Here is a 55,105-nt window from a genome sequence, read left to right as displayed (position 1 = left end):
CGCGGCCGAGGCCCGAGGCGAGGAGGAACTCACGGGTCGAGCCGTGCTGCCGCTCGACCTCGTCGAGCGCCGCCTCGAGCGCCTCCCGCGGGCTGCCGCCCATGAGCGTGCGCAGCTCCGGGGTATCGGGAACGCCGTAGCGGCCGATGAGCGCGACCATCTCCTCGAGCCACTCGCCCGCGAGGTGCGACTCGGTGAGCGCGTAGTCGGCGATCACGGCCTCGCGATCCACGCCGGCGGCCAGCAGCGCGAGCGCGATGACGATGCCGGTGCGATCCTTCCCGGCGGTGCAGTGCACGACGACGGCTCGGTCGCCCGCCGCGGAGAGCTCGCGCACCGCGTCGACCACGATCGGCGAGTGCCGCGTGACGATCCGCAGGTAGAGCGACTCGAGCGAGATGCCGCGCTCGCCCTGCGAGGCGCCCGAACCCTCGAACACGGGCAGGCGGCGGACCTCGACGTCGAGGCCCTCGAGGTCGTCGGGCATGAGCCGGGCCTCGTTGTCGTCGCGCAGGTCGATCACGATGCCGACGTCGAGCCGGCGGAGCGCGTCGCGCCCCTCGTCGCCGAGTCGGTGGAGTCCGTCGGAGCGGAACAGGACGCCGCGGCGCACGACGCCGCCGCGAGCCGGCAGCCCGCCGACGTCGCGGAAGTTGTACGTGCCCGGCACGGGGATGCGCGTCGAGATCTCCACGGCCGGAGCCTACCCCGCGAGCCTGTGACCACGGCAGTGAAACTACTTTCCATTCAGGCAAGTAGTTGCTACGCTCGCGGCATGGACGAGAACGCACGACCCGATGCCGCGACCGCCGCCGCCCGTCTCCGCGAGGCCGAGGCGGCCGGGAGAGCGGTCGCCGTTCAGGGCTCCGCCTCCGCATCGGCCTGGCTCACGGGCCTCGCCGCGGTCTCGGCGATGTACCTGTTCTCACTCGGCTGGCACGAGCGCAGCGAGGAGGCGGCGATCCTCGGGCTCTCGCTCGCGTTCGCCGCGATCCTCGGCGCGCTCTCGGTGGTGCACCTCCGGCGAATGCGCGCCGCGAGCCTCGGCTTCTCCCGCCGTTTCGGCCTTGCCGTGGGCGGGTGGGGCGCGGTCTTCGGCGTCTCGCTCACCATCGGCCTGCTGCTCTTCCCCGCCTCGCCGGTCTACTTCGCGATCGCGGGCGCCGCGACCGCCGTGCCGCCGCTGTGGGGGTCGCTGCGCGAACTGGTGGTCGTCCGTGGCTGAACCGGCCCCGGGGCCCGAGCCGGCGGACGGCGCGCATCCGCGTCACCGCCTCGACCCGCTCCTCCAGCGACCCGTCCCGTTTTCGATCGCGGCGCTGCTCGCCGCGGCCGACGAGGCCGAGTTCGCGTTCGTGCGCGACTCGGTCGAGCTGAGCGATTCCGCGCTCAGCAAGCAGGCGTCCGCTCTCGAGGCGGCCGGCTACGTGGCGATCCGCAAGGGGTTCGTCGGCAAGTTCCCGCGCACCTGGCTGTCGATGACCGCGCAGGGCCGAGCCGCGTTCGCGGCGCACCTCGCGGCGCTCCGCCAGATCGCGGGCTGAGCCGGGCGACCAGCGATCGGCGCCTACTCCCCCAGGTGGCGGCGGGAGGCGATCGCGCGGTCGGCCTCGCGCTTGTCCTGTCGCTCGCGCAATGCCTGGCGCTTGTCGTACTCGCGCTTGCCCTTCGCGATCGCCAGCTCGACCTTCGCCCGGCCGTCCTTGAAGTACAGCGACAGCGGGATGAGCGTGTAGCCGCCCTCCTTGGTCTTGTGGCTGATCTTCACGATCTCCTGCTTGTGCATGAGCAGCTTGCGCTTGCGCCGGGGCGAGTGGTTGTTCCACGTGCCCTCGGTGTACTCGGGGATGTGCACCGCATCGAGCCAGATCTCGCCGCCGTCGATGAACGCGTACCCGTCGACCAGCGAGGCCCGACCCTGGCGGAGCGACTTCACCTCGGTGCCCGAGAGCACGATCCCGGCCTCGTAGGTGTCCTCGATCAGGTAGTCGTGGCGCGCCTTGCGGTTGGTCGCCACGACCTTCTCACCGCGTTCCCTGGGCACGGTCCACTCCCTCGCTTCGAATGACGGATTCCGCCGGCGTCGCCGGCAAGCCCTCCAGTCTAGCGTCAGACCCGCAGGTACCGACGGATCGCGATCGCCGCCGACACCGCCGCGAGCAGCACGCCCACGCCGACGAGCAGCGGCACGACGAGCAGCGCGTCGCCGAGGTCGACGAACGTGAACGAGAGCGAGTCGGCGAGGTAGCCCTGCACGAAGAACTGCACGATCGCGACCACGGCAGCGCCGGCGAGGAGCGATCCGATGAGTCCCGCGAAGACACCCTCGAGCACGAACGGCGTCTGGATGAAGCGGTTCGACGCGCCGACGAGCCGCATGATGCCGAGCTCCTTGCTGCGCGAGAACGCCGACAGCCGGATGGTCGTGGCGATGAGCAGCGCGGCCGCGACGAGCATGATCGCGGCGATGGCGACGGCCGTATAGCTCGCGGCGTTCAGGACGTCGAAGATCTGGTCGAGGTAGCGACGCTGGTCCACGACCTGCTCGACGCCCGCGAGCCCGGCGAGGCTCTCGGCGATGACGTCGGACTGGCCCGGGTCGACGAGGTTGACCCAGAACGTCTCGTTGAGCACCTCGGGCGTGACGTAGTCGGCGGCGGGCGTGCCGGCGAACTGCTCCTGGAAGTTCGCGTAGGCCTGCTCGCGGTCCTCGAAATAGTACTCGTCGATGAACGGGGCGAGCGTGTCGCCGGTCAGCTGCGCCTCGACCGCCTCCATCTGCTCGGGCGTGGCCTCGCCGTCGGTGCAGCCCGCGGCGGTCGACACCGACGTGCAGAGGTACACGGCGACCTGGGCCCGGTCGTACCAGTAGCCGCGCATCTGCGCGATCTGCAGCTGCAGCAGCGCAGCCGTGCCCACGAAGGTGAGCGAGACGAACGTGACGAGCACCACGGAGATGACCATGGTGGCGTTGCGCCGCAGGCCGCTCGCCGCCTCGGCCAGCAGCAGACCGAACCTCACTTGACCGGCCCCACTTCCTGGTCGTCGTCGCCCGGGCGCGGGCCGGCGGGACTGCGCAGGCCGAGCCGCTCGGCGAGGGTGAGGTTGGCGGACTTCCTCGGGCTCGCCGGCGGAGCCGGGCGTCCGGGTGGCGCCTCGCCATCGGCATGGGCGTCGGCGTCGCCGTCGGACCCTGAGGCGGCCACCCGCTCGACCGGCGCCGTCGCGGCCGCGGTGATCGCGGCGGCCTCGTCGGTCACTTCGTCGGTCGCCTCTGGTTCGACGTACAGCGGAGGGGCGTCGCGCATCACCTCGGGCGTGACCTTCGGCGCGGCCGTGGCGATCGTGCCGGCGGGCGGCTCGCCCGCAGACGGCGCCCCGGTCGCGGCCGGGGTCTCCGCCGACTCCTCGGAGCGGAGCGCGTCGACTACCGCAGCAGCATCCTCACCCGACGCGGGGATCTCGCCCGCGGCCCGATCGAGGTCGGTCGTCGCATCGGCGGGTCGCGCGGGCGCGGCCTCCGTCGCGGCGGACGGGACCGCTGCGCGGCCGACCGTGGCGCTCGCGCCGGCGATCGCAGCCGCGGGAGCCGCGCCCTTCCGGGAAACGCCCTTGCTGGCCGTGCCCTTGCGCGCGGCGCCCTTGCGGGACGCCTTCGCCGCCGCGGACGCCGGGGGGACGACCGTGGCCGCGGCGGCCGCGGCATCCGTCGCCTGGACCTCGTCGGCGATCGCCTCGGCGCTGATCGCGTACCCGGCCGCACGCTCGTCGCGCACGACCTCACCCGCGGAGAGCTCGATGACGCGCCGCTGCATCTGGTTCACGATGCCGGCTTCGTGCGTGGCCATGACGACCGTCGTGCCGCCCGAGTTGATGCGCTCGAGCAGCGTCATGATGCCGGCGCTCGTCACCGGGTCGAGGTTGCCCGTGGGCTCGTCGGCCAGGAGGACCTGCGGCTTGTTGACGATCGCGCGCGCGATGGCCACGCGCTGCTGCTCGCCGCCCGAGAGCTCGTTCGGCATCCGCTTGCCCTTGCCGTCGAGGCCCACGAGCCGCAGGGTCTCGGGCACCGCCTGGTGGATGTAGCCGCGCGACTTGCCGATCACGCGGAGTGCGAAGGCGACGTTGTCGAACACGTTCTTGTTGGGCAGCAGCCGGAAGTCCTGGAACACCACGCCGAGGTTGCGCCGGAAGTACGGGACCTTGCGCGTCGAGATGCGGCGCAGGTCCTGGCCCAGCACGTGGATCTGGCCCGACGTCGGCTTCTCCTCCTTCAGGATCAGCCTGAGGAAGCTCGACTTGCCCGAGCCCGATGCGCCGACGAGGAACACGAACTCGCCGCGCGGGATCTCGACCGTGACGTCGTCGAGGGCAGGCCTGCTCTGCCCGTGATAGGTCATGGTGACGGAGTCGAAGCGGATCATCGCGTTCGAGCCTAGGCAGCATCGACCCGAAATGGGGCAGCGACACCGGAAAACGCGCTGCCGGCTCCGCGATCACCGCAGCGCGTCAGGCGTTCGACCTCGCCAGGTCGGACGCGACCGCATCCGCCCAGCCCTCGATGGCGTCCCAGTCGCGGAAGTCGCCCTCGGGAAGCGCGTCGTTCTCGGGCATCCAGCTCAGGATGCGATCGGGCCCGCGGAGCCGGTCGATCTCGAGCCGCCCGAAGAACACCATGGTGCCTCGCGGGTGCAGCTCCTCCTCGTACTCGGCGAACTGCTTCGGCTCGGCGCCGGCGAGCACGTCGTTGCCCTCCTTGTCGACGCGGGAGGTGCCGAGGGGACCGCTGCTGAAGAGCCAGGTCGGACGGCTCGCGAGCAGTTCGCGGTTGCGGCGCACGAAGCTCCGCGCCTCCTTGCGCCAGCTGCCCATGTAGGCGGCGCTGCCGATGACGAACGCATCGAATCCCTCGGGGTACTCGACGTCGTCGCACCGTTCCACGTCGACCTCGTGTCCGGCGACGCGCAGCCGCTCGCCGACGCGGTCGGCGATCTCCTTCGTGGCGCCGTACTTGCTCGAGTACGCGACCAAAACGCGCATCACACACCCCCGCTTCCACCGGATCCGCTGCCGGGTTCCGCGGGCGACGCTACGCGCGGGACGGAGGCGTGCCGAGTGCCGAAGGTCCCCCTGTCGCCGGGCGGCGGACGGGCGTAGGTTGGATGGCGAGACCGACCGGGATTGGGAGGCTCGATGACCGTTCCCCTCATCGGCGTCGTCGCCGATCGCAAGGCCGCGAGTTCAGGTGCGTGGGTCGACATCCCGACCGACGCGCTCGCGCACGCGTACATCTCGGCACTGCAGGAGGCCGGCGGTGCGCCGCTGCTGTTCCCGAGCATCGACGTGCACCTCGCCGACCCGGGGCGCCTGCTCGACCTCGTCGACGGGTTGTTCCTCCCCGGCGGCCGCGACATCGACGCCGAGTTGTACGCCAACGAGGCGCACCCCTCGAACGACCCCCCGCTGCGCGTGCGCGACGAGCTCGAGATCGCGCTGGTCAAGCTCGCCCGGGAACGCGGGATGCCCATCCTCGGCGCGTGCCGCGGCATGCAGGTGCTCAACGTGGCGCTCGGCGGCACGCTCGAGCAGCACCTCGGCGACCGGCTCGACCTCACGCCGCACCGCGCGACGGTCGGCGAGAAGACCGAGCATCCGGTCGCCATCCACCCCGGCACGCTGCTGCGCAGCATCACGCACGACGAGGAGTTCGACATCTCGTCGCACCACCACCAGGGCGTCGACCAGCTCGGCGAAGGGCTGCTCGTCTCCGCGAGCGCACCCGACGGGGTGATCGAGGCGATCGAGGCGAGCGACGGCTCGTTCTGCCTGGGCGTGCAGTGGCATCCCGAGGAGCGGCTCGACCCCGAGGGGATCACGCTGATCCGGGCGTTCATCGCGGCCGCCCGCGACCGGTCGCGGGCGAAGGTCGCCGTGGTCGCCTAGCTGTCTAGCCGTACTGGCCCGTGGCTAGTCGACCTGCTTCTGCTTGCGCCACTTGATGCCGGCGGCGATGAACCCGTCGAGCTCGCCGTCGAACACCTTCGACGGGTTGCCCTCCTCGTAGTCGTTCCGCAGGTCCTTCACCATCTGGTACGGCGCGAGCACGTACGAGCGCATCTGGTCGCCCCAGCTCGCGGTGATGTTGCCCGCGAGCTCCTTCTTCTGGGCGGCCTCCTGCTCCTTCTGCAGCAGGAGCAGGCGCGACTGCAGCACGCGCATGGCGGCGGCGCGGTTCTGGATCTGCGACTTCTCGTTCTGCATCGACACCACGATGCCGGTCGGAAGGTGCGTGATGCGCACGGCGGAGTCGGTGGTGTTGACCGACTGGCCGCCGGGGCCGCTCGAGCGGAAGACGTCGACGCGGATGTCGTTGTCGGGGATGTCGACCTCCTGCGCCTCCTCCATGAGCGGGATGACCTCGACCGCAGCGAAGCTGGTCTGCCGCTTGCCGGCGGCTCCGAACGGGCTCATGCGCACGAGGCGGTGTGTGCCGGCCTCGACCGAGAGCGTGCCGAACGCGTAGGGCGCGTCGATCTCGAAGGTGGCGGACTTGATGCCCGCCTCTTCGGCGTAGCTGGTGTCCATGACGGTCGCACCGTAGCCGTGCTTCTCGGCCCAGCGGAGGTACATGCGCATGAGCATCTCGGCGAAGTCGGCGGCGTCGACCCCACCCGCGCCGGCGCGGATGGTGATGACCGCGGGCCGCGCATCCCACTCGCCGTCGAGCAGGGTCTGCACCTCGAGGTCGCCGATGGTCTTCTCGAGCGAGGCGAGCTCGGCGCGTGCTTCGGCGGCCGACTCCTCGTCGTTCGCCTCGTGCGCGAGCTCGACGAGCACCTCGAGGTCGTCGAGCCGCTGCTCGATGCCGCTGATGCGCGTGAGCTCGGCCTGGCGGTGGCTGAGGGCGCTCGTGACCTTCTGCGCCTGCTCGGGGTCGTCCCACAGGTCGGGCGCCCCGGCCTGGTCGCTGAGCTTGGCGATGTCGGCCCGGAGGGCGTCGACGTCGACGACGGCGCTGATGTCGCGGAAGGTGGTGCGCAGGGAGGCGATCTCCTGCGAGAGGTCAAGATCCAACATGGCTCCCCAAGCCTAGTCGTGCGGGATGTGCGCGGGCTGCGCGCCCGAGCTGCCCTTCCCTCCTACGCGGTGCTGCGGCAGACTCGGTCCCGTCCGAAGGCAGGTGCGAATGGATGTCACGCAGTGGCTGCTCGACGCCGACCCGTCGATCCGCTGGCAGGTGATGCGCGATCTCACCGACGAGCCGGCCGGCCGCGTCGCGGCCGAGCGGGACCGGGTCGCGACCGACGGGTGGGGCGCCCGGCTGCTCGCACTGCAGGCCGCCGACGGCCAGTGGGGTGGCGGCGTGTACTCGCCCAAGTGGATCTCGACGACGTACACGATGCTGCTGCTGCGATTGCTCGGGCTCGATCCCTCGAGTCCCGAGGCGCGGGCGGCCGTCGATCGCGTCCAGGAGGGCGTGAACTGGGGCCGCACGAACGATCGGCCGTTCTTCGGCGGGGCCACGGAGACCTGCGTGAACAGCATGGTGCTCGTGCTCGCCGCCTACTTCGGCGTGCGCGGCGACCACGTCGACCGTCTGCTGGAGCGGCTGCTCGGCGAGCAGCTCGCCGACGGCGGATGGAACTGCGAGGCGCCGCGACGCTCGCACGTCGCGTCGTTCCACACGACGATCCTGGCGCTCGAGGCGCTGCTCGAGTTCGAGCGCTCGGTCGCGCCCGACTCCGTCATCGCGGAGGCGCGCGCCCGCGGCGAGGAGTACCTGCTCGAGCGCCGCCTGTTCCACTCGCGTTCGACGGGTGAGGTCGTCAACCCGACCTGGACGCGGTTCTCGTTCCCTCCCCAGTGGCACTACGACGTCCTGCGCGCGCTGGAGTACTTCCGCGCAGTCGGCGCGCCTCCCGACCAACGGTGCGCCGACGCGATCGACCTCGTGCACCGGCGCCGCCGCGCCGACGGGCGCTGGCCGCTCCAGCACACGCACCGCGCTCGGACGCACTTCGAGATGGAGGACGGCGACGGCGAGCCGAGCCGGTGGAACACGCTCCGCGCGTTGCGCGTGCTCCGCTGGTGGGACGGCGACGCGGCCCCGGCGAGCGCGGGCATAGCATCGAGGGAATGACCTCCGACACCGCGCACCCCTTCTCGTGGCGGTCGATCGTCCTCCCGGCGTACCTGCCGACATTGCTGTTCTCGATCGGCGAGGGCGCGATGATCCCAGTGATCCCCGTCGTCGCCACGGAGCGCGGTGCGTCGCTCGCGCTCGCCGGCCTCATCGCGGCGATGCTCATGGTGGGCGAGCTGCTCGGCGACCTGCCCGCCGGATGGCTCGTGGCGAGGATCGGCGAACGCGCGGCGATGATCGGCGCCTCGGCCCTTGCGTCGGCGGGCACGCTGCTCGCCCTGCTCGTGCCGACCACGTTGGCGCTCGGCATCGGCGTGTTCCTGCTGGGCCTCGCGACTGCGGTGTTCGGCCTCGCGCGGCATGCCTTCCTCGCCAGCTACGTGCCCCCTCGGTACCGGGCGCGCGCCCTGTCGACGCTCGCCGGCGTGTTCCGTGCAGGCTGGGCCGTCGGGCCGTTCACGGCGGCGGCGATCATCGCGTGGACGGGGTCGTCCGCGGCCGTGTTCTGGGCGCTCGTCGCGTCGTGCGCGGCGGTGGTCGTGGTGCTGCTCGTGCTGCCCGACCCCGAGGAGGCGTTCGGGGCCGCGCTGCGGGCGCGCGCGGCATCCGTCGCCCGCACCGGCGATGAGGGGCGAGCGGATGCCGCGCACGGCGTCCGGCACGCGATCGTGACGTATCGCGGGGTGCTGGCCCGCATCGGCACCGGCGTGGGGGTGCTGGCGGCGCTGCGTGCCAGCCGCATCGTGATCCTGCCGCTCTGGGCCGTCTCGATCGGCATGCGGCCGGATGCCGCGGCGCTCGTGATCGGCATCGCCGCCACCATCGACTTCGCGCTCTTCTACGTGAGCGGCCACGTCATGGACCGGCACGGCCGGCTGTGGAGCGCCATCCCGGGACTCGTCGGCCTCGCGGTCGGCCACCTCGTGCTCGCGTTCACGCACGACGTGCCCGCCGCGGTCGCGTGGTTCACGGGCGTGGCCATCCTGCTCGGCATCGCGAACGGGCTCTCGAGCGGCGTCATCCTCACGGTGGGCGCCGACCTCGCCCCGGCGGCCAACCCGGCGCCGTTCCTCGGCGCCTATCGCACGATCGCCGACGCCGGCGCGGCCGCGGCACCCCTGGCCGTGTCGGCGATCACGTCGGCCGTGTCGATCATGGTCGCGAGTGCCGCGATGGGCGTGATCGGCCTGATCGGCGCGGCCATGCTGTGGCGGTGGATCCCGCGATACGTGCCGCGCGCGCCACGCCATCCGTCGCCCGATGAAACCGAGGCCGACGAGGGCTGGACGCCCGCGGCCGACACCTGAGCGCCGCGGCCGACGACCCTTCCACAGGCGGGCCACCGCCGCAAGCCCGTGAGCTGACCCGCGTGGCCTCGGTACCGTCGAAGGTGACCGGAGGACCCACGGCATGAGCACGCCCGACACGCCCGACCCCCTCGTCGCCGGCCGGTACCGGCTGGTGACGCAGCTCGGCGCGGGCGGGATGGGCGTCGTCTGGGAGGCGTGGGACGAACGCCTGCATCGGCGCGTCGCGCTCAAGATGCTGAGGCCGCGGCCCGAGCTGAGCGACGAGGAACGCGCGGCCGCGACGCGGCGCGCCATGCGCGAGGCGCGCATCAGCGCGGGCCTGCACCATCCGCATGTCGTTCCCGTGTTCGACGTCGTCGAGCACCGCGGCCAGCCGTGCATGGTGATGCAGCTCATCGACTCGACGCCGCTGTCGGCGCTGCTGGCCCGACACGGCCGGTTCAGCGCGGCGCAGGCCGCACGCGTGGGCGCCCAGGCGGCCTCCGCGCTCGCCGCCGCTCACCGGCGCCGGATCGTCCACCGCGACGTGAAGCCCGGCAACATCCTCATCCGCGACGACGGCTGGGCGATGATCAGCGACTTCGGGATCTCGCACGCCCTCGGCGAGGGCACGATCGCATCGACGGGCCCGCTGTACGGGACGCCCGCGTACCTCGCGCCCGAGGTCGCGCGCGGCGAGCCGTCGAGCTTCGCCGCCGACGTGTTCTCGCTGGGCGCCACCCTGTACGCGATGGTCGATGGCGAGCCCCCGTTCGGCACGGACGGGAACCCGATCGCACTGCTGCACCGGGTCGCGACCGGCGATCCCAGGCCGCCCGTGCACGCCGGGCCGCTCGAACCGCTGGTGCTCGACATGCTCGACTCCGACCCGGAGCGACGCCCCGACATGGCTCGCGTCGACCGTGAGCTGACGGCCCTCGAGGCCGAGCTGCCGGCCGACGTGGACGACCGGACGGCGACGCTGGTGCTCGGCGCCGCGGCAGCCGGTGCGGAGCGTCGGCGGGAGCCCGAGCCCGAGCCGGAGCCGGAACCCGCGCTCGAGCCCGAGCCCGAGCCCGAGCCCGAACCCGAGCCGGAGCCGGAGCCGGAACCCGTGCCCGAACCCGAGCCGGAGCCCGAGCCGGAACCCGTGCCCGAGCCTGAACCAGAGCCCGGCCCTCCACCGACGAGCCGGCTCGATGCAGCGGGCGCGGCCGGGGCGACCGAGCGGATGACGCCGGCACCGCTCTTCCCGTGGATGGCGGAGACGCAGCCCGCTCGCGAACCCGAGGCGCCGGCGCAGCCGCCGGCGGAGCGCCGCCCGAGCCGGCGTCTCGCGCTGGTCGGCGCGCTCGTCGCGGTCGGCCTGCTCGTGATCGGCGGCGTGCTGCTGCTCGGCTTCCTCCGCCCCGGCGACGATCCCTCAGGTCCAGTGGCCGAGCCGGCGCCCACCGAGTCGCAATCCGACTCGTCGACGACCGCGGAGAACGAGTCGGAGGCTCCGGCCGACGACGCGGCCGAGGGCACCGAGGCCGAACCCTCCCCCGAACCACCTCCCGTCGAGACGCCGGCGCCCCAGAGCGGCGAGCAGCGGGCCGTGCAGATGGTCACCGACTACTACGCGCTGATGCCGCAGGGCCTCGAAGCCGCATGGCCGATGATGACCGAGGACTACCAGGTCAACCACGTCGGCGGTTTCGACGCATACCAGGCGTTCTGGGGCGACGTGGCCCAGGTCGAGGTCGCGGACGTCTCGGCGACGTCACCGACCGACGCGCAGGCGACCCTGACCTACACGTTCACCGACGGCCGGGTGGTGCGCGAGGTCACGGCGTACCGCCTCGTCGACGAGGGCGGGACGCTCAAGATCGCGGCCACCACCGTGCTGAGCAGCACGCCCATCTGAGCCCGCCCGCGGGCGAGCACGTTTCAGCCGTCCGAGCGCGGCCGGAAGTGCGTCACCGCGAACCCGTAGAGCACCTTGACCACGAAGAGCCCGCTGGCGGTGACGAGCAGCAGCGGCACCGCCTCGGTCGTGGCGGCGATCACCACACCCGTCACGCCGACGGCGAGCAGGGCGCCGCCCACCGCAGGCTGCAGCCGCGAGCCATGGAGCACGTTCACCGCCGAGGCACCGGCCAGCGTGAACGCGGTGACGCCGAGCGCGTACCATCCGCCGGCGCCGATCGCGAGGGCCATCACGATCAGGTGCCAGTGCACCGCGATGAACACCCAGCGGTTCCGAGGCCGCGCGGCGTAGTACCGGTCGGTGCCGAACGTGAAGTTGGCGACGCAGCCGCAGCAGATGTCGATGAGCAGCAGGATGGCGATGGCCGCGCGCCACCACTCGATCGCGGCGAGCGTCTCCGATCCGACGGCCGCGATCACGCCCGCCAGGCCGAGGCCGACCACCCCGATGAGCCCGAGCTCGACCGGCGTCTGGGTCTCGCCGAGGGCCTCGTGCACCGCCCTCGGCATCGTGATCCCGGCCATCGCCCGCTCCCCCGCTCGCCCCGCCCGTCAGGCTATCGCGCATGCGGAATGCGGCAGGTTCCGGCGTTCCGGACATCGAACCGGGGGACGCCGACGCGCGCTCAGTGGAACACCGAGCGCGCGTCGGCGGTGACCTCGATCGGCACCGTGACGGGCAGGAACGGCGAGCTGATCGGCGCATGCCACACCGATCGCAGGGTGACCGTCGCACTGCGACCGTCGGTCGAATCGGCGCGCACGAGATCGAGCCCGCGGAGGGAGTGCGGCGCCTCGCCGAGGTACTCCGACGCCGCCGCACGGACCGATGCGGCGTCCAGGTCGAAGACGAGCTCGCCGCCCTCGACCCGAACGTCGTCGAGTCGCCACGACTCCGCGGCCGCGAGCGCGGCACCGTCGGCGAGGGTGAAGAGCCGCTTGCGCTCGAGGTAGAGCGAGGTCGCCGACACCACCACGAGCACCAGCGCGAGCCCGAGCATGCCGTAGAGGATCGTCAGCAGCAGCGTCGAGCCCTCCTCGTCGGCAGCGGAGGTCGCGGCGCGGGTCATGTCGCCCCCGCGAACCGTGACACCGTATGCGTGGCGCTCGATTCGAGCCGCACCGTGCCGATCGAGCTCGACGCGAGCACCTGCGGCACGAGCGGCAGTGCAACGGCCGCGGTCACGGTGACCGTGATCCTCGACCCGGGCTCGTCGCAGGCCGCGGAGCAGGTGACGCCGACCGATGCCGCACCCGCGTCGACGCCGTAGTCGGCCAGCACCACGCTCACCGTCCGTTCGATGGCGTCGGCCGGCCCCGCGTCATCCGCCCGGAGCACTGCGGTGCGCGCGGCCTGCCTGGCGGCGCCCTCGACGCCGAGCGCGGCCGCCTGGATCGACGCGACGGCGAGCACGAGATACACGAGCGGCACGATGAGGATCATGCCGACGGTGAGGAACTCGAGCGAGGCCGAGCCGCCCTCATCGCCGAAGTCCGGGCGACGCGCGTCACTCGATGGTCTCGAGCGCCGCATGCCCCGTCACCTCCATGGCGCGTTCGGGACCCAGCAGACCCACGACGGGAAGCGTCGTGCGCACGGTGATCGCGATTGCGGGCACGCCGCCGACCGCGGTGGTCGACGCGCGCACATCCGCCGCGTAGTCGACGGCGATGGCGGCGTCGATGAGGGCCTGCGTGCGTTGCACGCCGGCGTCGGCGGACGATCCGGCGAGTGCCGCGTACCGGGCACCCTCGGCGGCCGCGTCGAGGACGGTGTTGCGCACGTGCAGGGCGAGGGCGAGCTGCACCACCGCGAGGAGCAGTGCGGTGAGCAGCACGCCCACGAGCGAGAACTCGGCGACCGCCGAGCCGGTCTCGTCGCGGAGCCGCCTCAGAAGCCGGTGACCCGGCTGATCGCCTGGTCGAACACGCCGGAGAGTGCCGGACCGGCGAGTCCCCAGATGACGATCACGAGACCCGCGGTCATGAGCGTGATCAGGACCCAGCCGGGCACATCGCCCCGCTCGTCGGTCAGTCGTCGGGCGATCCACTGCGGCATGGGGAGTCCTCTCGGGATGGGTTGGAAGTCGCATGCGCATCAGAAGCCGGACTGCAGCACGAGGTATCCGGGGAACAGCGCGAACGCGATGGTGACGGGCAGGATGAGGAAGATCAACGGGACGAGCATCGCGATCTCCTTGCGCCCGGCGAGCTCGATGATGGTGCGCTTGGCTTCCGCGCGGGCGTCGCCGGCCTGCGAACGGAGTACCCCGGCGAGCGGGGCGCCGCGATCGAGCGCGCCGAGCACCTGGTCGAGCGCGCGGGTCAGTGCGGGGTGGTCGAGGCCGTCGCGGAGTTCGGTGAGCGCCGTCGGAAGCGGAACCCCCGCACCCACCGCCGCGACGACGCGCGCGAACTCGGCGGGCAGCTCCCCCGATCCGGCGCGAGCGACCCGGCGCAGCGCGTCGAGCATGCCCTCGCCGGCGGTGAGGCTGAGCGTGAGGAACTCGAGCATCGTCGGCAGCTCCGACGAGATCCGTGCGAGGCGGCGCCTGGCCGCACGCTGCAGCGCCCAGTCTCTGGCCACCGCTCCGGCGACGGCGGCGAGGAACGGGAGCGCGGTTCGCACGATCGACGGCATCGTGGCGAAGGACGGCGCGAAGAGGGCGAGACCGGCTCCGAGCCCGAAGGCGAGTCCGGCCCACGCGAGCTGCTCGCCGCGGAATCGCTCGACCGTGGCACTCGCGCCCGCCTGCCTGAGCCGGCGCGCGATGGTGTCGTTGCCACCGAGACCGGCGCTCAGGAGCGTCCTGATACGCCTGAGGGCGGGCTGGACGAGGATGCCGAGGACCGATCCCGGATCGGCGTCGGGACGGGAACGCATCGCCCGCGCTTCCGCGGAGAAGTCGGTGATGTACGGGGCCACGCGTTCGACGAGCCGTGCACGCCCGAGCCTCGGCGTCGAGGCGGCCACGAGCCAGATGCCCAGCCCCAGCACGGCGCCGAGCGCGACGGCGATCGCGGGAATCGCGCTCAGGTGAACCATCGTCGCTCCTCGGGGAGCCGGCCGAGGCCGAGCATGAGGCGGTACGCGACGATCGTCACGCCGACGCCGAGGAGGATGAGCGCGGCGCCTGCGGCCGAGTCGTACGCCTCGAGGGTCTCCGGGCGGCTCGCGAGGACGAGCAGCAGCAGCCACGGTGCGGCGACGCCGAGACGGGCGGCGTTGCGGATCCAGGACTGCCGGGCGACGATCTCGGCACGCAGCGCAGCATCCTCGCGGAGGTAGGTCGACAAGCCGCGGAGCACGGCGGTGACGTCGGTGCCTCCGACTTCGCGCGCCATCCGGAGCGTCTCGAGGATGCGATCGGAGACGGGGTCGGCCAGCCGCGCCTTGAGCGAGTCGACCGCCGATCCGAAGTCGCCGGTGCGCCGGAACTCGTCGTCGAATCCCGCGAACGCCGGCCGGCTGGCCGCGGGACCGAGTTCAGCCAGTGCGCCGATGCTGTCGGGCAGCGACATGCCGGCCCGGACCGACGCCACGAGGTGATCGACCACGTCGGGCCAGATCGCACGATTCGCGGCGCGGCGGCGGTTGGCACGCGCCCTGATCGTGGCGGCGGGGAGGAGCGCGCCGAGGAGCCCCGCGACCGCCGTGAGGACCGAGACGGCGAAGATCGCCTGCGCGAGCGCCGCCGCGACGATGCCGAGCACCGCGGCCAGCACGACCACGGCGCCGACGGGCACGCCCGGGATGCCGGCGAGGGCGAGCTCGTCGGCGACGGTGGACCGCCTGGTCGCCCGTGGCGAGGCATCGGCTCGCCTCGGCCAGAGCCACGTCGACGCGATGAGGAGCAGCCCGACCCCGAGTGTCGCGCCGAGCACCACGCTCATGCGGCCGCCCCCAGTACGATCGCGGGGTCGAGGCCTGCCGCGAGGAACTTCTCCTGCCGGACGGGGTGGGTGCCGGTGGCGACGAGTTCGCCGCGGTCGAGCCGGAAGATCGGGTCGGCCGCGACCGCGGCCCCGACGGTCTCGCCGGTGGGCGCGGCGATCTCGGCGACGCGGCGACGGCCCTGCCGGTCGATGGTCAGGTGTACGACGAGGTCGATACAGCTCGCGACCGTCGGCACCACGAAGGCCGCGTCGATGTTGCGGCCGGCGAGCAGGGGCAGCGTGCAGAGCTTCGCGAGCGCGTCGCGCGCCGAGTTCGCGTGGATGGTGCACATGCCCGGGAGTCCCGAGTTCAACGCGATGAGCAGGTCGAGGCTCTCGGCCGCGCGCACTTCGCCGACGATGAGCCGGTCGGGCCGCATCCGGAGGGCCTCCTTGATGAGGCGGCGCAGCGTGATCTCGCCCGACCCCTCGAGGTTCGGTTGCCGGCACTGCATCGACACGAGGTCGCGGACGTCGAGGTCGAGCTCGAACGTCTCCTCGACCGTCACGACCCGGTCGGAGGTGCGCGCGCTCGACATGAGCGCGTTGAGCATCGTCGTCTTACCGGTGTGCGTGGCGCCCGAGACGAGGATGTTCGCGCCGGCGAGCACGCTCATGCGCAGATACTCCGCGGCCTGCCTGGTGAGCGAGTCGAGCTCGACGAGCTTCTGGAGCGAGCGGATGCGCTGCTGGAACTTCCGCACGTTGACCGACCAATGCGCGCGCGTGACGTCGGGGATCGCGACGTGCAGCCGCGACCCGTCGGGCAGGGAGGCGTCGACGAACGGCGACGACAGGTCAAAACCATATAATTGACATATGAAGCGAACAGCCGAGGCTACTCCCCTGCCCGCTGCGATCTACGCGCGGATTTCGCGTGATCGGGAGGGCGCTGGACTCGGTGTCGAACGCCAGGAGGCGGATGCTCGAGCGCTCGCAGAGCGTCTGGGCTGGGAGGTCATAGGTGTATACGTCGACAACGACATCAGCGCCTACTCGGGTGCTTCACGCCCCCAGTACCGTGCGATGCTCGACGCCGTGCGGGCGGGTGATATCCGCGCCGTGGTGGCATGGCACCCTGACCGGCTGCACCGTCGAGCGACGGAGCTCGAAGAGTTCGTGACGATCGCCGAGGCACACAATCTGCAAGTGCAGACCGTGACCGCAGGCACAGTCGACCTGACAACCGCCTCGGGTCGAATGGTCGCACGCATGCTCGGAGCGGCGGCGCAACACGAGGTGGACCACGCGCGTGAGCGGATGAAGCGTGCAAAGGCGCAGATGGCTGCGGACGGGAGGTATCGCGGAGGGATGCGGCCGTATGGCTACGAGGCTGATGGCGTGACGATCCGCGAGCGCGAGGCTGCAGTGCTGCGCGAAGCGACTCGCGCCGCCATCGCGGGGCGATCGCTCGCCGGAATCGCGAGGGACCTGAACGAGCGCGGTTTGAAGACCTCGACCGGGAAGCCGTGGACCTACGCCCGGCTGCGGGACGTGCTCGTGCGCCCACGGAACGCGGGACTCCTGTCCCGTGGCATCCCAGGTCGGACGCTGGAAGAAGTCGGCCGCGCTACGTGGCCCGCCGTCGTGCCGGTGGACGAATGGCGCGCGCTCTACACGCTGCTGACCGACCCCTCGCGCCGCCGCCAGAACGGCAACGAGACGCGGTGGCTGGGCTCGGGCATCTACCGCTGCTCGAAGTGCGGCGGCACGATGCGGCCCGCACCTTACGGCGGCACCGCTCGAAGCGCATCGCGCACGCCGAAGCACCTGTACCGCTGCACCGAGGCCGCCCACATGACGGTCACGGCGGAGTACACGGACGAGTACGTGCGCGGCGTCGTCGCCGAGATGGTGCGGGACCCGCGCGTCGTCACCGCGATGCACCCCGGAGACGACCACCTCGCGGCCGAACGCGAGCGCCGGACTGTGCTCGCAGCACGGCTCGACGCATTCGAGACCGACTACGCGCTCGGGCGGATCACCGGCGCACAATTGCAGAAGGCGACCGCGGCGGTGGCCGCCGAGCTCGTCGATGTGGACGCGCGATTGGCGAAAGCGCTCAGAAGCTCGTCGGCATCACCGATCATCCGGGCGGCCGACCCGGGGCAGGCCTTTCTCGATGCTCCAATCGACGTGCAGAGGGCCGTGCTCGCGACCGTGCTGCGCGTCGATGTACTGCCGTCCGCGCGACGGGGCGGCGCGTGGACATCTGAGCGGCTTCGGCTGACGCCCGCTAACGCCGCGTGATGGAACTCAGCTCGCGTCTCTAGATCGGAGATTTGCGGAACCGGTGGTCATCGAAGAATGCGTCCTCGAGCTGACGCCGCGTGTCGCGTCGCCTTCTCCCAACCTTCAACATATTTCCCAGGCCCCAACCCGCCACGCCTCCGCCGGCCGCTAGGGCAACCACCGACGCGAGCAACAGTCCATATATCACCTCGATCGACGCCAGCGGCGGCTCACTCGTCACCCGACCGGCAGCGATCCAGGATGCAGCGAACAGTGCAACACCAGCGAGGGTCAGCACGGATCCGATCGTGAGCTGTCTGCGCAGCGCAAGGGTATCTGGATGTATTAGGTGCTCCAATCGCGCTTCCTCGCGGGCGATGTAGCGCAGGATCACCGGCCGGGCCGACCTGACTCGCAACTGCTCTAGCGTTTCGCCAGCGAGCTTCAGGTTCTCGAGGCGGTGGCGCGCGCCGCTGCGTGCCGCTACTGCCAACCATGTGGACGACGCAACACCTAGCACTGCAACGATCGCGCTGATGATCCCGAGCACCGTTTCGTCCACAACGCAAGTCTGCTTGCGGGGGTCGCGATGACCTGCTCAACGCGCGGGGCAGGAGGTCAGAAACGTGCACCTCGCGCTGGTGGATCAAATGAGCATGAGCGAGGACCGGCATGCAGACCCCTGCAAGCTCGTGACGCCCCCTCTCGGACACGAGAGGGGGCGTCACGGCAAGGGCGTTCGTTCTAGGCGAAAGCCTCTACTTTGCTCGACTCCACGTCTATGGCGTGATGTTCCGCGGAGTGACCGTCTGCGTCGTCGATTGCCTTCGAGAATGCATCTTCTGCAATTCCGAGCACAAGCTCTTCGCTATCCAGTCCCTCCGAGCATGAAATACCGAACAGGACTCCGATCGAGTTGGAGTCTTCCCGAAGGAACACATCCGCATTCACGATGGCCATGTTGCCCTCAAGGGACGTGTAGAACCGATCAACCCATTCGTCTGTGAATGATCGCGGCTCGTGGAACTTTGCATCGAGCCTGATGCCTTGTGTGTTCATCACTTCCCTCCTTCGCTCTCCTTGATATCCAACGCTAGACCAGTGTGCTCCCGATACTCATCGAGCTTGTGCTCGTTGAGCGGATAGCGCGTGTCGACTACGATCTGTCGTCTCCGGCCGTTTTCGGGCCAGCATGCGACGCCGAAGGTTCCTCGGCGTCCGCGGGCAAGCCACCCAAACCGTTCGAGTTCCTCGAACAGGTCGGCGATGCCGTCCGGGAGGTCCCGGTCGCCGAGAATGTCGCGGAAGGTCGGTGGCATGGTCCACAGTATGGCATACGCCTGTGGTACGCCTGAGCGCCGGGGGCGCCCCCACAATGGGGGTCTTCCAGAGGCCAATCCGGTCGGTGATCCGGAGCAGAGCACAGGGATGGAAGTGGCTGTTCGACTATCCGTTCGCGTGCCTTTGGGCAACATACACAACGTCACGGGTCAGGTGCTCCCCGTCGACGCTTCCCGCCTCGTGCTCGGCGATCCAGAGCCTGTGATGGTCCTTCTCCGAGGGGTACCACTGATTCCGCCAGTGACCACGAACCGTCCAGCGTGACGAACGCGACGCGGACTCGCGGCCCTCTGATGCGCCGTCCCGGGTGCCGCTACCGCCCAGGTAGACCATGGACACGCTCCCGTCCTCGCGCTGCCTCGGCGCGACCGCCCGAGAATGCGACGAGGGCCCTTTGACGCCGGAGTCTCGGGCCTCGCCGCGCTCGCGGGCCATCTGCCGCAATGCGCACGGATACCGGATGTCGACAGCGAGACCCGATTCGGACCCGTGACGATCTGCAACGATGCCTTCGGTCATAGCCAGGCGCTCGAAGTCGACGGGACCGGACGCAGCCCGCGTCGGCTCGCCGTTCCGACCGTCGCGGATCCACAGTTTCGACCTGCACATCATCACCGATCGGTCGTCCGGGGAGTTCCAGAACACGAGCCTCCAGTGTGCGGGTGACTCGGAGACTGCCATCACGCCGGACGGCGCCGGAAGCTCCAGCGTGCTGACGTCCGAGACCGACGGCATCGGCGGGGGCATGTAGGCGAAGAATCCACCGTCGAGACTTGCGCGGAGCAGGGTGGCGGCTCGGGGCGAGGTTGTCGCCCATGCGTCCGCGACCATGCGGGTTACAGGCGGCAGTGACCGAGGGAACTCGCTTATCGGGTCGAGGAGAGCGAGCGCATCGGAGCGCTTGAGACCTGTGCCGACGCTCTCGTACGTGTTCGCAGGTCCGTACGGGGCAGCGCGCTTCCCAAGCCCCGGATCTCCTTGTCGCTCGTAGCCGCGCGTCTTGAGCGCTGCAACGAGCCGACGCGCTACGGGCGGCTCGATCGAACTCGATGGACCCTTGACGAACTCGCCCATCTCCTTGAGGAGTTTCAGCACGACCTTGCTGTCCGCCCCCATCGCACTGGCGATCTCATGAACTCTCGGCTTGGCTGCCACTCGTGCTCCCCCCTCGACGCGAGCAATAGTGGCATGTCCCGCCGACAGCATCCGCCTGCTCGCGCGCGGGCCTAGTCGCAGAGAAGTCGACGACCCTGCGATCGACGTCATCCGCGGCGCGAAAATCCGCGATCTACGGGCATGTGGGGCATCCGTGGAACCTCGTGCCGAAGGACGATTTCAAACCGGTAAGGATGGCGCATATGCCCGTAGATCGGGGGTTTTGGCGCTAGTCCGAAACTCCAGAATCCGCTAAAATCGAAATAGCGAGGCAGGCACGCTGTGCCGCCTCGCCACCACGCGAAGCAAGCGCTGGCTCTCCTCCTGGTGACTGGTCGTACATTCAGTGTGACGGCCGGGCGGAGAGACGGAAGAGTGCTCGGCTGGGGGTACGACCGCCACAGAGGCGCGGTCCCGAAGCCGAGCAGCCCGTCAGCAGACCAACAGCGGGCGTGTGGTCCAAGAGACTTGGACCCACCATCATGGCTCGCTATCTGGCGAAGGACCGCGCCGCCGAACAGCTCGGCTGCACGATGCTCACCATCGAGAACTGGATGAGCCGCGGCTTCATCCACGGCTACCGCGATGCGTCGAAGCCTCGCGTCGTGCTCGTCGACCTCGACGAGATCGAAGCCGCGTTCAAGATCCACTACCCGAAGATGCGCGACCCGCGGAAGCGCCGCGGAGTGAAGCTCATCACGCTGCCCGTTCGCGCCGAGGTTGTCGGTCCGACCGAAGGCGGCGACCGGTGAGCGGGCCGACGCCTGCAGAGGCGGCGCATGCGCTGCCTCGGCTCACGGACGCCCAGGCGGCGCGCGTGGCGGCGCTGCTCAGCCTCACGAGCGGGAAGGCACGCTGATGGTCGGCCAAGACGAGTGGCGCACGGCACGGCGATACAAGTGCCGGAACTGCGGCGGACCGTTCCATGCCAACAAGGGCGGCAAGAAACTGTTCTGTGGCAATCCCTGCCGGGCGGAGGCGAACCGATACCGGCACAAGCGCCTGCGCGAACTTCAGGACGGGGCGTATTACAAGACGATGACGCCGGAGCAGATCGTCGCCGGGCTCGCCGTCCTGCACATCGAGCCGGAACTGTGGGACGAGATGGAGGTCCGCCGTGAAGACTAGACCGTCCTCAGTCCCGGACGTCTTCGACTACTTCCCGGAGCACCGAGAGCTCGGCGAGGGCGTGCACATCGCCCTCTGCCCTCTCCCCGACGACGACGGCGACGTGTGGAGGCATTGGGCCGTCTGGGATCCGAGTCGGCACCCGCACGATGAGCGAAAGCCGTGGAGTTGCACATGCGACTGCCACCCCGCGAGTGATGCTCGCGCGATGGTCGAGGGATACCGGGGCGCTCAGCTTCCTGCTGCGTCGCCTTCGGGCGCTGTGCTGCCGCCTATCCCTGACTGGGTGAGCGACCGTCCCGAAGCGATCCGGCGGCAGCGTGCGGCCGCGACCGAGGGCGCCAGAACTCGCGCGCGCGGGCTGATCGTCGTTGCCCCGGGGACGCCGAATGAGTTCGTGATCGAGCCCGAGGAGTGGATGGATCGCCCGTTCGTCGGCCAGGGGATGGACGAGCGGGAGACCAAGCGCACGCTTGGCCTGCTGCTCACCAGTCCGCTCTCAGTCGACGGACGCGTGCTCGACCCTCGCGAGGCCGAACGGCTACGCGGACAGATCACCCACCGGCACAACGCTCAGCCCGCGCTATACGACGCGTCGCTGGATCCGCCTCCTCGAGAGCTGATCCCCGGACTGCTGAACCACGAGCAGGTCCCGGGGTTCGTCGCCCCGAAGGGCTGGGGCAAGTCGACGGTGCTGCAGGGCCTCGCCGCGTCGTTGATCGTCCCGGAGAAGCGACTCCTGGAGCATTTCGATCCGGCAGAGATGACCGATGCGGAGCGCTCGCGCGACACGTGGCTCATCGTCGCCGAGGGCAGGCCTGCCACCTGGCACCGGTACCTGGAGCTGCACGGACTCACCTTCATGCTGCTGGACGGGGTGCCGTGCTACGTCGGCCCGAACGGCGCGGACGCGGGCGTGCTCTTCGTGGACTTCCTGAAGCGGACGGGCGGCGCGCGGTCGGCCGACTTCTCGAAGCCCGAGCGCGTCGGATTCTGGGAACACCGGCTGACGCACTGGCTGGGCCGAGACTCGCCGTTGACCGTGATCCTGGACGGGGTGACGAGCGTGCTCGGCTCCCAGACCGAGCGAACGGGAGAACTGCTGAGTGGGTTCCTCGAACTGCTGAGTGGATGCGGCATCCCCAACGGGGTGTTCGGCGGGATGCACTCGCCGGCCGGCGTGCACTCGAACATGCCCATGCAGGGCGTGGAGTCGTCCGCTGAACTGGAGGGACTCTGGATCGGCGCATCGCCTGACTACCCGATTCTGCCGACCTCCAAGCGGTCGTTCTTCACGGCGGTGCCGAGGCAGGACGACCCCTTCGTGCTCGGGCATCCGGTGGTGCTGAACGATCAGGGCCTGCCTGTGCTCTCGCACAACGCGGCGGACAGGCGGCGGGAGGACCGGCCCGCTCTTGACCGTGGCGACCTCGCGGCCGAGCGTCGCGTGTGGCAACGGCTTCCTGAGGATGGAAGTTGGGTTCTTACCAAGGTCGCCGTGCCGCGGCAGGACGGCCCGGCATACAACGCGGAGAAGGCCGTTCTGGAATCCCTGCTGGCTCGCGGGCAGGTTGAGTCGAGACGGTGGAGCAGCGGCCGAGCGCGGGGAACGGAGTACCGCCGGAACCCTAACGCTACGGCGGACATGCAGACGACGGATTCCCTCCCGCTGAACGGATAACGGGTTAGCGGGTTCCTAGGGAGTGGTGACGGCGTAAGCCGTCACCCCTAGGTACCCCGTAACCCGTAACCTGTCAGCTCGGGGCCGTCCGTAGTCCGTCGAGTCAGGCGAAGCGGGCCATGTGACGCTTGAACGCCTGCGCCCTCTCCTCAGGGTCGCTGATCGAGTCGACGGCTCGCAGCGAGCGCGTGGCGAGAGCCTGAGGCGAGAGCCACGCGGGCAGGGCGGAAGCCGTGAGGCTGCGCGCAGTACTGGGCGCGCATGATGCTGTCAGCGATCGGCTGGCCGTGAGGGACTGGGCGGGGTGGTGCTGGTTGAGCTTCATCGGGCGACGTCTCCTTGTAGCGGCACTACATCTTCAAGGTGCATCCGTAGTACGCTTCTTAATATACGCCTCCGGGCGTCGCTGCTGGCAGTAGGGCCGGGCCGAGAGATTGGACCGCCGCTATGCCCGCTGTCGAACCGTCCGCCGACCTGTCCCGCTCAGCGCCTCGCAGGGCCGTTCAGGATCTCCGTGGTACAGCCGTACTACTCGACGCCGCGCGCCTGTCTACGGCTGCGCAGGCGCGCGGGGGACCTGTCCAGAGCCCGCCGCCGCCGAGTCCTGCGCTTGAAGCCCGCGCCGCGCAGCGCCGAGCGCTTGACCTCGCGCTGCAGGTGCGCTGCCCCGACTTGCGGCACTGGCAGGCCCAAGTCGGCGTGCCGTGCAGGCCGCCGGACGTCGCGCACGAGTGGGGCTGGGTCTGCCTCGCCCGGATCGAGCACGAGGTGACCACCCGTGCCGACCGGCAGCGGGTCGCGGCCGCTCGTCGCGCCCGTGCTGTCCGGCGGCAGTGGCTCGCCCGTCGGGCCGCCAAGCGATCGGCGGAGCGAGCGCGCATCACTGCGCTGATTCACGAGGCGGCACAGCGATGAGGTACGAGCCGAGCCCGTGGGAGATCGCGCAGGACGCTCGAGAGCGTGCGGCAGCCGCTCGTCGCGCGGTGGAGAACCGCTGGGCTCCGCCGCCCCCGCCGGAGCCTCCGGCTCCGAAGCCTGTGCCGAAGCTGAACCTCAAGCCGAGGCGGAAGCCCGAGCCGCCGCCTCCTCCCCCGCCGCCCCCCGCGCCGACGATCCCTGAGGGCTCGGTGATCCTCTCGCGCGAGGAGTACCAGGCAGTGAAGCGGCTCATGCGCGCAGTGCCCGAACTGAACACCGAGAACCGTGCACGTCGCCACCGCGGCCGCACCCAGCGATTCTGAGCGAGGAGCCATGACCACCACCGCGAGCATGACGATAACGACTACCGTGTCCATCGGGGCCGACGACCTCGCCTGCCTCGCGTGCGGGCAGGCAGTGGCGCCGCCGCACGCCGAATCGGTCGAATTCGACGGATGGCACTCGGCGGCGCTAGACGACCCGAGGCCCCGCGCCCCTCAGACCGTCACCATGACGAGGTGCGCACACTGCCGCGAGGTGCACGACCGCGCCGCCAGCCTGCTCGACGCGCACCCGCGGGTGCAGGCGCAGATGGGCAGCCGCAGCGTGGGCATGCACCGCGTGGAGGCCGCGCTGAACGCGCTCGACGCGCTGAAGCGCGACCTCCCCATCCACACCGACGCGAGTCTGCGGCTCCTCGTGGAGCACATGACCGCGGTCGGCGTCGCCACCCGATGGGCAGCCCGATACTCCCCGGTGCGGGCCAAGGAAGCGCGCGATGCCGAGGCGGCGTCGCAGCCGTGGGGCCACGTCATCGATTGGCAGTGGCATGACCTCCGCGCGGCATTCGCAGGGCTGCTCAACGCCCGCGTAGAGCGCCCGCTGCCGTACTCGTCGCCGATCGGCGGCGGGTGCATGCTCTGCGGCGTCGAGACCATCTCGGTCCTGCCGTCGCAGGCCGCCGGCCTGTGGACTCCAGCCACTGTCAGCCCGACCGCCATTGGTGGACGACCGTCGCCGGAACTCCTCGCGGGCTACCTCTGCCCGACCTGCGAGAGAGCGCACGAGGAGATCGGCGCGATCGGTCCGACGACGATGGAGCGCAGCATCATGCTCCACTTCGACGTGCGCCGCCGGTCCCTGACCGCCACGGAGCTCGTCGGGCTCGTCGGCTGGCTCGCTGCTGGGCTGGACGAGCCGAACGAGCGCCCCTGGCAGCATGTCCCCAACGTGGACGCGCTCACGGTGGCGCTTCGGGGTTAGCCAACGCGACCGGCGATAGAGTGCGCCAATGGGTGAGTGCAGCGACCGCAGCATTAGTTGTCGGCTCGACCAGATCGTGGAGGTGCTGAATGCACCGCCCAGCCCATTGGAAGTCCTGGGAACGGTGGTGGTGCCCCTTGTTCTCGGTGTCGCGACGATCATCGTCGGCCTCGCATCCCTCCGCGTATCGCGGCGTACGCATGAGCTCAGCGCCAGTCTCGCGGAGCGAGAGGCCAATGCGGCGGCGAGCGCGGACCGTCGAACGATAGGCGAAGCAGTTCTGGAGTGGGCTTACGAGCGGTACAGCCCGTTAGAGGTCGATGACGCGTCCGCGCTGACGACAATGCGAAAGCAAGCCGCTCTTCTCGTGAGACTTAAGGCAAGCGGTCTTCCCGCCTACGAGCAACTGTCCGAGGCGATCGAACGGCTAGAGGAAGCAGCGGCGAAATCCTACGGTCCTGAAGTGCGTCCAGAAGCATGCGGCTGGACCCTAGGTGTCGTTGCCGGATGGATCGAGGATTGGGTCGAGGATCCATCGCAGGTTCGTACTGATCAGCTGACTGAACTGCTCGACAGATTCGAGACTCAGGTTCTGCCGGGGATCCAACGCCTGCAGGACGAGAACAAGGTCCCCGACGAACTGAGTCCGTCCCCCTCGAACTCAAGAGCCGAAGATGGACAGAATCCCTGATCAAAAATATGTCAAATCCTTGGTTTTGACAGGTCGACCCGACGGCCCGAGTGCTGCAGCATCCGCTCGACCAGGTCGCGCACCTCGCGATCGGAGAGCACCAGCGTCGTCAGTTCGGACACGCCGGCGCGGGCCACGAAGACGCGCGTCGGCGAGTTGATCCAGATCTCCTCCACCGTCGGGTCGTCGAAGAACGGCTGCAACGGGCCGTACCCGGTGATAGATGCCACGACCTCTCGCGCCGTGCCCGGCTCGTCGCCAAGTGGCGCGTGCGCGCCGGCGAGCGCCCGCTCGGAGTAGCGGCGCACCTCCTCGTGCGCGTACCGTGCGGCGAGCGCCTCGTCGCGGGCGAGGTCGACGCCCTCGCGGAGCACCCGACCCCGCACCCGCTCGGCGATGCTGCGCACGGGATCGGTCATGCGCTCCATCATGGAGAACCGGCGCGATCGGCCCGCGAACTTATCCACATGCCCGCGGCGACGGGCGGCTACAGCAGCCCTTGGCGGGTGAGCTCCTCCCAGATCGCCGGGGCGATCTTGACGGCGTAGGCGGGAAGCATGTGCACGTGGTCGCTCTTCGTGGGCACGCCGCCCGCGAAGCTGGGGCAGAGCCCGTCGACGCAGAACCAGCGCTCGGAGCTGACGTAGGCGGCGCCGAGTTCGCCGGCCACCTCGGCGTCGGCCTGCGCGTAGGTGGCCCACTGGTCGGTGACCCGGCTGATGCAGTCCGCGGGGACCGCGACCTGGGAGTAGCAGATGGCGATGTGCACGTCGTTCGGCGGCGGCGCGAGGAACACGATCCGGCCGACGGAGTCCTGGAAGCGGGCGACGATGTCGGTCATCGCCGTCTTCCATCCGTCGGGGGTGAGCGGCTCCTCCTCGCCGACGGGCGTCCGCGGGTCGTAGGTGTTCGTGATGAAGACGAGGTCGGGCTGCAGTTCGTTGATCGCGTCGACCGCGGCATCCTTGCGGGCTTCGCAGTTCTCGACCACGTTCGGGTCGTCGTTGTCGATGAGGGGCTCCATGAAGGAGCAGCCGAAGGTTCCGTAGCTCCTGACCTGCCAGCCGTCGCTGCCCATGGCGGTGCTGAGCGCCTCGACGTAGGTCATCGAGGTGGAGTCGCCGACGAGCACGGCGGTGCGGTCGCCCTCGGGATCGCCGAAGGTGCACGCCTCCTCGTCATACGGCTCGATGAGGCCGCACGGGAGGATCTCCTCCGACGTGTCGCCCGTGGCGATGGCGTCCTCGATGGTCGGCTCCAGCTCCGGCCACTCTTCGGCCGCCAGGGCCTCGGCGATCTCGGCCTCGAGGGCGGCGGTCTCGGGGCCGACCTCGCTCGCCGGCACGTCGACGACGGTACCGGCGTCGGAGTCCGGCACGGGCTTCGCGGGGGTCGCGTCGGCGCCGTGCGTCATCTGCGGGGTCAGTTGGAACACGGCGACGAAGGCCGCCACCACGGCGACCAGGCTGACCCAGCCCCACGCCCGCCGGGCGGGCGCCCGGCGCGGGCGGGCGCGTTCGGCGCGCTTCGCGCGCGTCGCCCTGCTCTCGAGCCAGTCGGAACGCCGGATCGGGTCCTCGACGAGGTGGTAGCTGTACACCGACGCGAGCACGATCGCGACGATCAGGATGGCGTCGTCGAGGAATCCGAGATCGCCGAGCAGCATGCCGCCGAAGATGATGATGGGCCAGTGCCAGAGGTACATCGAGTAGGAGATGTCGCCGACGTACCGGCTCACGGGATTCGTGAGCACCGCGAGCCCCCGATGCTCGGCGGCACCCGATCCGGCGGCGATCACGAGCGCGGTGCCGAGCACCGGCATCATGGCGGCGGGCCCGGGGAACGGCGACTCGGGTGAGATGAGGAACAGCGACGCCGTCATCACGACCAGGCCGAGCCAGGCGATCACGGGACGCAGCGCCGCGGGCAGCCGGGTCAGCAGCGGGAGGAGCACCGCGAGGCCCGCGCCGATGCCGAGCTCCCACCCGCGCGTGAGGGTCGCGTAGTACGCGACCGTCGGGTTGTCTGCGGTCTGCCACAGCGCCCACGCGAACGACGCGATGGACAGCACCGCGATCGCGACGCCCGCGACCAGCCGCGCGCCGTCGGCCGACCCCGCCCGACGGCCGCGCAGGAAGATCACGAAGGCCAGCAGCATCAGCCACGGCCACACGAAGTAGAACTGCTCCTCCACGCCGAGCGACCAGTAGTGCTGCAGCGGCGAGACCGGCCCGGATGACTCGAAGTAATCGCTGCCCGTCGAGGCGAACCGCCAGTTCGCGGCGAAGAGCAGCGACCAGATCGCGTCGACGACGGTCGAGGCGAAGCGGGCCTGCGCGAACAGGAACCAGGCGGCCACCACGGTGACGGCGAGCACCAGCACGGCCGCCGGCATGATGCGCTTGACGCGTCGCCGGTAGAACCCGGTGAACGAGATGCTCCCGGTGCGCTCGTACTCGCGAAGCAGCAGCCCGGTGATCAGGAAGCCCGAGACGACGAAGAACACGTCGACGCCGACGAACCCGCCGGCGGGCCAGCCGAACAGGTGGTCGAGCACGACGACGAGCACCGCGAAGGCCCGCAGCCCTTGGATGTCGGGCCGGAACGACGGCTTGCGCTCGGGATCGGGGCGGCGTCGGCGCGCACGGGCGTGCTCGGCCGAACGATCGGGCTCAGATCGTTCCCGCGTGATCTCGGTGCTGCTCAGCGTCGTCCCCTGTCATCCACGAGTTCCCCCAATTGTCACCCCGAAACCCGCCGGCCCCGCGTGCGGAGCCCGAACTGGGGGGATGGCACCGCGCCACGCGCGCGAGTCGACGCCCGGCAGCGCATGATGGTGGCATGCCGGGACTCCTGCTCGACCTCGACGGCGTGCTCTACGTCGGCGACGTGGTCGTGCCGGGCGCTGCCGAGGCGGTGGCGTGGTTCGCGCGCGAGGGCGTGCCGTACCGCTACGTCACGAACACCAGCTCGCGTCCGCGCAGCGCGATCGTCGAGAAGCTGCGGCGGTTCGGCATCGACGCGGCGCCCGACGACATCCTCACGCCGGCGGTCGTGGCCGCGGCGTGGCTGCGGGCCGAGCGGATGGCGCGCCCCGCCCTCTTCGTGCCCGAGGCGACCGCGACGGAGTTCGCGGGGTTCGCGCCGTCCGAGCACGGCGATGGGCCGGACGCCGACGCGGTGATCATCGGCGACCTCGGCGACGGATGGGACTTCCGGACGCTCAACCGAGCGTTCCGCCTGCTCATGGCCGACGCGGCCGTGCCCCTGCTGGCACTCGGCACCACCCGGTACTGGCGCGCCGAGGACGGGCTCCGCCTCGACGCGGGGCCGTTCGTCCGTGCGCTCGAGTACGCGACCGGGCGCACGGCGATCGTACTCGGCAAGCCCGATCCGGCCTTCTACCGCACCGCGACCACCGAGCTCGGCCTCGAGCCCGGCGAGGTCGTGATGGTCGGCGACGACCTGCGCACCGACGTCGAGGGCGCCCAGCGCGCCGGCCTCGCCGGGGTGCTGGTGCGGACCGGGAAGTTCGCGCCATCCGACCTCGACGCGGGCGTCACTCCCGATGCGGTGCTCGATTCGCTCGCCGACCTGCCTCGTTGGTGGCGGGAGCGGACGTCGCGCTCGGATGGCTGACCACGACCCGCAGCTCGGGCGCCCGCGTCACGAGCAGCCACGCCGGCAGGATGATCACGCACAGCCACGGCAGCAGCCCGATGTCGTCCGAGACGGCGGCGGCCATGAACAACGACAGCCAGCCGTCGCGCGTCGCGACGAGCAGCATGCCGATGAGCCCGCACGCGATCGCGAGGCCGAGCGGAAGCGACGGGATGAGCGCGTGGCCGAGCATGCCGATCGCAACGCCGATGAACGTCGCGGGGAACACGCGCCCGCCGCGGAAGGCGGCACTCGCGGCCACCGTGAGGGCGCCGAGCTTCACGATGACGATGAGCGCGAGGTCACCGGCCGAGTACGCGTCGGGATCGGAGAGCAGCTCCCCGATCTGGTCGAGCCCCTTGAACAGCGTGATCGGGCCGCCGAGCAGGCCGAGCAGGCCGAGCACGAACCCGCCGAGCGTCGCGATCAGGATCGGGCTGCGCAGCGCGTGGAACGCGCGGTGCACGAGCGGCAGCGCGAAGACCGCGAGCAGCCCGATGAGCACCGCGGCGCACGCCACCGCCACGCCGACGAGCACGTCGAGCGGGTCGACGTCGCTCTTCGGCACGGTGAACGCGAGCGGCGGCACGCCGAGCGCGTGCATGGTGGCGGAACCGGCGGCCGCCGACGCGAGCGGCAGGAAAAGCTTGTCCCACAGTGCGCCGCCGCCGCGCACCGCCGCGAGCGCGCCCGTGAAGAGCAGCGCGGCACCGACGGGCGTGCCGAACAACGCCCCGATCGTGCCCGCCGCCGCCATGAGCATGGCCAGCCGCGGCGGCACCATGGTCATGAAGCGGGCGAGCAGTGCGACCGCGAGCGAGACGTTGATCGCGATGATCGGATTCTCCGGGCCGAGGCTGACCCCGCCCGCCAGGCCGAGCACGGTCACGACCGCGATGCTCGGCAGCGTCCGCAGCTTGACGGGCGGCTCGAAGAGCTCGGTCGTCGCCGAGTCGGAGCCGCCGTGTCCCGGCAGGAACTGCAGGCCCAGTCCCACGAGCAGCCCCGTCGTCGTGAGCACCGCGACGATCCACCATCCGCTCGGATCGACGCCCAGCGAGTCGGGCAGCGTGGTCCACACGTAGTCCTCGATCACGCCCGCGATCGCCTCGAGCGCCCAGAGCATGAGCGCGGCGATGATCCCGATGACGAGTGCCGGCACCGAGAGCAGCGCGAGCTGCCGCGGGGTCGGTGCCGGGAGCTCCTGCTCGGGTTCCTGCGTCGTCGTCATCGTTCCCCCACCCTGCCTCCGTGCAGTCTCCCGGGTGCGCCCCGCGGCGGGCGGGGCCGAAGGTCCCGGTCGGCTCGCCGGAGCTCAGTCCAGCCGCTCGAGCTCGGCCTCCGCGTCCTCGGCGTCGACGTCGGCGCGGTCGCTCGCGTCGGCGGCCGATTCGCGGTCGCGCCGCGCCGTCCTCGCCTCCCGGTCGGCCTCGGCGAGTTCGTCGCGCACCTCGTCGAGGCGGCGTTCGAGCTCGTCGCGCTCCGCGCGCAGTTCGTCCAGGCGGCGCGCAGCGGCATCGAGCCGTTCCTCGGCCTCGGCCAGCGTGCGCCCCGCCGTCTCCGCGTGCTCGCGAGCCTCCCGGGCGGCGGCCTCCGCGCGTTCGCGCGCGGCGCGGCGCTCGTCGCGCGTCTTCTCGTCGGCGGCGGCGTCCTCGGCCGCAGCGTCCTTAGCGGCGGCCCCGGCGCCCCCGGCGGCCCCGGCCGCGCCATCCGCTGGACGTCTCGATCGCGCCGGCGGCGGCGCCGACGCCTCACCCGCGACGGCGCCGTCGACCTCGACGTCGAACCCCACGGCCTGCAGCGCGCGCACGAGCCGCCCCGTGCGCACGGCCGCACCGGCCTCGTCCGAGACGGTCGCCGCGACCAGCGTCTGCTCGACCGCGTCGAGCACCGCGCGCGACGGCGTGCGGTCCGCGGCGTCGGCGAGCGCGACCGCCGCCCGCACCAGGTCGCCGACGACCTCGCGCCGCTCAGCGGCGAGCGCCGTCATCGCCCGGCCGTCGCCCGAGGCCTGGGCGTCGGCGAGCTCCCCGCCGAGGCCCACGAGGTCGCCCAAGCGGTCGGCCTGGTCGCGCGCGAGCCGGTTCACGATCCACGCCGCGGGCGAGGGACGTTGCAGCGCCGCGATGCGCTTCGCCAGCGCGGGGTCGGCGGGCTTCGCGTCGGCCGCGCGCGCGTTCCGCGCCGCCGTGAACTCCTCGGGGACGAGCGCGTAGAGCGCGTCGGCCGCCTCGGTGAGCCCGTCGGTCGCCACGCGGTCACACCGTCTCGAGGTACTTGTGCACGACGCTGAGCGCGACCGAGCCCTGTCCCACCGCCGACGCCACGCGCCGCATGACGCCCGCCCGCACGTCCCCGGCCGCGAAGATGCCGGGCACGCTCGTCTCGAGGATGAACGGGTCGCGCTTCAGGGTCCATCCGCGCGGACGCCGGCCGTCGTGCACCAGGTCCTGGCCGGTGACGACGAACCCGTGGTCGTCGAGCTGGACGAGGTCGCGGACGAGGTCGGTGCCGGGAACCGCGCCGATGAAGACGAACATCGCGTCGGCCGGGAGCGTCTCCTCGGCACCCGTGACCGTGTCGCGCACGGTCATCGACTCGAGCCGCGTCTCGCCGTCGAGCGCGACGACCTGCGCGTGCGGGCGCACTGTGATGTTGCGGGTCGCCTCGATCTGGTCGATGAGGTACTTCGACATGCTGCGGGCGAGCGACTCGCCGCGCACCAGGATCGTGACCTCGGCGGCGTACCGCGACAGGAACATCGCGCCCTGACCGGCCGAGTTCGCCCCGCCCACGACGACCACGCGGGATCCGGTGTAGCTCACCGCCTCGCTCGCGGCCGCGCCGTAGTAGACGGATGCCCCGCTCAGCCGCTCCTCACCGGGGATGCCGAGGGTCCTCGCCTCGACGCCGGTCGCGAGCACGATCGCCCGCGAGCGGAGCTCGCTCCCGTCGTCGAGCGTGAGGATCTTGTAGTTGTCCTCGACGCGGATGCCGGTGACGGCCTGCGGGTTCAGGATCTCGGCGCCGAGTCGCTTCGCCTGCGTCACCGCCCGCCGCGCCAGGTCGGCGCCGCTGATGCCGTGCGGGAAGCCGAGGTAGTTCTCGATGCGCGAGCTCGTGCCGGCCTGCCCGCCGGGCACCTCGCGTTCGATCACGGCGGTCCGGAGCCCCTCGGAGGCGCCGTACACCGCCGCGGCCAGGCCGGCGGGGCCGGCGCCGATCACGATCAGGTCGTAGAACGGCGCCTGGGGCGGCGCGCGGAGGCCGATCCGCTCGGCCAGCTCGTGCAGGTCGGGGCAGGCGAGCACCGTGCCGTCGGGCAGGAACACGACCGGCAGGCGCGTGCTGCCCTGCAGGGTGGCCTCGACGAGCGCCTTCGCGCCCTCGTTCCGCTCGATGTCGAGCCACTGGTACGGGATCTGGCTGCGCGCGAGGAAGTCCTTGACGGCGTGCGTGGTCGGCGACCACAGCGTGCCCGCCACGCGGATGCCCTCGTACACCGGCGGCGTGTTCGCGTGCCAGTCGTCGAGCAGGTCGTTGAGCACCGGGTAGAAGCGCTCGTCGGGCGGATCCCACGGCTTCAGCAGGTAGTAGTCGAGGTCGATCGCGTTGATGCTCGTGATCGCGGCATCCGTGTCGGCGTAGGCGGTGAGCAGCACGCGCTTGGATTCGGGATAGTGCCGGATCGCCTCGGCGAGGAACTCCGTGCCCGTCATGCCGGGCATCCGCTGGTCGACGACGAACAGCGCGATGGGGGTGTTCCGGCGTTCGAGCTCCTCGATCGCGTCCAGCGCCTCCCTGCCGGAGCCGGCGCGCACGATGCGGTACTCCTCGCCGTAGCGCGACTGGAGGTCGCGGGCGACGGCGTTGAGCACCTGCGGCTCGTCGTCGACGGTCATGATGACGGGTTTGGCCATCGGATCACGCCTCCTCGGGCTGCGGGGGGATCGGCAGCCGCACCGTGAACCGCGTGCACCCCGGCCGGGACTCGAGGTCGAACTCGCCGTGGTGCTTCTTCACGATGATGCTCCGGGAGATCGCCAGGCCGAGGCCGGTGCCCTCCCCCGGTGGCTTCGTCGTGAAGAACGGATCGAAGATCTTCGAGCGGATCTCCTCCGGCACGCCCGGTCCGTCGTCCTCGAACTCCACCTCGACCCAGTCGCCGGCGCGGTGCGCGCGGATGGTCAGCGTGCCCTCGCCGTCCATCGCGTCGATGGCGTTGTCGATGAGGTTCGTCCACACCTGGTTGAGCTCGCCCCCGTACGACTGGATCGGCGGCAGGTCGGGATCGTATTCGCGCACCACCGTCACGCCGTGCTTGAGCTTGTTCTGCAGGATGACCAGGGTGTCGTCCAGTCCCGACCGGAGGTCGACGTCCTGGATCGGCGCCTGGTCCATGTACGTGTACCGCTTGAGCGCCCGGACGAGCTCGACGATCCGGTTGGTGCCGACCACGATCTCGGTCAGCAGCGTGTAGACCGCCGACTTCAGCGCCAGCCATTCCACGACCACGGGAAGCCCTTCGCGGCCGAACACCTCGCCGATCGCGTCGAGGTCGTCGGGCACGACGCCGAGACCGGCGAGCGACGCCGCGAGCTCCCCCACCGGCATGCCGTGCGCGTCCAGCCAGTCCTCGAGTGCGGCCTCCCGGTCACCGCGCTCGAGCGGGCCGAGCTGCACGGGGTCCTTCGCACGATCGGCGGCGAGCGCGTCGAGTTCCCGGAGGCGCTGCAGTTGGTCCTGTCCCGAGTACCGGAGCATGCCCAGCCGGATCTGCGCGTCCTGCAGGCGCTCGAACACGCTCATCGCCTGCGCTGCACCGCGTTGGGCCGCCGATGCGGGGTTGTTCATCTCGTGCGCCAGTCCGGCGCTGAGCCGGCCGAGCGAGGCCATCTTCTCCTGCAGGACGAGCTGGTCCTGCATGGTGCCGATCCGATGCAGGGACTCCTCGAGCGCGGCGTACCTGGCGTGGAACTCCTGTTCCTTCTGACGGAATTCCTCCTCGCTGCGGCGCAGCGCTGCCTCCGCAGCCCTCCGCTCGCCCAGGTCCCGGAGGATGCCCGTGTAGTAGCGCTCGTCGCCGACCGTCCACGTCGAGAGGGAGAGCTCGATCGGCACCTCCTCGCCGGACTTCCTGAGCGCGGAGAGCTCGACCGTCCTGCCGATGACGTGGGCCTCGCCGGTCCTCGTGTAGCGCTCGATGCCGGCCCGGTGCAGCTCGCGGTAGCGCTCCGGGATGATCAGCTCGAGCCTCCGGCCCAGCGCCTCCTCCTGCGTATGGCCGAGGATGCGGGTCGCGGCGGAGTTCCACGACATGATCCGGCCGGTGTGGTCCACCGAGATGATCGCGTCGATCGCCGATTCGGTGACCGACCGGAACCGCTGTTCGGCCTGCACGCGTTCCCGTATGTCGCGGATGATGCCGGTGTAGTACCGATCGGAATCGAGGAACCAGGTCGTCAGGGAGAGCTCCACCGGGAACTCCGTGCCATCCGCGCGGATCGCCGCGAGCTCGACGGTCGAACCGATCACGCGCGTGGGTCCGCCGCTGCTCACGCGGTGCAGGGCGGCGCGGTGGCGCTCGCGGAACCGCTCGGGAATGATCAGCTCGAGCTTCCGGCCGACGGCGTCGGCTTCCGCGTGGCCGAACAGGACGGTCGCGGCGCTGTTCCAGCTGCGGATCACCCCCTCCGAATCGGCGGAGATGATCGCGTCGGTCGCCGAGTCCATGACCGATCGGAAGGTCGCCTCGGACTGCCGGAGCGCCGTCCGCGCCTTCGAGGCCGTGGCCTGTCGTTCGATGCGCGCGAGCACCTCGGCGGGGTCGAACGGCGTCGAGATGAGGTCGTCGCCGATCTCGAGGCCTCGCGTGCGCGTTGGCGCGTCATCCTCGCCCGCGACGAACACGACCGGCAGGTCGTCGCCGTCGCCGTGGCGATGCAGGTCGGCGACGAGGTCGAACGGGTCGGCATGGTGCAGTGAGGTGTCGACGACGATCAGCTCGGGGTCGTGGGCGAGGGCCGCACGGGCGTGCACCGCGTCGCCCTCGGCGGCGATGAGGTCGTACCGGCCCTGTTCGAGGATGCCGCGCAGGCGGGTCACCGCGTCGGCATCGTCGGAGACGACGAGGATCACGCCGCGATCGGTCGTCATCCGTCCGCCTCCTCGTACTCGTCCGACCGGGCGAGGCGGATCGGCAGTCGCACGATGAACCGCGTACGGCCGGGCCGCGAGTCGACGTCGAGCTCGCCATGGTGCTTCTTCACGATGATGTTCCTGGAGATGGGCAGCCCGAGTCCGGTGCCCTCCCCCTGCGGCTTGGTGGTGAAGAACGGGTCGAACAGCTTCGAGCGGATGTCGTCGGGCACCCCCGGACCGTCGTCCTCCACCTGCACCTCGATCGCGTCGCCGTCGCGCCGCGCCCTGAGGGTCAGCGTGCCGTCGCCGTGCATGGCGTCGATCGCGTTGTCGATGAGGTTCGTCCACACCTGGTTGAGCTCGCCGGCGAACGCCTGGATCGAGGGCAGGTCGGCGTCGTACTCTCGCACCACGCGGACTCCGCGCCTGAGCTTGTTCTGGAGGATGACGAGCGTGTTGTCGAGTCCCGATCGCACGTCGACGTCCTGGACGGGCGTCTGGTCCATATAGGTGTAGGTCTTCAGCGCCTTGACCAGCTCGGCGATCCGGCTCGTGCCCACCCAGATCTCGGAGAGGAGCGTGTAGATCAGGAACTTCAGCCCGAGCCACTCCACGACGACGGGCAACCCCTCCTGATCGAAGACCTCGCCGAGCGCGTCGAGGTCATCGGGCGCGAACCCGAGGCTCGCGAGGGACTGCGCGATCTCGCCTCCTGCGGGAACCCCGTGCCGGTCGAGCCACGCCTCGAGGTCGCCCTCGCGATCGCTGCGGGCGACGGCGCTCAGCTGGGCGGGCTCGCGTGCCCGCGCAGCGGCGAGCGAGTCGAGCTCCTGGAGCTGCTCGAGATGCCGACCGTGGAAGCCCAGCCGCCCCAGCTGCAGCTGCGCGTTCTGGAGTCGGGCGAACACCGCCATCGCCTGCGCCGACCCGCGCTGGGCGGCTGCCGCGGGGTTGTTCAGCTCGTGCGCCATGCCCGCGCTGAGCTTGCCGAGCGAGGCCATCTTCTCGTGGAGGATCAGCTGGTCCTGCATGGCGCTGATGCGCTGCAGGCTCTCCTCGAGTTCGGCGTTCTTTCGGCGCAGCTGCTCGCTGCGCTCCCGCAGCTCCCGCTCGCTGCGGCGCAGCGCGTCCTCGGCGGCCTTGCGATCGCCGATGTCGCGGATGATGCCGGTGTAGTAGCGATCCTCGTCGAGGAACCACGTCGCGAGCGAGAGCTCGATCGGGAACTCGGTGCCGTCCTTGCGGATCGCCGCGAGCTCGATCGTCGAACCGATCACGCGCGCCTCCCCGCCGCTGCTCACGCGATGTATCCCCGCCCGGTGGAGGTCTCGGAACCGCTCGGGGATGACGAGCTCGAGCCTGCTGCCCACCGCTTCATGCGCGTCGTGGCCGAACAACGCCGTCGCGGCGCTGTTCCAGCTCCGGATGACGCCGCCGGAGTCCGCCGAGATGATCGCATCGATCGCCGACTCCATGACCGACCGGAACCTCGCCTCGGACTCGCGGAGCGCCATCCGCACCTTCGAGACCGTCACCTGCCGTTCGATCCGGGCGAGCACCTCTCGCGCGTCGAACGGCAGGGAGATGAGGTCGTCGCCGACCTCGAGGCCGCGGACCCGCGACTCGACATCGTCGTCGGCGGCCACGAAGACCACGGGCAGGTCGCGGGATTCGGCGCCGTCGCGGAGCCCGGGAACCAGGTCGAAGGGATCGGCCTGCGCGAGTCTCGCATCGACGACGATGAGATCGGGCCCGACGCCCAGCGCGGCGCGGGCGGTGGCCGCGTCGCCGGGCGCGGGCACCACGGCGTAGCGGTGCTCATCGAGGATTCGGCGCAGCCCATCCACGGCTCCGATGTCGTCGGAGATCACGAGGATCACGCCGCGCTCGACCACGTCAGTCCTTTCCTCGCGCATCGCTGCGGTCCGGACGGCTTGCGGCCAGCGTAACCACGGTCGATCCGGTGGGCCAGCACCCCGTCCGGGGCGCGGGCCCCGGATGCCGGCGCAGTGCGCTTCCTGACACGCCCCGAGGCCGATCGCGCCGCTGCGCAGAACCGTCCCATCGGTCCAGTACATTCGGCCTCGAGCACCTGCGCTCGGGGGACGACGAGGAACGGAGGACGGATGATGCCAACCGGATCGGCGGAATCCGGGGTCGCGCTCGGCGACCTGCACCCACTGCACGAGACCGACGCGCTGGTCGAGCGGATCGTCGCGCGCGAGCTCGACGCGCTGCGACAGGCGTTCGGCGAGGGCGCCGAGTTCGCCGTCACGCGGGCGGGCCGCCGCGACGAGACGCTGCACCGGCTCGAGTGCCCGGCGCTCGAACCGCACCTCGACCGACGGGCACGCTGGACGGAGGACCATCGCCGGCGCCTCGCGGCCGACCGGGAGTACCGCATCCCGCTTCCGGCGCTCATCACGCGCGAACGCGCCCGCGCCATCGCGGGCGTCCGCGGGTGCAAGGTGTGCTGGCCGAACATCTCGGGCGCCGAGCCGCGGCCGCTGAAGCGGATCACGGCGCGCGGACTGCGGGCGCATCACGCGGGGCGGGTCCTCGCGACCGAGACGGGCGACTCGCTCGGCACCATCATCCGGGCGACCGCGCACACGGGTGCCGACCTGTTCGGCGTCGTGCACGACGAGATCGAGGTGGCGACCTCGACGCGCACCATCCGGTATGCGCCGACCGACACCGTGTATCTCTGGGACCTGCCGACCGACTCGGAGGCCATCGAGCGGAAGATGCGGCTGTTCACGCAGCTGGGCTCCGGCATGTCGCCGGCGCACTGATCCGGGGCGGATGCCGCGTCACGACCAGGGTTCGCGCCAGCCGCCGTGGTCGGCGGTGAGCGCTGCCGCGGCATCGGGGCCCCAGCTGCCCGGCGCGTACGGCTGCACGGGCGGCGGGGCGTCGATCAGCGGCTGCATGACGCGCCATGCCGCCTCGATGGCCTCCTGCCGTCCGAAGCGGATGCTGCGGCCCTCGAGCGCGGCGTGCAGCAGCACCTCGTACGGCGTCGGGCCTTCGCCGCCCTTGTGCGCGAACTCCATGTCGAGCTCGACGGGACTCGGCGTCGCGGCATCCGCTCGCTTGGCGTTCAGCATGATGCGCACGCCGGTGCCGGGGTCGAGGCGGATGACGAGCTGGTCGGGCTGGCTGTCGGGCGTGCGCAGCCCGAAGCCGAGCTGCGGCGACGGCTTGAACACGAGCCGCACCTCGGTCTGGGTGATCGGCAGCAGCTTGCCGGTGCGGATGTAGAACGGCACGCCGGCCCAGCGCCAGTTCTCGATGCCGAGCTCGAGCGCGCAGAACGTCTCGGTCGTCGAGTCGGGGGCGACCCCCTCGATGTCGCGGTAGCCGTCGAACTGGCCGCGCACGTAGCGCGCCGGGTCGGCGTCGGCCATCGAGCGGAACAGCACCGTCTGCATCGTGCGGATCGACTCGACGTCGCCGTGCGCCGGCGCCTCCATCGCGACGGCCGCGAGCAGCTGCATGAGGTGGTTGACCACGACGTCGCGCAGCGCCCCGACCGGGTCGTAGAACCCGCCGCGGCCGGCGATGCCGAAGTCCTCGGCCATGGTGATCTGCACGCACTCGACATGGGTGCGGTTCCACACGGGCTCGAGCATCGTGTTCGCGAATCGCAGGTAGAGGATCTCCTCGAGCCCCATCTTCCCGAGGTAGTGGTCGATCCGGTACAGCTGGGACTCGTCGACGACCTCGTGCAGCTCGGCCGCGAGGGCCCGCGCCGAGGCGAGGTCGTGGCCGAAGGGCTTCTCGATCACGAACCGGGCGTCGCGGGCGACGCCCGCTCGCGCGAGACCCTTCACGACGAGGGCGAACAGGCTGGGCGGCGTCTCGAGGTAGAACACCGGATGACGCGCCTCGCCCATCGCCGCGGCGACCCGGTCGTACGTGGCGGGGTCGGCGAAGTCGCCGTGCACGTACGAGAGACGGTGGCAGAGCCGTTCGAAGACGCGGATGTCGAGCCGCTCGCCGGTCGCGACGATCGACTCGCGGGCCCGTTCCTCGAGCTGCGACAGGGTCCAGTCGTCGAATGCGACGCCGAGGATGCGGCAGTCGAGGAGGCCCCGCTGCTCGAGGCGGTAGAGCGAGTGGAACGTCATCACCCGCGCGAGGTCGCCGGTGATGCCGAAGATGACGAGGAGGTCGCCCCGCGGGGCCTCCGACCCTGAGACCTGCATGGTCGAAAGTCTGGCGGACGGGGCCGCTCCGCAACAGGGGCGGGCGACCTCCCGCCTAGACTGAACAGGCACTCGCGGGAGTGGTGAAACCGGTAGACACGCAGGATTTAGGTTCCTGTGCCTTCGGGCGTGTGGGTTCGAGTCCCACCTTCCGCACTGGCTGGAATGCGTCCGGGGAGGTGGGGGCATGGCCGATGAGGCTCCGTCCACCGGGACCCGACGTCCGGCGGCGCCGGTCGACGAGCGTCTCGTGCTGCCGCCGCCCGCCGCCGCGGCGACGGTCGCGGGGATCGCCGCCGGGATCCTGCGCCGGGTCGCTCCCCGCCTGCTGGTGCGCATCGCCGGCCGCACGGCCGACCGCGCGCTGCCGCCGTTCACCGACCTGCTCCGGATCGTCGAACTCGCCGGCGCGCTGCCGGCGACCGACGAGACCGCCTCGCCCGCCGGGATCCTGGAGCGCTTCCCCCATCTCGCGGCCGTCTCCACGCGCGAGGTCGTCTTCCCCGGACCGAACGGCCCCGTCGTCGCCCGCATCTACCGGCCGCCGAACCCGGTCGGGGTCGGCCTGGCCTGGGTGCGCGGGGGCGCGTTCATCGGCGGCGACCTGGACCGCGCCGACGCGCACTGGCCCGCCCTCGAGCTCGCATACCGCGGGGTCGCGGTGGTGTCGCTCGACTACCGCCACGCCGTCCGGGGAGCGCACTACCCCGTGCCTTCCGACGACGTGCTGGCCGGATGGCGCTGGGCGGCGTCCCACGCCGCGGCCCTCGGCGTGCCGGCCGGCGCGCTGCACCTGGGCGGCTCGAGCATCGGAGGCAACCTCGCCGCGGGGGTCGCCAAGCGCGTCCGCGACGCGCGCCCCGCCGGCCCGGCGCCCGCGAGCCTCGTGCTCGTCGCGCCGCTGCTGCACCCGTACGGCGATCCGGTCCCGGCCGACGTGCTCGCCCGCATGCGCGCCGAGACCGGCGGCGCGGTGTTCCGGCCCGAGGACCTGACGCACATGGCGTGGAACTACGCCGGCCGGCGCAGCGTGCTCGACGACCCGTACGCGTTCCCCGCGAACGGCGAACTCGCCGGCCTCCCGCCCACGCTCGTGATCACCGAGGAGTTCGACACGATCCGCACGTCGGGCGAGGACTTCGCCGGGCGCCTCCGTGCGGCCGGGGTGCCCGCGGTCGTGCGCATGACGCCCGGGGCCGCGCACAGCTCGCTCGGCCGCCCGTCCGAGCCGACGGCGCGCCTCACGATCGACGTGATCGCCGACCACCTGCTCGGTCCCTGGTCGCCGCGCAGCTGAACCTGCCGCGTCAGTCGCCCCAGAACGGCCCGGTGAGCCCCACGCTCGCGAAGTACTCCTTCGCCTCCGCGGGTTCGCGGCGGCGGTAGGGCGAGTCCAGTCGTCCCTCGTACCAGCGCGACGCGAGCCGCCAGAGCGCCGGCAGGTCCATCACGTAGCCGCGCGTGTTGCCCGTGCGCGCGAGCCAGTCGTCGACGCATCCGGTCGAGCAGAAGATGCGCTGGTTCTCGCAGGTGTGGATCACGTCATCCCAGACGTGCGCCACCGGCGTGAGGAAGTGCGCGACCTGCGGACCGTCGGGTTCCGCCGCCCGCGTGACCGTCCAGGAGTGCGCGGTCCCGCAGGCCGGGCAGGTCGTCGCGACGAGGGCCGACGGCTCGTCCGGCACGAGGTGCGGGATCGCGAACGCATCCCACGCGCAGCCGCCCCACCACAGCGTCCGCTCCCCCATCACGGAGAACCCGAAGTTGCGGGTCGCGAACGGGTGGGCGAGCACGATGCGGTGGTCGCCGTCGAAGACGACGTGGCGGGCCGCGGCCAGCGCCTCGAGTGATTCCGCCACCTCGCTCGGCTCGAGGGACGTCGTCTCCGCGAGCTCCACGAGCGTGGGCAGCCGCCCGGTCGTCGCCAGCCCGGTGTAGACGGCGAGGCGCACTGCCTCATCGTTCTCGTTCACGATGCACCCCCACCGTCTGCCTCACCTTCCGGCCGGACGGTCGGGCCGGTCCTGCGCCGGCCCGCCGTTCCCCGCGACCCAGTCCAGCACGAGGCGCCACAACCGCGACCCCACCTCGTCGAAATCGGCGGCCGGTGACTGCGGGGCGGTCTCGTTCGTCCCCTCGGGCTCGGGCGTGTTCTCCGTGATCATCGCCACGAGTTCCTGGCGCGCCTCGCGGTACTGGGCGGTGCCCAGGTAGTCGCTGTGGGTCGCGATCTGGCGCGAGTACGCCGACGGCACGTACTCGCTCGCGCCGCGGTCGATCGGATTCCCGACCTCGTTGTAGCCCTCGACCGGGAACCCCAGGTAGTCGGTGCGTCGCCACAGCGAGATCCAGCGCGGTGGCGTCGTCGAGGTCATCCCGAGCAGGCCGCTGAGTGCGTACTCGCGCCCGTGTCGCTCGTTGAACCCGGTGTGGACCCAGAACGGGGCACGGGCGGTCGCCGCCGGCGCGTCGACCGATTCCGGCCACTCGCTGAGCACCTGCGCGGTCCACGGGTCGCGACGCACGAGCGATGGTCCCCGCGTCCCGGTGATGCCGAGATCCGCCGGTCCGAGGATGTCGGGGAAGAACCGGCTGAAGTACGCGCGCAGCTGCGTGCCGTACGTGATGAGCCCGAGCCGGAGGATCGCGGGGGTCCGCTCCTTCTCGTCGTTGTCGGTCAGCGCGAAGATCGCCGCCGCCGAGACGACCGACCCCATGGAGTGCGCCCCGATGATCACGCCTCGTCGGTTCCCGCGCCGAGTCCGCTGCGTCTCGTCGGCGGCGTCGAGGTCGGCTGCGGAGTACCACTTCTGCATCCGCGTCGTCAGTTCGGGCACCGCTCGTTCGGCGTAGCACGGTGGGGCGAACGGGTGGCCGGCGCGCGGGAAGAAGCACATGACATCCCAGAACAGCGCCAACGGGCGTTCGGCTTTCGTCGCGGCGAACGCCACCACCGCGCCGACGGCCGCCACCGCGACGGCGGCGAGCACGCCGATGCTCGCCTCCCGGACCGCCGCCCGCTGCTCCTCGCTCAACGACCAGTCCGCGACGATGCGGTATCCGGTCGGCGAGGCGAGCAGGAGGAACCCTGCCGCCGAGAGCCCCGCGATCCACCCGAGCAATGGCTCGCCGCGGTGCAGCAGCGCGGCGGTCCGGCGCGACGTCGCCTTCTGGCGCACGTGCCGGTCGGCGCCGTCGGGCTCGCGTCCGGCATAGGGGCGCGTGGGGGTCGGCTCGCCGCCCTGTTCCTCGCCCGGCAGGTTGTCGGGGTCGTCGAGCACGACCTGCGGAACGGTCAGTCGTGGCAGCCGGGTGAGCAGCTTCAGCAGCACGAACGCGAGGATGGCCAGCACGCCGAGCACGATGCCGGTCAGCACGACGGCGAAGCGCCCGTACGCGACGGGTTCGACGAGGACGGTGGGCAAGCCCGCGGCACCCTCCGGATAGACGCGGCGTCCGTCGACGACCTCGGCCTCGGCGGCCGGATCGAGCCACCGCTCGACGCCGAGGACCAGCAGGCTCGAGATCATCATCGCCACGAGCAACGCGCAGAGCATGCCCACCGCCAGGCCGAAGCCGCGCCACCCCACGGTCGCCAGGTCGTACGAGCGCCACGCTCCGTCGGCGCGCGACCAGAAGTGCAGGACGACCGCGGCGACGATGGCGACGAGCAGCACCCACCACCACCCCACCGTGAAGACCACGGCGGCGCCGAACGCGAGTCCGAGCGCCGTCATGAGGATCCAGCGCACGCTCCGGGACTGGGGGGCCTGCGTGCCGATCGCCAGCGTGAGGATGACGAGCCCCAGGGCGAGCGTGAGCAGGACGGACGGCGTGGCGACGAGCCCGGAGAATGTGATCGGGTCCGGTTCGGGAGTGCGGCCGGTCGTCGACGGTCGCCAGACCGCCGCGAGGATGACGTACGCGACGTACACGCCGGCCACGAGCCCGAGCGACCAGGCCGCGAGCGCGCGCTTCGCGCCATCCGACCGGTCGCCCCCGGAGTGCGAGGCGAGGCCGACCTGCAGCGCGATGAGGGCGAGCATCAGGGCAGCGAAGACGCCGGTCCACATCGCCACCGACTGGAGTCCTCCTCCGGAGGAGGCGCCGACGAGGCACGCCTGGAACGCGTCGACGACACCTCGCACGCTGAACGGATCCACCACGAGGCACGCCTCCCCCACACGCGCGAACGCGGCATCCCAGCAGAGCAGCAGGAGGACCAGCGCGACGACCGCCGCGAAATGGAGACGCTCGGACGTCGGACCGGTGCGCGCCCGCGTCCAGAAGCCCGGGGTGGCGAGCAGGGGCCGCGGCACGGAGGGCTCGGGCTGCTCGTCCGCGGGCGCCGGCGCGCGCTCCACGCCCTCTTCGCCGACGCCGGCGGGGGGCTTCCACGCCCCGAGGTGCTCCTTGGCGAACGCGGTGAGGCTCGGCTCCCACGTGACGCGCCCGCTGCGCGCGATGAGGTAGATCACGAGCATCGCGATCACGGGTGCGAGGCTGAACACGGCGGCGCGCGCCGCGCGCGGCCAGTCGCGCAGTCCGTCGAGGAAAGCCGGGATGGTCTCGCACACCGCCCCGCCCGCGAAGCACTGCACGGCGACGAGGTCGACCGAGACCGACATGAACGCCGTGACGTAGATCAGCGTGAGCACGAGTGCGAACAGGCGCAGGGTCGCCGCGCCCGGGCCGCCGCGCCACTGGTCGGTGCGGTCGGGATCCTGCTCCGGGATGGGCCGCACCCAGTACGCGAGGTTGCTGATGCCGAAGGGCAGGATGAAGAGCCAGCCGATGTGCACCAGCACGCGCTGGATCACCGCGAGCGCTGAACCGCCGGTCCGCGCCATCGCGCCCCACGAGTACGCCTCCGTCCGGCTGATGCCGGTCGCCGGGTCGGGTGCGTCGTCGGCCCGACGCCAGAACGAGCCGAGCTCATCGCCGTAGCCCCGCACGATCTGCGACGCATCGACCTCGAGCATCTCCGCCGGCGGCGTGTTCGCGATGCCGTGCACGCGGATCTCGAGGATCTCCGGATCGAGCAGCGGCCCGGACGGATCATCGACGAGGACGGGTCGTCGTCGAGTCGACTCGGACGACGAACCGGTGGCCGGTGTGGAGCGCGCACCCTGGACCATGATCCGTTCCTTCCCCCATGGACGGACGGCGCGATTCTAGTCCTGAGCGATCCTCGCTGTCACCGTTCGGGCCGCGACACGCTTGGGGCGAGCCGGCATCACGCGAGCGACAGCGTGAACGACAGCACGAACCCCGCCGCGGTGCTGAGCGCGACCGCCGGCCCGCCGTGCTCGTACGCCTCGGGCATCAGCGTGTCGGCGAGCGAGGCGATCACGGCACCGGCGGCGAACGCGAGCGGCAGGGAGATGGTCTCGGGATCCGTGTTCGCCAGCGGGCCGGCTCCGACGACCACGGCGATGACGAGCAGTGCGGCGCACCCCGCCCAGAGCGCGATGATGCTCCCGGCCGAGCGCCCCTGGCTGCGCATCGACGAGGCGCCGACGAGCGCCTCGGGCAGGTTCGACACGAAGATCGCGGCGAGGAGGGCCAGTCCGCCCGATCCGGCGCCGCCGAGCGCGACGCCGAGCGCGAGATTCTCCGGCACGCCGTCGAGCGTGACGGCCGCGAGCAGCGCCAGCCCGGCCGCACCCCGCGTCGAGGCCGAGGTCGCCGGACGGTCGGCGGCCGCGGCATCCGTGTCGAGCTTCACGCTGCCCTCGACCTCGGCCGTCGGCTTCGACCGCGACCCGGGCTGCGCCCATCGATCGAGCAGCGCGCTGAGCACGGCGAACACGACTGCGCCGACGAGCAGCCCGAGGGATGCCCGCAGGATGCCGCCCTGCTCGTACGCGTCCTCGAAGAGCTCGAAGGCGAGGGCCGTGATGAGCGCCCCCGCCGCGAACGACAGCAGGATCGCCAGCACGCGCTTGGGCAGGCGGAAGCGCACGCCGATCAACGCGCCGATCACCAGTGCGCTCGACGCCACGAGTCCGAACCACAATGCGGTCATCACGGCGCCAGTATGGGCCCGAACGGCCGACCGCGTGAGGGGATTGACGTGGGGCGGCGCGGGGCGCCATCCGTACCATCGAGGGGTGACCCGACCCGAGATCGAACCCGGCGTCTACGAGCACTACAAGGGCGCCCGCTACGAGGTGCTGCTGGTCGCGCGCCACAGCGAGACCGAGGAGCCGTTCGTCGTGTACCGCCAGCTGTACGGCGACGGCGCGGCGTGGATCCGCCCGCTCGGGATGTTCGCCGAGACCGTCGAGGTCGACGGTCGCGTGGTGCCGCGCTTCCGCCGCGTCGGAGGCGAGGACGGCCGGTCCGACGGTCAGCCCGCGTAGTCCGACACCGCCGGCCCGAGCCGGGCGACGTCGAGCCCGAACGCTGCGGCCGCGTCGCAGATCGAGCGCGCCCGGGCGAGGCGCGGCAGGTCGCTGCCGTCGCGGATGCCGTGGCGTTCGATCGAGTCGAGCACGTCGAGCGCCCAGGCGACGTCGGCCTTCGACGGGCTCATCGCGGCGTTCACGGCCGTGACCTGCTGTTCGCGCAGGCAGAGCCGGCCGGTCATGCCGAGGGATGCCGCGTGGCGCGACGCCTCCGCGAGCGTCGCCGGGTCGCGCGCCACCGTGGGCCCGTCGATCGGCCCGGGCAACCCGGCCGCACGACTCGTCGAGACGAGGCGGGACCGGGCGTAGAGCAGCGCCATCGGATCGTCGGCCGCGCCGGTGTCGCGGCGGAAGTCGCCGCTTCCGAAGGCGACGCGTACGACGCCCGGCGCCCACGCGATCTCGAGCGCGGCCTCGACGCCGCGTGCGCTCTCGACGAGCGCGACGACGGGCGGCGCGGCGCCCTCGCCGCCGAGCGCGTCGAGCGTGCGACGCACCTGCTCCGACGACTCGACCTTCGCGAGCACGACGCCGGCGGCGAGGTCGCGACCGCGGAGCAGCGCGACATCCGCTCGCCACTCGTCGGACGCGGCATCGGCGATGCGCACCCAGGTGCGACCGGCCCCCGTCGAGCCGGTCTCGGCGACCGCCGACATCGCCGCGACGAGCCCGCGACGCGCCTCGCCCTTGCGGTCGGGCGCGACGCCGTCCTCCAGGTCGACCACGACCACGTCGGCCGCCGACCCGGCGATCCGGTCGGCGAGCGCGTCGGCCGTGCCGGGCACGAGCAGCCAGGACCGCGCGATCGCGGCGGGGACGGCGGCGGGCGCCGCCGGCGCGGTGCGACCCGCGTCGACGGCGCCCGAGGCGATGCCCGCAGTGTGCGAGCTCACCGGCGGCCGGCCTTCTCATGCTCGAGCTCACCGACGATCGCGGCGATCGCCTCGGTCGAGGGGCGCTGCTCGCGCTCCACCTCGGCCTGCTCGTCGGTCGAGAGGTGGTCGTCGACGCTCATCGTGGTCTCGTCGAAGGGCCGCTCGCCGGCGAGCACCGACCGCAGCTGCGTGCGGTCGAGCTGCTTGGTCCAGGTTCCGACGAGCAGCGTCGCGACCGCGTTGCCGGTGAAGTTCGTGAGCGCCCGCGCCTCCGACATGAACCGGTCGATGCCGACGATGACGCCGACGCCGTCGACCAGGTCGGGCCGGTGCGCCTGCAGGCCGCCCGCGAGGGTGGCGAGGCCGGCGCCGGTCACGCCGGCAGCGCCCTTGGAGGCGACCATCATGAACAGCAGCAGGCCGATCTGCTCGCCGATCGAGAGCGGCGTGCCCATGGCCGAGGCGATGAACAGCGACGCCATGGTGAGGTAGATCGCCGTGCCGTCGAGGTTGAACGAGTACCCGGTCGGAATGGTGATGCCCGCGACCGGCTTCGAGACGCCCGCGTGCTCCATCTTCGCGATGAGCCGCGGCAGGGCGACCTCGCTCGACGAGGTCGAGACGATGAGCAGGTACTCGCGGCCGAGGTACCTCATCATCGAGAAGAGGTTGACCCGCGCGACCGCCCAGAGCAGCGACCCGAGCACGACCACGATGAACAGCACGCACGTGATGTAGAACGCGATCATGAGCGTGCCGAGCGAGATGATCGCGGCGACACCGGTGTTGCCGACGACCGCGGCGATCGCGCCGAACGCGCCGATCGGGGCGACCCACATGATCATCGCGAGGATGCGGAACACGAGCGCCTGGATCTGGCGGATCGCGCCGAGGATCGGCGTGCCCTTGGAGCCCATCTTCTGCAGCGCGAAGCCGACGAGCAGGGCGACGAACAGCACCTGCAGGATGTTCCCGTCGACGAGCGATGACAGCAGCGAGGTCGGGATGATGCCGAGGATGAACTCCTGCGTGGTCTTCGCCTCGCCGGTGCCGGCGTCGTACGAGGCGCCCGCGATGTTCAGGCCCTCGCCCGGGTGGATGAGGTTGCCGACGACGAGGCCGATGCCGAGCGCGAACGTCGACATGACCATGAAGTAGAGCAGCGCGAGCCCGCCGACCTTGCCGACGGTGGCCGCCTTCGCGATCGAGCCGACGCCGAGGACGATGGTGCAGAAGATGATCGGGGCGATCATCATCTTGATGAGGAGCACGAACGCATCGCCGATCGGCTTGAGCCCGACGGCGAACTCGGGGGCTGCGAGGCCCACGGCGATGCCCGCGGCGACCGCCACGATCACCGCGATGTAGAGGTAGTGCGAGGAGTCGATCCTCCGCCGCGGCTTCGAGCCGTCGACGCGAGACTGGAGCGCCATTGCCGTCCCTGCCTTCCTTGGTCGTTCATCGCCGGTCGCGACGAATCGGGGTGTGGAGACAGCATGCGCGGGCGGATGTCGCGCCATCCGCTTGTGTTCATACTGTTCGCGGCACGACCGGTCGCAGGCCGCCGCGACCGCCGTATGGTGGCAGCAGACAGCGACGTTGCGAGGTGGACATGGTGCGATGGGTGCGCGAATGGAGCATCGCGGCCAAGCTGTTCGCCCTGCAGCTCGCGGTCATCGTGGTGCTCGCCGTTATTGCCGTCGCGCTCATCTGGGCCGACGCGCGCGCCGACGTCGAGCGCGACGCCGGAGTGAAGTCGATGGCGGTCGCGCAGACCATCGCGAACGACCCGTTCGTCGTCGACGGGGTGCAGGTCGACGACCCGACCGCCGAGCTCCAGCCGTACGCGGTCGACATCATGCGCGAGGCCGAGGTCGACTTCATCACGATCATGGCGCCCGACCGCACCCGGTACACGCACCCCGATCCGACCCGGATCGGGCAGCAGTTCCTCGGCAACATCGACCGGGCGCTCGCGGGCGAGCCGTTCAGCGAGACGTACACGGGCACGCTCGGGCCGTCGGTCCGGTCGGTCGTGCCGATCGAGGATGCTGCCGGCGAGGTCGTCGCGCTGGTGGCCGCGGGCATCACGGTGTCGAACACCCAGGTCGCGCTCGGGGCGCGCATCGCGACGGTGATCGTCGCGGCCGCCGTCATGATCGCGCTCGGTGCGCTCGGGGCGTGGCTGCTCAGCCGCTACCTGCGGCGGGTCACGTGGGGTCGCGGCGCCGAGGAGATGAGCCGCATGTTCGCGTACTACGAGGGCGTGCTGCACTCGATCGGCGAGGGCCTCGTGCTGCAGGACGACCGCAACCGCGTCGTGCTCGCCAACGACCGTGCGGCCGAGCTGCTCGGCATGCCGAAGCCCACCGGCCGGGATGCCGCCCCGGCGCCGCTCGAGCGGCTGGGGCTCGCCCCATCCCTCGCCGACGTCCTGGCGCGCACCGACGCCGTCGTCGACGAGATCGTGATCACGCCGACCCACGTGCTCGTGGTCGACCGCGACGTGATCGTCTCGCGGTTGCGCCCCGGCGACCCGCACGCGCGCCGGGTCGGCACGGTCACGACGCTGCGCGACCACACCCGCCTGCAGGAACTCACGGGCGAGCTCGCCACCATGACCACGCTCTCCGACGCGCTCCGCTCGCAGGCGCACGAGTTCGCCAACCGCCTGCACACGATCATCGCGCTCATCGAGCTCGGCCGACCCGAGGAGGCCGTCGAGCTCGCGTCGAGCGAGCTCGCCCTCAGCCAGGCGCTCGCCGACCGGCTGCTCTCCGCGGTCGAGGAGCCGGTGCTGCTCGCGTTGCTGCTCGGCAAGGCCGCGCAGGCGGGCGAGCGCGGCATCCGCTTCGACGTCGACCTGCCCGAGCGCCTCGCGGCGACCGGCATCGACCCCCGCGAGACCATCACCATCGTCGGGAACCTCATCGACAACGCGCTCGACGCCGCCGCCGCGACGCCGTCGCCCGCGGTCGACGTCTCGATCGGCACGCGAGACGGATGCCTCGTGGTCGCCGTTGCCGACAGCGGCCCGGGTCCGCGCGCCGGCGCGCGCGTGTTCGACCTCGGGGTGACGGGCAAGGCCGATGCCGCGCGCGGCCCATCGCACGGACACGGCATCGGGCTCGCGCTCGTGCGCCAGTCGGTCGCCCGCCTCGGCGGCGACATCCGCGTCGACGGTTCGCGCTTCGAGGTGAGCCTGCCGCTGCCCGCCGTCGCCCGGGCGCCGGGAGCCGCCGATGGCTGACAGCCCGATCCGCGTGCTGGTCGTCGAGGACGAGCCCGTGACCGCCGAGGCGCACGCGGCCTACGTCGGTCGCGTCGCCGGCTTCGAGGTCGCCGGGATCGCGCACACCGGCGCCGAGGCCGTGCGCCGGCTCCGCGACGCGCGGCAGCCCGACGGCGCCATCTTCGGCGTCGACCTGATCCTGCTCGACGTGAACCTGCCCGACACGACCGGGATCGAACTGTGCCGGTCGCTGCGGGCGGCGGGCATCGAGATCGATGTCATCGCCGTGACCGCGGTCCGCGAGGCCTCCGTCGTGCGCTCGGCGGTGTCGCTCGGCATCGTGCAGTACCTCATCAAGCCGTTCGCGTTCGCCGCGTTCGCCGAGAAGCTCGGCGCCTACCGCGACTACCGGGCGCGCGTCGGCGCCGCGACCGTCACCGACCAGCAGGAGGTCGACGCGTCGTTCGCGGCGCTCCGCACCTCGGCGGGCGGCGACCTGCCCAAGGGGCTCACGCGCGAGACGCTCGACCGCGTGCGCGCCGCCGTGCGGGAGGCCCCCTATGGCAGCGGCGTCTCGGCGGCCGAGCTCGCCGCCGGCCTCGAGCTCTCGCGCGTGACCGCCCGCCGCTACCTCGAGCACCTCGCCGACACGGGCGCCGTCGAGCGCGCCAACCGCTACGGCACCCCGGGCCGCCCCGAGGTCGAGTACCGCCGCCGCTGAGCCATCCGCTCGGTAGACTGCACGGACACCACGCCGCCAGCGACCCGGCCTCCACCGTGTCCGTCGACAGGAGCACCTGCCGTGATCCACACCGCGCTCATCCCCTGGCTCGACCCCGAGACGATCATCCAGTCCGCCGGGCCGTGGGCGCTCCTCGTAGTGTGCTTCATCGTGTTCGCCGAGACGGGCCTGCTCGTCGGGTTCCTGCTGCCGGGCGACACGCTGCTCGTCATCTCCGGCCTGCTGTCGAACCCCGAGCTCGTGCCGCCGAACGGCGTGTTCGGCGTGTCGGTCTGGGTCGTCGCGCTGCTCATCGGCCTGTCGGCGTTCGTCGGCGGCGAGGTGGGCTACGAGATCGGCCATCGCGGTGGGCCGAAGGTGTTCGAACGGAAAGAGAGCGGGCTCTTCAGCGTCAAGAACGTCGAGCGCACGAACGCGTTCTTCGAGCGGTTCGGCGGACTCACGATCATCCTGGCCCGCTTCGTGCCGATCGTGCGCACGTTCGCCCCGGTCGCGGCCGGCGTCGGGCACATGAACCGCGGCCGCTACACGCTCTACAACTTCATCGGCGCGGTCATCTGGGGCTTCGGCCTGACGATGTTCGGCTACGTCGTGAGCTTCATCCCGCCGGTCGCGTACCTCGTGCGCGAGTACATCGACGTGATCCTGCTCGTCGCGGTCGGCGGCACGGCGCTGATCACCGCGTGGCACTACTTCAGCGAGCGCCGCAAGGCGAAGAAGGCCGAGGAGGCCGGCCTCGACGTCGTCACCGACGAGGAGGAGGCCGAGGAGCTCGTGCTCGACCCCGACGTGTTCGACCGTCCCCCGCACCTCGACGGCGACCACGGCCACGACGGTCGCGGCCACCACGGCGACGAGCACCCGCCCGCTGACCGCTGAGCGCGCACCCTGCGCGTCGGGCTACGCGTGCGTCGCGTGCTCGTGCCGGCCGCGGCCCGAGGGCTCGAGCTGGAACGTCGAATGCTCGACGTCGAAATGGTCGCTGAGGCATCCGCCCAGCTCGTCGAGCAGCTCGCCGACGCGCGCCTCGGCGAACACCGCGGGCTCGACCTCGACGTGCGCACTGAACACGTGCGCGCCGGTCGTGATGGCCCACACGTGCACGTCGTGCACGGCGACCACGCCGCGCGTGCCAAGGATGTGGTCGCGGATCTCCGCGACATCCGTCTCGGCCGGCGTCGACTGGCTGAGCACCCGCATCACGTCGCGCAGCAGCATCAGCGCGCGCGGAACGATGAGCGCCGCGATCGCGAGGGACGCGACGGGGTCGGCGGCGTCCCATCCGGTCGCGAGGATCACGGCGGCCGCGACGATGACCAGCACCGAGCCGACGGCGTCGCCGAGCACCTCGAGGTAGGCGCCGCGCAGGTTCAGCGAGTCCTTTGCGCCGCCGCGCAGCACGAGGAGCGCGACGACGTTCGCGACGAGCCCGGCGACCGCCACCGCGAGCATGGGCCCGCCCGCGACCTCGTGCGCCTCGCCCTGCGCGCCCGACACGAGCCGGCCGATCGCCCCGGCCGTCACCGCGACGGCGACGACCACGAGGATCACGCCGTTGGCGAGCGCGCCGAACACCTCGAACCGGCGGAACCCGTAGGTCTGTCGATCGGTGGCCGGGCGCGCCGCCACGAGCGCGGCGCCGAGCGCGATGACGAGCCCGAGCAGGTCGCTCGCCATGTGGCCCGCGTCGGCGAGCAGCGCGAGCGATCCGCTCAGCAGGCCGCCGACGACCTGCACGACCAGGAACGCCCCGATGATCGCGATCGCGATGACGAGCCGGGTGCGGTTCGCGGCCTGCGCGTCGTGGTCGTGTGCGTGTCCCATGCTCCTTCAAGGGTAGGCCGGATGTCGCGGCGCCGCCGGTGACGGGAATGAGACGCGTTCTCAACCGCGACCGGGCACCACGACACGGCGGGGATCTCGGCCTTCCGGACTCAGCCGAGTCCCTCTCGGAAGCCGTCGCGCCACGACGCGTACCGCGGGGCCCAACCGAGCTCGCGCTTCGCCTTGGCGTTCGACGAGCCGCGGATGGTCGTCATGATCGCGATGCCGTGCTCGCCGATCAGCGGCCGTGCCGCCCACGCAGGCACCCGCAGCGGCGGTTTCGCCCCCACGAGTCGCGCGAGCTCCGGCAGCCACTCGGAGACCGGCGCCGGCTCGTCGTCCACGATGTTGTACACACCTGGGGCTCCACGGGTCAGCGCGGCGGCGGTCGCCGACGCGGCATCGTCGACGTGGCAGAACGACCAGACGCCCGCGCCGCTGCCGACGACCGGGAGGCGACGTGCCTGCACCATCCGGAGGATCTCGCCGTCTCGTCCGAGCAGGTTCCCCGGTCCGTACAGGCCCCCGTACCGCAGTGCGAGGCCGCCGGCGTCGACGGTCCTCGCCTCGACGTACATGATCGCCGCCAACGTCTGCCGCGACGGTGTCGTCGGCGACGGGTCGAGCGGATCCTGCTCGGTCTTGACCGGACCGCCCGTGCGCTGATTGGGCCATCCGGTGAAGCTCTGCGCGATGAAGCGCACTCCGCCGGCCTCGGCCGCAGCGGCGAGCAGGTGGTCGGTGCCTCGCGTCCGGAGTTCGTTCGTCATCGCGAACCCCTCGTCGAAATGCCGGAAGTCCGGCATCGGGCCGCCGAGTGCGGTGAGCTGGTGCACGATGACATCGGGTTCCGCCTGGAGGACGGCCGCCCTGACCGATCCCGCGTCGAGACCGTCCATGACCACGCCCCTCGCGCCCGCCCGCTCGACCGCACCGAGCCGGGCCCCGCTCCGCGAGGTGCCGACCACGTGGTGGCCTGCCGCGGTCAGGAGCGGGACCAGCCTGGATCCGACCGCCCCGGTGGCGCCGGCGATGAAGACTCGCATATCGATTCCTTCCTTCGTCCTACTCCCTCCGACGGATGAGGCCGTCGCGGCGTGACAGCCCGAAGCCGGCGGGGTTGTGCCATCCTCGGTACATGACGGAGTCCGGCGGCGCGCTGGGCGACCTCAGGCCGCTCATGTTCTCGATCGCCTACCGGATGCTGGGGAGCGTGACGGAGGCCGAGGACGTCGTGCAGGACGCCTTCGTGCGCATCCAGGAACGCCGGCTCGGCGGCGACGAGATCAGGCGGCCCGAGGCGTTCGCCACGACGGTCGTGACACGCCTCGCGATCGATGCCCTGCGGTCGGCGCGACGGAATCGCGAGGTGTACCCGGGCCCGTGGCTTCCCGAGCCGCTTCCCGACGCCGACGCCGACCCGGCGCACCGCGTCGAGCGCGACGAGACGCTCTCGTTCGCCTTCCTGGCCGTGCTCGAGCGTCTCGGCCCAGTCGAACGGGCCGTCTTCCTCCTGCGAGAGGTGTTCGACGTCGACTACCCCACGATCGCCGGGATCGTCGAGCGGCCCGAGACGACCTGCCGGCAGGTGATGCATCGCGCCCGCGCCCGGATCGCCGATGGCCGGCCCCGCTTCGACGCGGATGCGGAACGGGACGCCGCGCTGCTCGATCGCTTCTTCGCCGCGCTCTCCGCCGGTGACGTCGACGCGCTCGCTCGGACGCTCGCCGATGACGTCGTCTTCTACGGCGACGGCGGCGGCAAGGCCCCCGCGATCCGCCGGCCGATCCACGGCGCGGTCGCCGTCGCCCGATTCCTCGCCGGCCTGGTCAGGCGCGGCGAGAGCCTGCCCGTCAGGACGGAGCGCACGCACGCCAACGGCGAGGCGGCGCTGCGGGTCTCGTCGGAGGGCGTGACCCTGAGCGTGCTCATGGTCCACGTGGCGGGTGGCCGGGTCGCGGTCGTGGGCAACCAGCTCAATCCCGACAAGCTGCGCCATCTCGGCCCGGTGGGCGACCTGGACGCGCTCGTCGCCGACGGCGGGCGACCGGGCGACCGCAGCCGTGGCAGCTGAGCCGGCGGTTCCCGGGTCAGCTCCCGGAGCGCGCCGCGGCGACCCGTTCCAGCTCGGGGAGCAGCGCTCGGAACGCGCGCGCCCGGTGGCTGTGCGCGTTCTTGACCTCGGGCGCGAGCTCGGCGGCGGAGACGTCGAACCCGTCGGGCAGGAAGATGGGGTCGTACCCGAAGCCGTTCACGCCGGCGCGC

Annotated in this window: 54 protein-coding genes, 1 tRNA gene and 1 pseudogene (2 of these 56 only partly in view); 21 read left to right on the top strand and 35 right to left on the bottom strand. The window is 71.3% G+C overall.

What is annotated here, in order from left to right; genetic code table 11:
- A protein-coding gene (locus tag ACZ4TW_RS13890) for a tyrosine-protein phosphatase (RefSeq protein WP_465543313.1) crosses the window boundary here: on the bottom strand, window positions 1–694 show its 5' portion. Its footprint begins 44 nt before the window's first position; 694 of the gene's 738 nt are visible here — the first part of the coding sequence; its start codon is at window positions 692–694; the stop codon falls past the left edge of the window.
- Window positions 695–775: 81 nt separating this feature from the next.
- Between ACZ4TW_RS13890 and ACZ4TW_RS13885 the strand changes: the two genes are divergently transcribed.
- On the top strand, window positions 776–1,225 hold the full coding sequence (locus tag ACZ4TW_RS13885) for a hypothetical protein (protein WP_465543312.1): 450 nt from the start codon (window positions 776–778) through the stop codon (window positions 1,223–1,225).
- Complete coding sequence (locus ACZ4TW_RS13880) at window positions 1,218–1,544, top strand: transcriptional regulator (RefSeq protein WP_465543311.1); 327 nt, start codon at window positions 1,218–1,220, stop codon at window positions 1,542–1,544. Before ACZ4TW_RS13885 ends, ACZ4TW_RS13880 begins: the two co-directional genes overlap by 8 nt.
- A gap of 23 nt (window positions 1,545–1,567) precedes the next feature.
- Here the strand turns inward: ACZ4TW_RS13880 and smpB are convergent, their stop codons facing one another.
- From smpB to ACZ4TW_RS13860, 4 genes are all read right to left on the bottom strand, one after another.
- Window positions 1,568–2,044 (bottom strand): SsrA-binding protein SmpB, encoded by a 477-nt coding sequence (gene smpB / locus ACZ4TW_RS13875; protein ID WP_465543310.1) that lies wholly within the window; start codon window positions 2,042–2,044, stop codon window positions 1,568–1,570.
- A 65-nt stretch (window positions 2,045–2,109) separates the two neighbouring features.
- A complete protein-coding gene (gene ftsX, locus ACZ4TW_RS13870) occupies window positions 2,110–3,021 on the bottom strand; it encodes a permease-like cell division protein FtsX (RefSeq protein ID WP_465543309.1) in 912 nt (303 codons plus the stop codon).
- On the bottom strand, window positions 3,018–4,424 hold the full coding sequence (ftsE, locus tag ACZ4TW_RS13865) for a cell division ATP-binding protein FtsE (protein ID WP_465543308.1): 1,407 nt from the start codon (window positions 4,422–4,424) through the stop codon (window positions 3,018–3,020). The genes ftsX and ftsE overlap by 4 nt, the downstream gene beginning before the upstream one ends.
- An 85-nt stretch (window positions 4,425–4,509) precedes the next feature.
- Complete coding sequence (locus ACZ4TW_RS13860; protein WP_465543307.1) at window positions 4,510–5,040, bottom strand: flavodoxin domain-containing protein; 531 nt, start codon at window positions 5,038–5,040, stop codon at window positions 4,510–4,512.
- 153 nt (window positions 5,041–5,193) lie between these two features.
- On the opposite strand from ACZ4TW_RS13860, the gene ACZ4TW_RS13855 reads away from it, so the two are divergent.
- Window positions 5,194–5,943 (top strand): gamma-glutamyl-gamma-aminobutyrate hydrolase family protein, encoded by a 750-nt coding sequence (locus ACZ4TW_RS13855; protein ID WP_465543306.1) that lies wholly within the window; start codon window positions 5,194–5,196, stop codon window positions 5,941–5,943.
- Window positions 5,944–5,967: 24 nt separating this feature from the next.
- Here the strand turns inward: ACZ4TW_RS13855 and prfB are convergent, their stop codons facing one another.
- Window positions 5,968–7,077, bottom strand: a complete 1,110-nt coding sequence (prfB, locus tag ACZ4TW_RS13850; RefSeq protein ID WP_465543305.1) for a peptide chain release factor 2 — start codon at window positions 7,075–7,077, stop codon at window positions 5,968–5,970.
- Window positions 7,078–7,186: 109 nt separating this feature from the next.
- On the opposite strand from prfB, the gene ACZ4TW_RS13845 reads away from it, so the two are divergent.
- The 3 genes from ACZ4TW_RS13845 (at window position 7,187) to ACZ4TW_RS13835 (ending at window position 11,338) form a co-directional block, all read left to right on the top strand.
- The gene (locus ACZ4TW_RS13845; RefSeq protein WP_465543304.1) at window positions 7,187–8,140 is read left to right on the top strand and encodes a hypothetical protein; all 954 of its coding nucleotides are present in this window, start codon (window positions 7,187–7,189) and stop codon (window positions 8,138–8,140) included.
- The gene (locus ACZ4TW_RS13840; RefSeq protein WP_465543303.1) at window positions 8,137–9,450 is read left to right on the top strand and encodes an MFS transporter; all 1,314 of its coding nucleotides are present in this window, start codon (window positions 8,137–8,139) and stop codon (window positions 9,448–9,450) included. Before ACZ4TW_RS13845 ends, ACZ4TW_RS13840 begins: the two co-directional genes overlap by 4 nt.
- A gap of 103 nt (window positions 9,451–9,553) precedes the next feature.
- Window positions 9,554–11,338: a serine/threonine-protein kinase gene (locus ACZ4TW_RS13835; RefSeq protein WP_465543302.1), complete on the top strand. Its 1,785-nt coding sequence runs from the start codon at window positions 9,554–9,556 to the stop codon at window positions 11,336–11,338.
- A 23-nt stretch (window positions 11,339–11,361) separates the two neighbouring features.
- On the opposite strand, the gene ACZ4TW_RS13830 is transcribed toward ACZ4TW_RS13835, so the two are convergent.
- The 8 genes and pseudogenes from ACZ4TW_RS13830 to ACZ4TW_RS13795 all read right to left on the bottom strand — a co-directional run.
- A complete protein-coding gene (locus ACZ4TW_RS13830; protein ID WP_465543301.1) occupies window positions 11,362–11,925 on the bottom strand; it encodes a hypothetical protein in 564 nt (187 codons plus the stop codon).
- Between the two features lie 101 nt (window positions 11,926–12,026).
- The gene (locus ACZ4TW_RS13825; protein WP_465543300.1) at window positions 12,027–12,470 is read right to left on the bottom strand and encodes a pilus assembly protein TadG-related protein; all 444 of its coding nucleotides are present in this window, start codon (window positions 12,468–12,470) and stop codon (window positions 12,027–12,029) included.
- Window positions 12,467–12,934, bottom strand: a complete 468-nt coding sequence (locus ACZ4TW_RS13820; protein WP_465543299.1) for a TadE family protein — start codon at window positions 12,932–12,934, stop codon at window positions 12,467–12,469. Before ACZ4TW_RS13820 ends, ACZ4TW_RS13825 begins: the two co-directional genes overlap by 4 nt.
- Complete coding sequence (locus tag ACZ4TW_RS13815) at window positions 12,909–13,295, bottom strand: TadE/TadG family type IV pilus assembly protein (RefSeq protein ID WP_465543411.1); 387 nt, start codon at window positions 13,293–13,295, stop codon at window positions 12,909–12,911. Before ACZ4TW_RS13815 ends, ACZ4TW_RS13820 begins: the two co-directional genes overlap by 26 nt.
- Entirely contained in the window at window positions 13,292–13,459 is a 168-nt protein-coding gene (locus tag ACZ4TW_RS13810) for a hypothetical protein (RefSeq protein ID WP_465543298.1), read from the bottom strand. The genes ACZ4TW_RS13815 and ACZ4TW_RS13810 overlap by 4 nt, the downstream gene beginning before the upstream one ends.
- A gap of 39 nt (window positions 13,460–13,498) precedes the next feature.
- Window positions 13,499–14,446, bottom strand: a complete 948-nt coding sequence (locus ACZ4TW_RS13805) for a type II secretion system F family protein (RefSeq protein ID WP_465543297.1) — start codon at window positions 14,444–14,446, stop codon at window positions 13,499–13,501.
- Window positions 14,434–15,294, bottom strand: coding sequence for a type II secretion system F family protein (locus ACZ4TW_RS13800; protein WP_465543296.1), 861 nt, complete (start codon window positions 15,292–15,294; stop codon window positions 14,434–14,436). The genes ACZ4TW_RS13805 and ACZ4TW_RS13800 overlap by 13 nt, the downstream gene beginning before the upstream one ends.
- Window positions 15,291–16,136: pseudogene (locus tag ACZ4TW_RS13795) on the bottom strand (CpaF family protein); the annotation flags it as partial. The pseudogene ACZ4TW_RS13795 and the gene ACZ4TW_RS13800, both read right to left, overlap by 4 nt.
- Window positions 16,137–16,155: 19 nt before the next feature.
- Here ACZ4TW_RS13795 and ACZ4TW_RS13790 point away from each other — a divergent pair.
- On the top strand, window positions 16,156–17,586 hold the full coding sequence (locus tag ACZ4TW_RS13790; protein WP_465543295.1) for a recombinase family protein: 1,431 nt from the start codon (window positions 16,156–16,158) through the stop codon (window positions 17,584–17,586).
- 19 nt (window positions 17,587–17,605) lie between these two features.
- On the opposite strand, the gene ACZ4TW_RS13785 is transcribed toward ACZ4TW_RS13790, so the two are convergent.
- The 4 genes from ACZ4TW_RS13785 to ACZ4TW_RS13770 all read right to left on the bottom strand — a co-directional run bounded on the left by ACZ4TW_RS13785 (window position 17,606) and on the right by ACZ4TW_RS13770 (window position 20,064).
- Window positions 17,606–18,130, bottom strand: coding sequence for a hypothetical protein (locus ACZ4TW_RS13785; RefSeq protein WP_465543294.1), 525 nt, complete (start codon window positions 18,128–18,130; stop codon window positions 17,606–17,608).
- A gap of 182 nt (window positions 18,131–18,312) precedes the next feature.
- A complete protein-coding gene (locus ACZ4TW_RS13780) occupies window positions 18,313–18,627 on the bottom strand; it encodes a hypothetical protein (protein ID WP_465543293.1) in 315 nt (104 codons plus the stop codon).
- Window positions 18,627–18,887 carry a hypothetical protein gene (locus tag ACZ4TW_RS13775; protein ID WP_465543292.1) on the bottom strand — a complete coding sequence of 87 codons (261 nt, stop codon included), beginning with the start codon at window positions 18,885–18,887 and terminating at the stop codon, window positions 18,627–18,629. The genes ACZ4TW_RS13780 and ACZ4TW_RS13775 overlap by 1 nt, the downstream gene beginning before the upstream one ends.
- A 127-nt stretch (window positions 18,888–19,014) precedes the next feature.
- Window positions 19,015–20,064, bottom strand: coding sequence for a translation initiation factor IF-2 N-terminal domain-containing protein (locus ACZ4TW_RS13770; protein WP_465543291.1), 1,050 nt, complete (start codon window positions 20,062–20,064; stop codon window positions 19,015–19,017).
- 482 nt (window positions 20,065–20,546) lie between these two features.
- Between ACZ4TW_RS13770 and ACZ4TW_RS13765 the strand changes: the two genes are divergently transcribed.
- From ACZ4TW_RS13765 to ACZ4TW_RS13755, 3 genes are all read left to right on the top strand, one after another.
- Window positions 20,547–20,816, top strand: a complete 270-nt coding sequence (locus ACZ4TW_RS13765; RefSeq protein WP_465543290.1) for a hypothetical protein — start codon at window positions 20,547–20,549, stop codon at window positions 20,814–20,816.
- A 106-nt stretch (window positions 20,817–20,922) separates the two neighbouring features.
- Window positions 20,923–21,192, top strand: a complete 270-nt coding sequence (locus tag ACZ4TW_RS13760) for a hypothetical protein (RefSeq protein ID WP_465543289.1) — start codon at window positions 20,923–20,925, stop codon at window positions 21,190–21,192.
- A gap of 208 nt (window positions 21,193–21,400) precedes the next feature.
- A complete protein-coding gene (locus tag ACZ4TW_RS13755) occupies window positions 21,401–22,873 on the top strand; it encodes an AAA family ATPase (RefSeq protein ID WP_465543288.1) in 1,473 nt (490 codons plus the stop codon).
- A gap of 103 nt (window positions 22,874–22,976) precedes the next feature.
- Here ACZ4TW_RS13755 and ACZ4TW_RS13750 read toward each other — a convergent pair whose 3' ends face one another.
- Window positions 22,977–23,198 (bottom strand): hypothetical protein, encoded by a 222-nt coding sequence (locus tag ACZ4TW_RS13750; protein ID WP_465543287.1) that lies wholly within the window; start codon window positions 23,196–23,198, stop codon window positions 22,977–22,979.
- Window positions 23,199–24,142: 944 nt separating this feature from the next.
- Here ACZ4TW_RS13750 and ACZ4TW_RS13745 point away from each other — a divergent pair.
- Window positions 24,143–25,054, top strand: a complete 912-nt coding sequence (locus tag ACZ4TW_RS13745) for a hypothetical protein (RefSeq protein ID WP_465543286.1) — start codon at window positions 24,143–24,145, stop codon at window positions 25,052–25,054.
- Between the two features lie 28 nt (window positions 25,055–25,082).
- Window positions 25,083–25,745, top strand: a complete 663-nt coding sequence (locus tag ACZ4TW_RS13740) for a hypothetical protein (RefSeq protein ID WP_465543285.1) — start codon at window positions 25,083–25,085, stop codon at window positions 25,743–25,745.
- Between the two features lie 11 nt (window positions 25,746–25,756).
- On the opposite strand, the gene ACZ4TW_RS13735 is transcribed toward ACZ4TW_RS13740, so the two are convergent.
- Window positions 25,757–26,164: a hypothetical protein gene (locus tag ACZ4TW_RS13735; protein WP_465543284.1), complete on the bottom strand. Its 408-nt coding sequence runs from the start codon at window positions 26,162–26,164 to the stop codon at window positions 25,757–25,759.
- A 68-nt stretch (window positions 26,165–26,232) separates the two neighbouring features.
- Window positions 26,233–28,329, bottom strand: coding sequence for an acyltransferase family protein (locus ACZ4TW_RS13730; protein ID WP_465543409.1), 2,097 nt, complete (start codon window positions 28,327–28,329; stop codon window positions 26,233–26,235).
- 257 nt (window positions 28,330–28,586) lie between these two features.
- Between ACZ4TW_RS13730 and ACZ4TW_RS13725 the strand changes: the two genes are divergently transcribed.
- Complete coding sequence (locus ACZ4TW_RS13725; protein ID WP_465543283.1) at window positions 28,587–29,384, top strand: TIGR01458 family HAD-type hydrolase; 798 nt, start codon at window positions 28,587–28,589, stop codon at window positions 29,382–29,384.
- On the opposite strand, the gene ACZ4TW_RS13720 is transcribed toward ACZ4TW_RS13725, so the two are convergent.
- From ACZ4TW_RS13720 to ACZ4TW_RS13700, 5 genes are all read right to left on the bottom strand, one after another.
- Window positions 29,305–30,636: an ion channel protein gene (locus ACZ4TW_RS13720; RefSeq protein WP_465543282.1), complete on the bottom strand. Its 1,332-nt coding sequence runs from the start codon at window positions 30,634–30,636 to the stop codon at window positions 29,305–29,307. The genes ACZ4TW_RS13725 and ACZ4TW_RS13720 overlap by 80 nt on opposite strands.
- 84 nt (window positions 30,637–30,720) lie before the next feature.
- Window positions 30,721–31,659: a hypothetical protein gene (locus ACZ4TW_RS13715; protein WP_465543281.1), complete on the bottom strand. Its 939-nt coding sequence runs from the start codon at window positions 31,657–31,659 to the stop codon at window positions 30,721–30,723.
- A 4-nt stretch (window positions 31,660–31,663) separates the two neighbouring features.
- Window positions 31,664–33,325 carry an FAD-dependent oxidoreductase gene (locus ACZ4TW_RS13710; protein WP_465543280.1) on the bottom strand — a complete coding sequence of 554 codons (1,662 nt, stop codon included), beginning with the start codon at window positions 33,323–33,325 and terminating at the stop codon, window positions 31,664–31,666.
- Window positions 33,326–33,329: 4 nt separating this feature from the next.
- A complete protein-coding gene (locus ACZ4TW_RS13705) occupies window positions 33,330–35,561 on the bottom strand; it encodes a hybrid sensor histidine kinase/response regulator (protein WP_465543279.1) in 2,232 nt (743 codons plus the stop codon).
- Complete coding sequence (locus tag ACZ4TW_RS13700; protein WP_465543278.1) at window positions 35,558–37,441, bottom strand: ATP-binding response regulator; 1,884 nt, start codon at window positions 37,439–37,441, stop codon at window positions 35,558–35,560. The genes ACZ4TW_RS13705 and ACZ4TW_RS13700 overlap by 4 nt, the downstream gene beginning before the upstream one ends.
- A 234-nt stretch (window positions 37,442–37,675) precedes the next feature.
- On the opposite strand from ACZ4TW_RS13700, the gene ACZ4TW_RS13695 reads away from it, so the two are divergent.
- A complete protein-coding gene (locus ACZ4TW_RS13695) occupies window positions 37,676–38,341 on the top strand; it encodes a hypothetical protein (protein ID WP_465543277.1) in 666 nt (221 codons plus the stop codon).
- A gap of 18 nt (window positions 38,342–38,359) precedes the next feature.
- Here ACZ4TW_RS13695 and zwf read toward each other — a convergent pair whose 3' ends face one another.
- A complete protein-coding gene (gene zwf / locus ACZ4TW_RS13690; RefSeq protein ID WP_465543276.1) occupies window positions 38,360–39,757 on the bottom strand; it encodes a glucose-6-phosphate dehydrogenase in 1,398 nt (465 codons plus the stop codon).
- Between the two features lie 74 nt (window positions 39,758–39,831).
- On the opposite strand from zwf, the gene ACZ4TW_RS13685 reads away from it, so the two are divergent.
- A tRNA-Leu gene (locus ACZ4TW_RS13685) sits at window positions 39,832–39,913 on the top strand.
- Between the two features lie 31 nt (window positions 39,914–39,944).
- Entirely contained in the window at window positions 39,945–41,054 is a 1,110-nt protein-coding gene (locus tag ACZ4TW_RS13680) for an alpha/beta hydrolase fold domain-containing protein (RefSeq protein WP_465543275.1), read from the top strand.
- Window positions 41,055–41,064: 10 nt separating this feature from the next.
- Here ACZ4TW_RS13680 and merB read toward each other — a convergent pair whose 3' ends face one another.
- The 3 genes from merB to ACZ4TW_RS13665 form a co-directional block, all read right to left on the bottom strand.
- Window positions 41,065–41,730, bottom strand: coding sequence for an organomercurial lyase (gene merB / locus ACZ4TW_RS13675; RefSeq protein WP_465543274.1), 666 nt, complete (start codon window positions 41,728–41,730; stop codon window positions 41,065–41,067).
- A gap of 21 nt (window positions 41,731–41,751) precedes the next feature.
- A complete protein-coding gene (locus tag ACZ4TW_RS13670) occupies window positions 41,752–44,895 on the bottom strand; it encodes a phage holin family protein (protein ID WP_465543273.1) in 3,144 nt (1,047 codons plus the stop codon).
- 98 nt (window positions 44,896–44,993) lie between these two features.
- Window positions 44,994–45,788 (bottom strand): ZIP family metal transporter, encoded by a 795-nt coding sequence (locus tag ACZ4TW_RS13665; RefSeq protein WP_465543272.1) that lies wholly within the window; start codon window positions 45,786–45,788, stop codon window positions 44,994–44,996.
- A gap of 82 nt (window positions 45,789–45,870) precedes the next feature.
- Between ACZ4TW_RS13665 and ACZ4TW_RS13660 the strand changes: the two genes are divergently transcribed.
- On the top strand, window positions 45,871–46,122 hold the full coding sequence (locus ACZ4TW_RS13660) for a DUF1653 domain-containing protein (protein WP_465543271.1): 252 nt from the start codon (window positions 45,871–45,873) through the stop codon (window positions 46,120–46,122).
- Here ACZ4TW_RS13660 and ACZ4TW_RS13655 read toward each other — a convergent pair.
- Together ACZ4TW_RS13655 and ACZ4TW_RS13650 are read right to left on the bottom strand one after the other, a co-directional pair.
- Entirely contained in the window at window positions 46,110–47,060 is a 951-nt protein-coding gene (locus ACZ4TW_RS13655; protein ID WP_465543270.1) for an HpcH/HpaI aldolase/citrate lyase family protein, read from the bottom strand. The genes ACZ4TW_RS13660 and ACZ4TW_RS13655 overlap by 13 nt on opposite strands.
- Window positions 47,057–48,475 carry a cation:dicarboxylate symporter family transporter gene (locus tag ACZ4TW_RS13650; RefSeq protein ID WP_465543269.1) on the bottom strand — a complete coding sequence of 473 codons (1,419 nt, stop codon included), beginning with the start codon at window positions 48,473–48,475 and terminating at the stop codon, window positions 47,057–47,059. Before ACZ4TW_RS13650 ends, ACZ4TW_RS13655 begins: the two co-directional genes overlap by 4 nt.
- A 179-nt stretch (window positions 48,476–48,654) precedes the next feature.
- On the opposite strand from ACZ4TW_RS13650, the gene ACZ4TW_RS13645 reads away from it, so the two are divergent.
- The 3 genes from ACZ4TW_RS13645 to ACZ4TW_RS13635 all read left to right on the top strand — a co-directional run bounded on the left by ACZ4TW_RS13645 (window position 48,655) and on the right by ACZ4TW_RS13635 (window position 51,895).
- Window positions 48,655–50,292, top strand: a complete 1,638-nt coding sequence (locus ACZ4TW_RS13645; RefSeq protein ID WP_465543407.1) for an ATP-binding protein — start codon at window positions 48,655–48,657, stop codon at window positions 50,290–50,292.
- Entirely contained in the window at window positions 50,285–50,995 is a 711-nt protein-coding gene (locus ACZ4TW_RS13640; protein WP_465543268.1) for a response regulator, read from the top strand. The genes ACZ4TW_RS13645 and ACZ4TW_RS13640 overlap by 8 nt, the downstream gene beginning before the upstream one ends.
- A gap of 84 nt (window positions 50,996–51,079) precedes the next feature.
- Window positions 51,080–51,895, top strand: a complete 816-nt coding sequence (locus ACZ4TW_RS13635; RefSeq protein WP_465543405.1) for a DedA family protein — start codon at window positions 51,080–51,082, stop codon at window positions 51,893–51,895.
- A gap of 21 nt (window positions 51,896–51,916) precedes the next feature.
- Here ACZ4TW_RS13635 and ACZ4TW_RS13630 read toward each other — a convergent pair whose 3' ends face one another.
- Together ACZ4TW_RS13630 and ACZ4TW_RS13625 are read right to left on the bottom strand one after the other, a co-directional pair.
- Complete coding sequence (locus tag ACZ4TW_RS13630; protein WP_465543267.1) at window positions 51,917–52,840, bottom strand: cation diffusion facilitator family transporter; 924 nt, start codon at window positions 52,838–52,840, stop codon at window positions 51,917–51,919.
- A gap of 110 nt (window positions 52,841–52,950) precedes the next feature.
- Window positions 52,951–53,886: an NAD-dependent epimerase/dehydratase family protein gene (locus ACZ4TW_RS13625; protein WP_465543266.1), complete on the bottom strand. Its 936-nt coding sequence runs from the start codon at window positions 53,884–53,886 to the stop codon at window positions 52,951–52,953.
- Window positions 53,887–53,978: 92 nt separating this feature from the next.
- On the opposite strand from ACZ4TW_RS13625, the gene sigJ reads away from it, so the two are divergent.
- Window positions 53,979–54,914, top strand: coding sequence for an RNA polymerase sigma factor SigJ (gene sigJ, locus ACZ4TW_RS13620; protein WP_465543265.1), 936 nt, complete (start codon window positions 53,979–53,981; stop codon window positions 54,912–54,914).
- Window positions 54,915–54,930: 16 nt separating this feature from the next.
- Here sigJ and rdgB read toward each other — a convergent pair whose 3' ends face one another.
- On the bottom strand, window positions 54,931–55,105 hold the final stretch of the coding sequence (gene rdgB, locus ACZ4TW_RS13615) for an RdgB/HAM1 family non-canonical purine NTP pyrophosphatase (RefSeq protein WP_465543264.1). Its footprint extends 458 nt past the window's final position; 175 of the gene's 633 nt are visible here — the last part of the coding sequence; the start codon falls outside the window, past its right edge; the stop codon is at window positions 54,931–54,933.

Source organism: Agromyces sp. NPDC029043 (assembly GCF_055564615.1).
This window is presented reverse-complemented; position numbering and strand designations above follow the sequence as displayed.

What these genes read in the sequence shown, in the direction of transcription:
- ACZ4TW_RS13885 (WP_465543312.1), top strand. Translation starts at nt 776, where the DNA reads ATGGACGAGAACGCACGACCCGATGCCGCGACCGCCGCCGCCCGTCTC.
- ftsE (WP_465543308.1), bottom strand. Translation starts at nt 4,424, where the DNA reads ATGATCCGCTTCGACTCCGTCACCATGACCTATCACGGGCAGAGCAGG.
- ACZ4TW_RS13860 (WP_465543307.1), bottom strand. Translation starts at nt 5,040, where the DNA reads ATGCGCGTTTTGGTCGCGTACTCGAGCAAGTACGGCGCCACGAAGGAG.
- ACZ4TW_RS13855 (WP_465543306.1), top strand. Translation starts at nt 5,194, where the DNA reads ATGACCGTTCCCCTCATCGGCGTCGTCGCCGATCGCAAGGCCGCGAGT.
- prfB (WP_465543305.1), bottom strand. Translation starts at nt 7,077, where the DNA reads ATGTTGGATCTTGACCTCTCGCAGGAGATCGCCTCCCTGCGCACCACC.
- ACZ4TW_RS13845 (WP_465543304.1), top strand. Translation starts at nt 7,187, where the DNA reads ATGGATGTCACGCAGTGGCTGCTCGACGCCGACCCGTCGATCCGCTGG.
- ACZ4TW_RS13840 (WP_465543303.1), top strand. Translation starts at nt 8,137, where the DNA reads ATGACCTCCGACACCGCGCACCCCTTCTCGTGGCGGTCGATCGTCCTC.
- ACZ4TW_RS13835 (WP_465543302.1), top strand. Translation starts at nt 9,554, where the DNA reads ATGAGCACGCCCGACACGCCCGACCCCCTCGTCGCCGGCCGGTACCGG.
- ACZ4TW_RS13830 (WP_465543301.1), bottom strand. Translation starts at nt 11,925, where the DNA reads ATGGCCGGGATCACGATGCCGAGGGCGGTGCACGAGGCCCTCGGCGAG.
- ACZ4TW_RS13825 (WP_465543300.1), bottom strand. Translation starts at nt 12,470, where the DNA reads ATGACCCGCGCCGCGACCTCCGCTGCCGACGAGGAGGGCTCGACGCTG.
- ACZ4TW_RS13820 (WP_465543299.1), bottom strand. Translation starts at nt 12,934, where the DNA reads ATGCGGCGCTCGAGACCATCGAGTGACGCGCGTCGCCCGGACTTCGGC.
- ACZ4TW_RS13810 (WP_465543298.1), bottom strand. Translation starts at nt 13,459, where the DNA reads ATGCCGCAGTGGATCGCCCGACGACTGACCGACGAGCGGGGCGATGTG.
- ACZ4TW_RS13805 (WP_465543297.1), bottom strand. Translation starts at nt 14,446, where the DNA reads ATGGTTCACCTGAGCGCGATTCCCGCGATCGCCGTCGCGCTCGGCGCC.
- ACZ4TW_RS13800 (WP_465543296.1), bottom strand. Translation starts at nt 15,294, where the DNA reads ATGAGCGTGGTGCTCGGCGCGACACTCGGGGTCGGGCTGCTCCTCATC.
- ACZ4TW_RS13790 (WP_465543295.1), top strand. Translation starts at nt 16,156, where the DNA reads ATGAAGCGAACAGCCGAGGCTACTCCCCTGCCCGCTGCGATCTACGCG.
- ACZ4TW_RS13780 (WP_465543293.1), bottom strand. Translation starts at nt 18,627, where the DNA reads ATGAACACACAAGGCATCAGGCTCGATGCAAAGTTCCACGAGCCGCGA.
- ACZ4TW_RS13775 (WP_465543292.1), bottom strand. Translation starts at nt 18,887, where the DNA reads ATGCCACCGACCTTCCGCGACATTCTCGGCGACCGGGACCTCCCGGAC.
- ACZ4TW_RS13765 (WP_465543290.1), top strand. Translation starts at nt 20,547, where the DNA reads ATGGCTCGCTATCTGGCGAAGGACCGCGCCGCCGAACAGCTCGGCTGC.
- ACZ4TW_RS13760 (WP_465543289.1), top strand. Translation starts at nt 20,923, where the DNA reads ATGGTCGGCCAAGACGAGTGGCGCACGGCACGGCGATACAAGTGCCGG.
- ACZ4TW_RS13755 (WP_465543288.1), top strand. Translation starts at nt 21,401, where the DNA reads ATGGTCGAGGGATACCGGGGCGCTCAGCTTCCTGCTGCGTCGCCTTCG.
- ACZ4TW_RS13750 (WP_465543287.1), bottom strand. Translation starts at nt 23,198, where the DNA reads ATGAAGCTCAACCAGCACCACCCCGCCCAGTCCCTCACGGCCAGCCGA.
- ACZ4TW_RS13745 (WP_465543286.1), top strand. Translation starts at nt 24,143, where the DNA reads ATGACGATAACGACTACCGTGTCCATCGGGGCCGACGACCTCGCCTGC.
- ACZ4TW_RS13740 (WP_465543285.1), top strand. Translation starts at nt 25,083, where the DNA reads ATGGGTGAGTGCAGCGACCGCAGCATTAGTTGTCGGCTCGACCAGATC.
- ACZ4TW_RS13735 (WP_465543284.1), bottom strand. Translation starts at nt 26,164, where the DNA reads ATGACCGATCCCGTGCGCAGCATCGCCGAGCGGGTGCGGGGTCGGGTG.
- ACZ4TW_RS13725 (WP_465543283.1), top strand. Translation starts at nt 28,587, where the DNA reads ATGCCGGGACTCCTGCTCGACCTCGACGGCGTGCTCTACGTCGGCGAC.
- ACZ4TW_RS13720 (WP_465543282.1), bottom strand. Translation starts at nt 30,636, where the DNA reads ATGACGACGACGCAGGAACCCGAGCAGGAGCTCCCGGCACCGACCCCG.
- ACZ4TW_RS13710 (WP_465543280.1), bottom strand. Translation starts at nt 33,325, where the DNA reads ATGGCCAAACCCGTCATCATGACCGTCGACGACGAGCCGCAGGTGCTC.
- ACZ4TW_RS13705 (WP_465543279.1), bottom strand. Translation starts at nt 35,561, where the DNA reads ATGACGACCGATCGCGGCGTGATCCTCGTCGTCTCCGACGATGCCGAC.
- ACZ4TW_RS13695 (WP_465543277.1), top strand. Translation starts at nt 37,676, where the DNA reads ATGCCAACCGGATCGGCGGAATCCGGGGTCGCGCTCGGCGACCTGCAC.
- zwf (WP_465543276.1), bottom strand. Translation starts at nt 39,757, where the DNA reads ATGCAGGTCTCAGGGTCGGAGGCCCCGCGGGGCGACCTCCTCGTCATC.
- ACZ4TW_RS13680 (WP_465543275.1), top strand. Translation starts at nt 39,945, where the DNA reads ATGGCCGATGAGGCTCCGTCCACCGGGACCCGACGTCCGGCGGCGCCG.
- ACZ4TW_RS13670 (WP_465543273.1), bottom strand. Translation starts at nt 44,895, where the DNA reads ATGGTCCAGGGTGCGCGCTCCACACCGGCCACCGGTTCGTCGTCCGAG.
- ACZ4TW_RS13650 (WP_465543269.1), bottom strand. Translation starts at nt 48,475, where the DNA reads ATGGCGCTCCAGTCTCGCGTCGACGGCTCGAAGCCGCGGCGGAGGATC.
- ACZ4TW_RS13645 (WP_465543407.1), top strand. Translation starts at nt 48,655, where the DNA reads ATGGTGCGATGGGTGCGCGAATGGAGCATCGCGGCCAAGCTGTTCGCC.
- ACZ4TW_RS13640 (WP_465543268.1), top strand. Translation starts at nt 50,285, where the DNA reads ATGGCTGACAGCCCGATCCGCGTGCTGGTCGTCGAGGACGAGCCCGTG.
- ACZ4TW_RS13630 (WP_465543267.1), bottom strand. Translation starts at nt 52,840, where the DNA reads ATGGGACACGCACACGACCACGACGCGCAGGCCGCGAACCGCACCCGG.
- ACZ4TW_RS13625 (WP_465543266.1), bottom strand. Translation starts at nt 53,886, where the DNA reads ATGCGAGTCTTCATCGCCGGCGCCACCGGGGCGGTCGGATCCAGGCTG.
- sigJ (WP_465543265.1), top strand. Translation starts at nt 53,979, where the DNA reads ATGACGGAGTCCGGCGGCGCGCTGGGCGACCTCAGGCCGCTCATGTTC.